Source organism: Cyanobium sp. LEGE 06113, from assembly GCF_015207615.1.
Genome location: NZ_JADEWM010000008.1, coordinates 112,762 through 156,731, shown reverse-complemented (window position 1 = coordinate 156,731; position 43,970 = coordinate 112,762). Strand labels below are relative to the sequence as shown.

The 43,970-nt window shown below is 66.4% G+C and carries 40 protein-coding genes and 5 pseudogenes (1 of these 45 running past the window's edge); 24 read left to right on the top strand and 21 right to left on the bottom strand.

All coding sequences use genetic code 11. The features are described from left to right. Positions 1-123 precede the first annotated feature (123 nt). On the bottom strand, positions 124-423 hold the full coding sequence (gene arfB / locus IQ220_RS13370; protein ID WP_193915618.1) for an alternative ribosome rescue aminoacyl-tRNA hydrolase ArfB: 300 nt from the start codon (positions 421-423) through the stop codon (positions 124-126). Positions 424-499: 76 nt separating this feature from the next. Here arfB and speE point away from each other — a divergent pair. Together speE and speB are read left to right on the top strand one after the other, a co-directional pair. Next, positions 500-1,350, top strand: a pseudogene (speE, locus tag IQ220_RS13365) (polyamine aminopropyltransferase). 11 nt (positions 1,351-1,361) lie between these two features. After that, positions 1,362-2,225, top strand: coding sequence for an agmatinase (gene speB, locus IQ220_RS13360; RefSeq protein ID WP_193915615.1), 864 nt, complete (start codon positions 1,362-1,364; stop codon positions 2,223-2,225). Here the strand turns inward: speB and IQ220_RS13355 are convergent. Further along, on the bottom strand, positions 2,219-2,578 hold the full coding sequence (locus tag IQ220_RS13355; RefSeq protein ID WP_193915612.1) for a cyclic nucleotide-binding domain-containing protein: 360 nt from the start codon (positions 2,576-2,578) through the stop codon (positions 2,219-2,221). The two genes, speB and IQ220_RS13355, sit on opposite strands and share 7 nt — an antisense overlap. A gap of 678 nt (positions 2,579-3,256) precedes the next feature. Here IQ220_RS13355 and gcvT point away from each other — a divergent pair. Continuing rightward, the gene (gene gcvT / locus IQ220_RS13350; protein ID WP_193915609.1) at positions 3,257-4,363 is read left to right on the top strand and encodes a glycine cleavage system aminomethyltransferase GcvT; all 1,107 of its coding nucleotides are present in this window, start codon (positions 3,257-3,259) and stop codon (positions 4,361-4,363) included. Here gcvT and IQ220_RS13345 read toward each other — a convergent pair. Continuing rightward, entirely contained in the window at positions 4,360-4,581 is a 222-nt protein-coding gene (locus IQ220_RS13345) for a hypothetical protein (RefSeq protein WP_186697711.1), read from the bottom strand. The genes gcvT and IQ220_RS13345 overlap by 4 nt on opposite strands. A gap of 117 nt (positions 4,582-4,698) precedes the next feature. Here IQ220_RS13345 and aspS point away from each other — a divergent pair, with 117 nt between their 5' ends. The 4 genes from aspS (at position 4,699) to IQ220_RS13325 (ending at position 9,926) form a co-directional block, all read left to right on the top strand. Next, a complete protein-coding gene (gene aspS, locus IQ220_RS13340) occupies positions 4,699-6,534 on the top strand; it encodes an aspartate--tRNA ligase (protein ID WP_193915606.1) in 1,836 nt (611 codons plus the stop codon). A gap of 96 nt (positions 6,535-6,630) precedes the next feature. Then, the gene (locus IQ220_RS13335) at positions 6,631-7,605 is read left to right on the top strand and encodes an RNA polymerase sigma factor, RpoD/SigA family (protein WP_193915668.1); all 975 of its coding nucleotides are present in this window, start codon (positions 6,631-6,633) and stop codon (positions 7,603-7,605) included. Positions 7,606-7,662: 57 nt separating this feature from the next. Beyond that, positions 7,663-8,148, top strand: a complete 486-nt coding sequence (locus tag IQ220_RS13330) for a Dps family protein (RefSeq protein WP_186697716.1) — start codon at positions 7,663-7,665, stop codon at positions 8,146-8,148. A gap of 95 nt (positions 8,149-8,243) precedes the next feature. Continuing rightward, positions 8,244-9,926, top strand: a complete 1,683-nt coding sequence (locus tag IQ220_RS13325) for a CTP synthase (protein WP_193915603.1) — start codon at positions 8,244-8,246, stop codon at positions 9,924-9,926. A 35-nt stretch (positions 9,927-9,961) separates the two neighbouring features. On the opposite strand, the gene IQ220_RS13320 is transcribed toward IQ220_RS13325, so the two are convergent. From IQ220_RS13320 to IQ220_RS13310, 3 genes and pseudogenes are all read right to left on the bottom strand, one after another. After that, complete coding sequence (locus IQ220_RS13320) at positions 9,962-11,095, bottom strand: HlyD family secretion protein (RefSeq protein ID WP_193915664.1); 1,134 nt, start codon at positions 11,093-11,095, stop codon at positions 9,962-9,964. 74 nt (positions 11,096-11,169) lie between these two features. Continuing rightward, positions 11,170-14,132, bottom strand: a pseudogene (locus tag IQ220_RS13315) (ABC transporter transmembrane domain-containing protein). Continuing rightward, complete coding sequence (locus IQ220_RS13310; protein ID WP_193915600.1) at positions 14,132-14,851, bottom strand: peptidylprolyl isomerase; 720 nt, start codon at positions 14,849-14,851, stop codon at positions 14,132-14,134. Before IQ220_RS13310 ends, IQ220_RS13315 begins: the two are co-directional and overlap by 1 nt. A gap of 160 nt (positions 14,852-15,011) precedes the next feature. Here IQ220_RS13310 and IQ220_RS13305 point away from each other — a divergent pair, with 160 nt between their 5' ends. From IQ220_RS13305 to IQ220_RS13275, 7 genes are all read left to right on the top strand, one after another. Continuing rightward, positions 15,012-15,656, top strand: coding sequence for a 7-carboxy-7-deazaguanine synthase QueE (locus IQ220_RS13305; RefSeq protein ID WP_370566478.1), 645 nt, complete (start codon positions 15,012-15,014; stop codon positions 15,654-15,656). Between the two features lie 53 nt (positions 15,657-15,709). Next, entirely contained in the window at positions 15,710-16,423 is a 714-nt protein-coding gene (gene queC, locus IQ220_RS13300; RefSeq protein ID WP_193915598.1) for a 7-cyano-7-deazaguanine synthase QueC, read from the top strand. After that, positions 16,420-17,781, top strand: a complete 1,362-nt coding sequence (locus IQ220_RS13295; protein ID WP_193915583.1) for an anthranilate synthase component I family protein — start codon at positions 16,420-16,422, stop codon at positions 17,779-17,781. Before queC ends, IQ220_RS13295 begins: the two co-directional genes overlap by 4 nt. After that, on the top strand, positions 17,778-18,620 hold the full coding sequence (locus tag IQ220_RS13290) for an aminotransferase class IV (RefSeq protein ID WP_193915579.1): 843 nt from the start codon (positions 17,778-17,780) through the stop codon (positions 18,618-18,620). The genes IQ220_RS13295 and IQ220_RS13290 overlap by 4 nt, the downstream gene beginning before the upstream one ends. Positions 18,621-18,682: 62 nt before the next feature. Next, the gene (locus IQ220_RS13285; RefSeq protein WP_370566477.1) at positions 18,683-19,225 is read left to right on the top strand and encodes a hypothetical protein; all 543 of its coding nucleotides are present in this window, start codon (positions 18,683-18,685) and stop codon (positions 19,223-19,225) included. Between the two features lie 118 nt (positions 19,226-19,343). Continuing rightward, positions 19,344-20,549: a formamidase gene (fmdA, locus tag IQ220_RS13280; RefSeq protein ID WP_193915576.1), complete on the top strand. Its 1,206-nt coding sequence runs from the start codon at positions 19,344-19,346 to the stop codon at positions 20,547-20,549. 73 nt (positions 20,550-20,622) lie between these two features. Further along, a complete protein-coding gene (locus tag IQ220_RS13275; RefSeq protein ID WP_186697732.1) occupies positions 20,623-20,904 on the top strand; it encodes an FmdB family zinc ribbon protein in 282 nt (93 codons plus the stop codon). Positions 20,905-20,914: 10 nt separating this feature from the next. On the opposite strand, the pseudogene urtE reads toward IQ220_RS13275, so the two are convergent. The 8 genes and pseudogenes from urtE to ureE all read right to left on the bottom strand — a co-directional run bounded on the left by urtE (position 20,915) and on the right by ureE (position 28,240). Continuing rightward, positions 20,915-21,630, bottom strand: a pseudogene (urtE, locus tag IQ220_RS13270) (urea ABC transporter ATP-binding subunit UrtE). A 41-nt stretch (positions 21,631-21,671) separates the two neighbouring features. Further along, a complete protein-coding gene (gene urtD, locus IQ220_RS13265) occupies positions 21,672-22,418 on the bottom strand; it encodes an urea ABC transporter ATP-binding protein UrtD (protein WP_193915573.1) in 747 nt (248 codons plus the stop codon). Positions 22,419-22,478: 60 nt separating this feature from the next. Continuing rightward, positions 22,479-23,594, bottom strand: coding sequence for an urea ABC transporter permease subunit UrtC (gene urtC / locus IQ220_RS13260; protein ID WP_193915570.1), 1,116 nt, complete (start codon positions 23,592-23,594; stop codon positions 22,479-22,481). 60 nt (positions 23,595-23,654) lie between these two features. Continuing rightward, on the bottom strand, positions 23,655-24,812 hold the full coding sequence (locus IQ220_RS13255) for a branched-chain amino acid ABC transporter permease (RefSeq protein ID WP_193915568.1): 1,158 nt from the start codon (positions 24,810-24,812) through the stop codon (positions 23,655-23,657). Positions 24,813-25,004: 192 nt separating this feature from the next. Next, a pseudogene (gene urtA, locus IQ220_RS13250) lies at positions 25,005-26,302 on the bottom strand (urea ABC transporter substrate-binding protein). Positions 26,303-26,410: 108 nt separating this feature from the next. Next, complete coding sequence (gene ureG / locus IQ220_RS13245) at positions 26,411-27,061, bottom strand: urease accessory protein UreG (protein ID WP_193915565.1); 651 nt, start codon at positions 27,059-27,061, stop codon at positions 26,411-26,413. Positions 27,062-27,069: 8 nt separating this feature from the next. Beyond that, the gene (locus IQ220_RS13240; protein WP_304524005.1) at positions 27,070-27,756 is read right to left on the bottom strand and encodes an urease accessory protein UreF; all 687 of its coding nucleotides are present in this window, start codon (positions 27,754-27,756) and stop codon (positions 27,070-27,072) included. Beyond that, the gene (gene ureE, locus IQ220_RS13235; protein ID WP_193915562.1) at positions 27,716-28,240 is read right to left on the bottom strand and encodes an urease accessory protein UreE; all 525 of its coding nucleotides are present in this window, start codon (positions 28,238-28,240) and stop codon (positions 27,716-27,718) included. Before ureE ends, IQ220_RS13240 begins: the two co-directional genes overlap by 41 nt. Before the next feature lie 17 nt (positions 28,241-28,257). On the opposite strand from ureE, the gene IQ220_RS13230 reads away from it, so the two are divergent. The 7 genes and pseudogenes from IQ220_RS13230 (at position 28,258) to IQ220_RS13200 (ending at position 35,056) form a co-directional block, all read left to right on the top strand. Beyond that, a complete protein-coding gene (locus IQ220_RS13230; RefSeq protein ID WP_370566480.1) occupies positions 28,258-29,187 on the top strand; it encodes an urease accessory protein UreD in 930 nt (309 codons plus the stop codon). A gap of 69 nt (positions 29,188-29,256) precedes the next feature. Beyond that, complete coding sequence (locus IQ220_RS13225) at positions 29,257-29,559, top strand: urease subunit gamma (RefSeq protein ID WP_186697747.1); 303 nt, start codon at positions 29,257-29,259, stop codon at positions 29,557-29,559. 19 nt (positions 29,560-29,578) lie between these two features. Then, complete coding sequence (locus tag IQ220_RS13220; protein WP_193915650.1) at positions 29,579-29,896, top strand: urease subunit beta; 318 nt, start codon at positions 29,579-29,581, stop codon at positions 29,894-29,896. Positions 29,897-29,902: 6 nt separating this feature from the next. Continuing rightward, positions 29,903-31,620, top strand: a pseudogene (gene ureC, locus IQ220_RS13215) (urease subunit alpha). A gap of 108 nt (positions 31,621-31,728) precedes the next feature. Then, positions 31,729-33,201 carry a circularly permuted type 2 ATP-grasp protein gene (locus IQ220_RS13210; protein ID WP_193915560.1) on the top strand — a complete coding sequence of 491 codons (1,473 nt, stop codon included), beginning with the start codon at positions 31,729-31,731 and terminating at the stop codon, positions 33,199-33,201. Next, the gene (locus tag IQ220_RS13205) at positions 33,195-34,178 is read left to right on the top strand and encodes an alpha-E domain-containing protein (protein ID WP_193915557.1); all 984 of its coding nucleotides are present in this window, start codon (positions 33,195-33,197) and stop codon (positions 34,176-34,178) included. The genes IQ220_RS13210 and IQ220_RS13205 overlap by 7 nt, the downstream gene beginning before the upstream one ends. Continuing rightward, complete coding sequence (locus IQ220_RS13200; RefSeq protein ID WP_193915554.1) at positions 34,163-35,056, top strand: transglutaminase family protein; 894 nt, start codon at positions 34,163-34,165, stop codon at positions 35,054-35,056. Before IQ220_RS13205 ends, IQ220_RS13200 begins: the two co-directional genes overlap by 16 nt. Before the next feature lie 40 nt (positions 35,057-35,096). Here the strand turns inward: IQ220_RS13200 and IQ220_RS13195 are convergent, their stop codons facing one another. Then, on the bottom strand, positions 35,097-35,573 hold the full coding sequence (locus IQ220_RS13195; protein ID WP_193915552.1) for a redox protein: 477 nt from the start codon (positions 35,571-35,573) through the stop codon (positions 35,097-35,099). Between the two features lie 337 nt (positions 35,574-35,910). Here IQ220_RS13195 and cynS point away from each other — a divergent pair, with 337 nt between their 5' ends. Continuing rightward, entirely contained in the window at positions 35,911-36,372 is a 462-nt protein-coding gene (cynS, locus tag IQ220_RS13190) for a cyanase (protein ID WP_186700865.1), read from the top strand. Positions 36,373-36,499: 127 nt separating this feature from the next. On the opposite strand, the gene IQ220_RS13185 is transcribed toward cynS, so the two are convergent. The 4 genes from IQ220_RS13185 to IQ220_RS13175 form a co-directional block, all read right to left on the bottom strand. Next, a complete protein-coding gene (locus IQ220_RS13185; protein WP_186697758.1) occupies positions 36,500-37,381 on the bottom strand; it encodes a formate/nitrite transporter family protein in 882 nt (293 codons plus the stop codon). Positions 37,382-38,071: 690 nt separating this feature from the next. Continuing rightward, a complete protein-coding gene (locus IQ220_RS16135; protein ID WP_255510574.1) occupies positions 38,072-38,206 on the bottom strand; it encodes a hypothetical protein in 135 nt (44 codons plus the stop codon). A 198-nt stretch (positions 38,207-38,404) separates the two neighbouring features. Next, positions 38,405-39,193 (bottom strand): uroporphyrinogen-III C-methyltransferase, encoded by a 789-nt coding sequence (cobA, locus tag IQ220_RS13180; protein ID WP_186697762.1) that lies wholly within the window; start codon positions 39,191-39,193, stop codon positions 38,405-38,407. Continuing rightward, positions 39,190-40,575 (bottom strand): hypothetical protein, encoded by a 1,386-nt coding sequence (locus tag IQ220_RS13175; protein WP_193915549.1) that lies wholly within the window; start codon positions 40,573-40,575, stop codon positions 39,190-39,192. The genes cobA and IQ220_RS13175 overlap by 4 nt, the downstream gene beginning before the upstream one ends. 176 nt (positions 40,576-40,751) lie before the next feature. Between IQ220_RS13175 and IQ220_RS13170 the strand changes: the two genes are divergently transcribed. Continuing rightward, positions 40,752-41,138 carry a hypothetical protein gene (locus IQ220_RS13170; protein WP_193915547.1) on the top strand — a complete coding sequence of 129 codons (387 nt, stop codon included), beginning with the start codon at positions 40,752-40,754 and terminating at the stop codon, positions 41,136-41,138. On the opposite strand, the gene IQ220_RS13165 is transcribed toward IQ220_RS13170, so the two are convergent. Then, positions 41,070-42,635 carry a ferredoxin--nitrite reductase gene (locus IQ220_RS13165; RefSeq protein WP_193915544.1) on the bottom strand — a complete coding sequence of 522 codons (1,566 nt, stop codon included), beginning with the start codon at positions 42,633-42,635 and terminating at the stop codon, positions 41,070-41,072. The two genes, IQ220_RS13170 and IQ220_RS13165, sit on opposite strands and share 69 nt — an antisense overlap. A gap of 282 nt (positions 42,636-42,917) precedes the next feature. Further along, on the bottom strand, positions 42,918-43,124 hold the full coding sequence (locus IQ220_RS13160) for a hypothetical protein (RefSeq protein WP_193915541.1): 207 nt from the start codon (positions 43,122-43,124) through the stop codon (positions 42,918-42,920). 447 nt (positions 43,125-43,571) lie between these two features. Between IQ220_RS13160 and IQ220_RS13155 the strand changes: the two genes are divergently transcribed. Further along, positions 43,572-43,970, top strand: the 5' end (the start) of a protein-coding gene (locus tag IQ220_RS13155) for an anthranilate phosphoribosyltransferase family protein (protein ID WP_193915539.1). The gene runs 720 nt beyond the window's last position; only the first 399 of its 1,119 coding nucleotides appear in the window; the start codon lies at positions 43,572-43,574; its stop codon lies beyond the right edge, outside the window.

Genomic DNA, 43,970 nt, shown 5'->3' with positions numbered 1-43,970 from the left:
CATGCCCCAGCAGCGCAAGCCCTAAAGCGTCGTCAGCCATGACGGCTGGGGGAGCATCAGCGTGGCTGAGTTCGAGAACCTGGAGGAGACTCAGGAGCTGTTTCGTCTTTGGAATGCGCGTTGTCACAGGCGCCGCTGGGCCGCCACCCGGTTCTGCCACTGGGAGCGGTGCTCACTGGCCGCCACCACCAGGGCACCCTCCACCAGCCGTCCCTCCAGCCGCCGCAGCGCCCGCGCCCGCAGCGCCGACGGCAGCGCCTGGGAGGCCGCCAGATCGAACACCAGCTCCACCCGCGAATCGGTGGTGTTCACGTTCTGTCCCCCCGGGCCCGAGGAGCGCGAGAAGCGCCAGCGCAGCTCCGCCGCCGGAATCAGCACCGCCGGCGTCACGCGCAGATCACCGCCGGGCAGGTCGCTGGCCATGGTCTGAGCCTGCCACGGGTCTGGAAGCGCGCTGTGCAAGCGTACGGATCAGCTTTCCGCAGCACGCCCTGCCCCCATGGCCCCCTCCCCCGGCTGGATCGATGAGGTCTACGACGGTGTGCGCTATGGCCTGGCCGGCCGGGTGATCGCCGAAACCGATTCGCCCTACCAGCGCATCACGATCATCGAGAGCGAGCGCTACGGCAAGGGCCTGCTGCTCGATGGCTGCTGGATGACGGCCGAGCGCCAGGAACGGCACTACCACGAAGCCTGGTGCATCCGGCCCTCTGCGGAGCCAGCAACCTCGAACGGGTGCTGGTGATCGGCGGCGGCGACGGCGGCACCGCCCGCGAGTGCCTGCGCCACCCCGGCGTGGGCCAGCTCGACATGGTGGAGATCGATGGCCAGGTGGTGGCCTGGAGCCGCGAGCACCTGCCCAGCCTCGGCGGCGGCTGCTGGGATGACCCCCGCTTCCAGCTCACCGTGGGCGATGGCATCGCCTGGGCCGCAGCCGCCCCGGACGCCAGCTACGACGTGGTGATCGTGGATGGCTCCGACCCCGCCGGCCCGGCCGAGGGGCTGTTCAACCGCGCCTTCTTCCAGCACTGCCGCCGCATCCTCAGGCCCGGGGGCGTGTTCGCCACCCAGAGCGAATCGCCGGAGGCCTTCCGCGCGGTGCACCTGGAGATGGTGCAGGTGCTGCGCCAGGTGTTCGGCCATGCCGATCCCCTCTATGGCTGGGTGCCGATGTACCCGAGCGGCTGGTGGAGCTGGACCTTTGCCGCCATCGACGGCCGTCGTTATCTGCAGCCGGATCCCGCCCGTGCCGCGGCCGTGGTCGATGGCTGTGAGATCTGGAGCCCCCGCTGGCAGCGCGGCGCCTTCGAGGCGGTGCCGGCGGCGATCGAGCGGGCCCTCAACGCCTGAATCCCACCGCCATGGCCTCCCTCCCCCTGTTTGACACCGACGGCGCCATCTACATGGCGAGCCGCCGCGATCCAGCCGGCTGCCGCGTCGGCCTGTTCGGGGTGCCCTACGACGGCACCACCTCGTTCCGCCCCGGCACCCGCTTCGGGCCGGCGGCGATCCGGGAGGTGAGCAGCGGCCTCGAAACCTATTGCCCCCAGCTTCAACTGGATCTGGAGGATCTCGCCTTCGCCGATCTGGGGGCTGTGGAGATTCCCTTCGGCAACCCCGAGCCGGTGGTGGCCGCCGTGCGCCGGGCCACGCAAGCCGTGCTCGAGCTGGGGCTCAAACCCCTGATGCTGGGCGGTGAGCACTCGATCAGCTCGGGCGCCGTGGCGGCCGTGGCCCAGCGGCATCCAGAGCTGGCCCTGGTGCAGCTCGATGCCCACGCCGACCTGCGCCAGGAGTGGCTGGGCGCCCGCCACAGCCATGCCTGCGCCATGCGCCGCTGCCTGGAGGTGCTGCCCAGCGGCCAGCTGCTGCAGATCGCCATCCGCAGCGGCACGCGGGAGGAGTTCAGGGAGCTCAGCAGCAGCGGCCGGCTGGTGGCGATCGAGCGGATGGCCGAGGCCCTGCGGCTTCTGCGCGGCCGGCCCCTCTACCTCACCGTGGACCTCGACTGGTTTGATCCGGCGGTGATGGCCGGCACCGGCACCCCCGAACCGGGCGGCTTCCACTGGCCCGATTTCGCTGCCCTGGTGGAGGAGCTGCGCCAGCACCAGCTGGTGGGCGCCGACGTGGTGGAACTGGCCCCCCAGCTCGACCCCAGCGGCGTCAGCAGCGTGCTGGCCGCCAAGGTGACCCGCAGCCTGCTGCTGCTGCTGGGTGCTCAGTAGCAGCAGGTGCCGCTGGTGCGCTGCTCGCGCAGGCGCTGGTGCTGCTGGCCGATCAGCTGCACCGCCAGGGTGGGGTGGTTGTGCAGCAGGTTGAGGAAGCCGAGGCGGTCCAGCCGCAGGATTTCCACCGGCGTGCGGGCCAGGGCGTCACTGCGGTGGATGCCGTCGCCCCACACGATGTCCTGATAGCTGAACATCTCCCCCGGCCTGTAGCTGAGCCGCTCTCCGGATGGGCCCTGCACCTCCACGATGCCGCGGCGCACGCCATAGATGGAATCGGCCGGCGCCCCGACGCCATACACCTTGGCTCCCGTGGGCAGGGTCACCACTTCACAGTCGGCATGGGCCGCCATCAGGGCAATCGGGGCGGTTTGAGGAGCGGTAGCGATCAACGGCGTGGCCAGCGGGTAGCAGAGTGAATCAACCTATTTTGATCGTCTCCCTGACATCAAGGGGTGTCGAAGACAGCCAGATGTGCTCTGCTGAACGATCTTTCGATTTCGTTCAGTATTGTGGCAGCAACGCCTCCAGGCTCAGCTGCTGGCTGCCGCCGAACATGGAGGGCCCGCCGAACACGGAGTGATCAGCAACTGACTCATCCGTCCTGGCCAGGACGCCTTCGCTGCGGCCAGGCTGAGTCTGGCCTGTCACAGAGGCCAGGGTCTGGCCGGGCGAGGCAACCCCGGCGTCCGAATCGGCTCGTGGATCCTGAGGATCGCCGAGGGGCAGCCGCGGTGGCCGGGCCGTCCAGTGGTGGCACCACAGCTCGGAGGAGTGAGCGGAATGGATCGCCAGACGCCTCAGATGGCACCAGCCCGCAGCGGCTCCCGGAGAGGAGGCGCAATGGCGGCAACTGCGGCAGCTGGGGCGATGACCCATCAAGCAAGATTTCTTGAGGGACCCAAAGTAGGGAGATTGGGCCTGGAAGGCCGGGTTGAAACCCGAATCTCCGGATTGTCTTCGCAGCTGGGCTGCGCCACAGCCAGGCTGCTGGAGTGCGGCCATAACCTCAAGGCCCCGCTGTGCTCCTGGTGGACCTGCTGCGCACCCCTCTTCACGCCGTGATTCAGGCTGCGGGGGGGCGGCTGGTGCCCTTCGCCGGCTGGGAGATGCCCGTGCAGTTCTCGGGCCTGGTGGCCGAACACCAGGCGGTGCGGCAGCACTGCGGAGTGTTCGACATTTCCCACATGGGGGTGCTCACCCTGCGCGGTGACGGCGCCAAGGATGCCCTGCAGGGCCTCGTGCCCACCGACCTGTTCCGCATCGGTCCCGGCGAGGCCTGCTACACGGTGCTGCTCAACCAGACCGGCGGCATCCGCGACGACCTGATCGTCTACGACCGGGGCCGCCAGGCTGACGCCGCCGCTGAGACCTGCGATGAGTTGGTGCTGGTGATCAACGCCGCCTGCGCCGCTGAGGACACCGCCTGGATCCGCAGCCAGCTCGAACCCCAGGGGATCAGCATCACCGACCGCAAGGGCGACGGCGTGCTGCTGGCCCTGCAGGGCCCGGAGGCCCAGGCGCGCCTGGAGGCCCTGAGCGGCACCAGCCTGGACAGCCTGCCCCGCTTCGGCCACCGGGAACTGACCCTGGCGGGCTGCACCGCCTTCGTGGGCCGCACCGGCTACACCGGCGAAGACGGCTTCGAGCTGCTGGTGCCCGGCGAGGTCGGCCCGGCCCTCTGGCAGCAGCTGGTCGAGAGCGGCGTCACCCCCTGTGGCCTCGGCGCCCGCGACACCCTGCGGCTGGAGGCCGCCATGCACCTCTACGGCCAGGAGATGGACAGCGCCACCAGCCCCCTGGAGGCCGGCCTGGGCTGGCTCGTGCACCTGGAGATGCCGAAACCCTTCGTGGGCCGCGAGGCGCTGGAGCGCCAGAGCGCCGCCGGGGTGAGCCGCCGCCTGGTGGGCCTGAAGCTGCAGGGCCGCGCCATCGCCCGCCACGGCTACCCGGTGCTGCGGGATGGCGAGCCGGTGGGGGAGGTCACCAGCGGCACCTGGTCGCCCAGCCTGGGCGAAGCGATCGCCCTGGCCTACGTGCCCACGGATGCCGCCCGCCCCGGCACCGAGCTGGCCGTGGAGATCCGCGGCAAGGCCGAACCGGCCCTGGTGGTGAAGCGGCCCTTCTACCGGCGCTAGGCGCCGCTGCCGAACTGGCTGGTGAGCTGGGCCAGCAGAGCGGCGGAGCGCTCGGGGTGGCCCTTCACCTGCAGTTCGCCGGAGCCAGGCCAGAAGTTGATCATCTCGCCGGCCTCGAGCCGAAACACCTCAAACACCCCCTCGTGGCTCCAGTGGCCAGGGAGTTCCAGGGCAGCCACGTGGGCCTTGAGCGCATCCAGCGAACCGGAAAAGTGCATGGAGCAGCAACGCAGCGAGCCGCCTGCATGCTGCCCCATCCGGGCGGCCCCGGCTGCTGCAGACCAGGGGCCGCCCGACCGGATGGGAAAATCGCCGATTGCTCAGGGATCTTCGGCATGCGCAGCCACGGGTGCGGCGACCTGCTCCAGAACGTCAGCGGCCAGGAGGTGCAGCTCTGCGGCTGGGTGGACCGGCGCCGCGACCACGGCGGTGTGATCTTCATCGACCTGCGCGACCGCAGCGGCACGGTGCAGATCACGGTGGACCCCGACCAGGGGGCTGAGGCCTTCGCCGCGGCCGAGCACCTGCGCAACGAGACCGTGATCCAGGTGAGCGGCCGGGTGCGGCAGCGGCCGCCTGAATCGGTCAACACCAAGCTGGCCACCGGCGCGGTGGAGGTGCTGGCAGGCGCCATCACCGTGCTGAACAGCGTCAAGGCCAACCTGCCCTTCCCCGTGTCGGTGCACGACGAGGAGAACACCCGCGAGGAGCTGCGCCTGCGCCACCGCTACCTCGACCTGCGCCGCGAGCGCATGAACGGCAACCTGCGCCTGCGCGCCCGCACGATCCAGGCCGCCCGCCGCTTCCTGGAGGAGCAGGACTTCATCGAGGTGGAAACGCCGGTGCTCACCCGCTCCACCCCGGAAGGGGCCCGCGACTACCTGGTGCCGTCGCGGGTGTGCGGCGGCGAGTGGTTCGCCCTGCCCCAGTCGCCCCAGCTGTTCAAACAGCTGCTGATGGTGGGCGGTATCGAGCGCTACTACCAGGTGGCCCGCTGCTTCCGCGACGAAGACCTGCGCGCCGACCGCCAGCCGGAATTCACCCAGCTGGACATCGAGATGAGCTTCATGGGCCAGGAGCAGATCCTGGAGCTCAACGAGGCCCTGATCAGCGCCATCTGGCAGGCCGTCAAGGGCGTCGAGCTGCCCCGGCCCTTCCCGCGCCTCAGCTGGCACGAGGCCATGGAGCGCTACGGCACCGACCGGCCCGACACCCGCTACGGCATGGAGCTCACCAACGTGAGCGATCTGGTGGCCGACATGGGCTTCAAGGTGTTCTCCGGCGCCGTGGCCGCCGGCGGCGCCGTGAAGTGCATCGCCGTGCCCGGCGGCAATGACGCCATCAGCAACGTGCGCATCAAGCCGGGCGGCGATGTGTTCAGCGAAGCCCAGAAGGCCGGCGCCGGCGGCCTGGCCTTCATCCGCGTGCGCGACGGCGGCGAGATCGACTCCATCGGCGCCATCAAGGACAACCTCAGCGCGGACAAGAAGGCCGAGCTGCTGCGGCGCACCGGTGCGGAACCCGGCAGCCTCATCCTGTTCGGCGCCGGTGACACGGCCACGGTGAACAAGGCCCTCGATCGCGTGCGCCAGTTCCTGGCCCGCGAGCTGGAGCTGGTGCCGGCCGAGCGGGACAACAGCAGCTGGAACTTCCTCTGGGTGGTGGATTTCCCGATGTTCGCGTTCAACGCCGCTGAGAACCGCCTCGAAGCCCTGCACCATCCCTTCTGTGCCCCCAACAGCGCCGACCTCGGCGACGACCCCGCCGCCTGGGCCACCACCCTGCCGGGCGCCCGCGCCCAGGCCTACGACCTGGTGCTCAATGGCCTGGAGCTGGGCGGCGGCTCCCTGCGCATCCACGATTCGGCCCTGCAGCGCCAGGTGCTGCAGACGATCGGCCTGCCTCTGGAGGAGGCCGAGCGCCAGTTCGGCTTCCTGATGGAGGCCCTCGACCTGGGCGCCCCGCCCCACGGAGGCCTGGCCTACGGCATCGACCGCATCGTGATGCTGCTGGCGGGGGAGGAGTCGATCCGCGACACCATCGCCTTCCCGAAAACCCAGCAGGCCCGCTGCCTGATGACCCAGGCGCCCGCCGGGGTGGCCGACCAGCAGCTGCAGGAGCTGCACGTGGCCAGCACCTGGGTGGAGGAGGAGGCCGAGACGGCGGGCTGATCCGGGCTGCGGGGCAGCGGATCCGCCGCAAATCGGCCGCAAATCGGAAGCAAAGCAGCCGAATCCTGCAGCCAGGCCGCCCCCGTGACAACGGTGATGGGGATCCGAGCGCCGTCCTTGACCCAAGCCAAGGCCACCACCGACCCGATCCGGCTCTACCTGCAGGAGATCGGCCGGGTCAGCCTGCTGTGCCAGGAGGAGGAAATCCTGCTGGCCCGCCAGGTGCAGCAGCGCGAGCAGCTCCTGGGCCACAAGGGCGACGGTGCCCTGGAGGACTGGGCCGAGCGCTGCGGGCTCAGCCCCGCCGCTCTGCGCCAGGCCCTGCGCCGCGGCAGCCGCGCCAAGCAGCGCATGCTCCAGGCCAACCTGCGGCTGGTGGTGGCCGTGGCCAAGAAGTACCAGCGCCGGGGCCTGGAGCTGCTGGATCTGATCCAGGAGGGCACCCTCGGGCTGGAGCGGGCCGTGGAACGGTTTGATCCCCGCCGGGGCTTCCGCTTCAGCACCTACGCCTACTGGTGGATCCGCCAGGGCATCACCCGGGCCCTGGCCAGCCAGAGCCGCACGATCCGGCTGCCGGTGCACATCACCGAGAGCCTCAACAGGATCCGCACCAGCCAGCACCAGCTGACCCTGGAGCTGGGCCGCCCCCCCAGCCTTCAGGAGCTGGCGGACGCCGTGGGCCTCGATGTGGCGCGGCTGCGCAGCACCCTCACCCACATCCCGCGGCCCGTGTCTCTCGAGGGTCGGGTGGGCGGCCAGGCCGACACGCCCCTGGTGGATCTGCTGGAAGACGGCCACGCCACCCCGGAGCAGGCCCTCACCCGCCAGCAGCTGCACGCCGATCTGGAAGCGTTGCTGGAGCAGCTGAGCGGCCGCGAGGCCACGGTGATCCGCCAGCGCTTCGGGCTCGAGGACGACACCCCCCGCACCCTGGCCGAGATCGGCGAGCAACTGCAGCTCTCGCGCGAACGGGTGCGGCAGATCGAGTCGCGGGCCCTGCTGAAGCTGCGCCAGCCCCAGAACCGCTGCCGCGTGCGCGACTACCTCGGCAGCCTCGACGGCGGCCCCTGAACTGGGAGCACTCCGCTCACCGATGGGCTAAAACGGAGTTACTTCGCTTAAGCAGCCATGGTTGCCACCTCCCCCCGCATCGACATCGGCATTCCCGAGGCCCAGCGCCTGGAGATCGCCGAGGGCCTCGGTCGCGTGCTTGCCGACACCACCGTGCTCTACGCCAAGACCCATGGCTTCCACTGGAACGTCACCGGGCCGATGTTCAACACCCTGCACCTGATGTTCATGGAGCAGTACACCGAGCTCTGGAACGCCCTCGACGTGATCGCCGAGCGCATCCGCGCTCTCGGCCTGCCTGCCCCCTTCGGCGCCTCCACCTACGGCGGCCTCTCCTCCATCCCCGAGAGCAACGGCATACCCGCTGCCCTCTCCATGGTGAGCGAGCTGGTGCAAGGCCATGAAGCCGTGGCCCGCACCATCCGTGACGTGTTCGTGATCGCCGATGGGGCCAACGACCAGCCCACCGCCGACCTGCTCACCCAGCGGCTGCAGATCCACGAGAAGACCGCCTGGATGCTGCGCAGCCTCCTGGAGGACTGATCCTGCCGGTGCGGCATCGGACCGGCGGAACCCGGCCGGTCGGTGCTGGGTGAACGGAACGGCCTCGGTAGATTGGGTGGTCAGTCAGGTGCCCCATGCCTCCGTCCCCCAACCCAGCCCGACACGCACCCAAGTTCGTGTTCGTGACGGGCGGTGTGGTGTCGAGCATCGGCAAGGGCATCGTGGCGGCCAGCCTGGGGCGGCTGCTCAAGAGCCGCGGCTACAGCGTGTCGATCCTGAAGCTCGACCCCTACCTCAACGTGGATCCGGGCACGATGAGCCCCTACCAGCACGGTGAGGTGTTCGTCACCGAGGACGGCGCCGAGACCGACCTCGACCTCGGCCACTACGAACGCTTCACCGACACGGCCATGTCACGCCTCAACAGCGTGACCACCGGCTCCATCTACCAGGCGGTGATCAACAAGGAACGCCGCGGCGACTACAACGGCGGCACGGTGCAGGTGATCCCCCACATCACCCGCGAGATCCGCGAGCGCATCCACCGGGTGGCGGCCAACAGCGGCGCCGACGTGGTGATCGGTGAGATCGGCGGCACCGTGGGCGACATCGAATCCCTGCCCTTCCTGGAGGCCATCCGCGAGTTCCGGGGCGACGTGGGGCGCCAGGACATGGCCTACGTGCATGTCACGCTGCTGCCCTACATCGGCACCTCGGGCGAACTCAAGACCAAGCCCACCCAGCACTCGGTGAAGGAGCTGCGCTCGATCGGCATCCAGCCCGACCTGCTGGTGTGCCGCAGCGACCGCGCTATCAGCCCCGACCTCAAGGCCAAGATCGGCGGTTTCTGCGGCGTGCCGGAGCGGGCGGTGATCCAGGCCCTCGATGCCGACAGCATCTACGCGGTGCCGCTGGCGATGGAGCAGGAGGGTCTCTGCCGTGAGGTGCTCGACGTGCTCGGCCTGTCAGACCACGACAGCGACATGGCCCGCTGGCAGGAGCTGGTGACCAAGCTGCGCCATCCGGGCCCCGCCGTGAAGGTGGCCCTGGTGGGCAAGTATGTGCAGCTCAACGACGCCTACCTCTCTGTGGTGGAGGCCCTGCGCCACGCCTGCCTGGAGTGCGATGCCTCCCTGGATCTGCACTGGATCTGCGCTGAGCAGATCGAGGAGCGCGGCGCGGCCACCCTGCTCGCCGGCATGGATGCGGTGGTGGTGCCGGGGGGTTTCGGGCACCGGGGGGTGGACGGCAAGGTGGCGGCGATCCGCTGGGCCCGGGAGCAGCGGGTGCCGTTCCTGGGGCTCTGCCTCGGCATGCAGTGCGCCGTGATCGAGTGGGCCCGCAACGTCGCCGGCCTGACCGGCGCCACGAGCGCCGAGCTCGACAGCGCCAGCCCCCATCCAGTGATCAACCTGCTGCCGGAGCAGCAGGACGTGGTGGACCTGGGCGGCACCATGCGCCTGGGCGTCTACCCCTGCCGCCTCACCCCAGGCACCATGGGCCAGCGTCTCTACGGCCAGGAGGTGGTGTACGAGCGACACCGCCACCGCTATGAGTTCAACAACGCCTACCGCAACCTGTTCCTCGATTCGGGCTACAGGATCAGTGGCAGTTCACCGGACGGCCGCCTAGTGGAGCTGGTCGAACTGGAGGACCACCCCTTCTTCACCGCCTGCCAGTACCACCCGGAATTTCTCTCCCGGCCCGGCAAGCCCCATCCCCTCTTCCGCGGCCTGGTGGAGGCCGCCCAGCTGCAGCACACCCGTCAGGAGTCCGAGCCAGCTGCCGCCCGCCTGGAAACCCCCGTGGCCTCCTGAGCGAGCGAACAAGAGGCTTCATCCGGGCCGAAGGATCAGAGGCGCTTGAGCGAGTCGGTCTTGTCCTTGAACTCGCCCAGCAGCAGCTGCAGGTAGGTGACCTTGCGCAGCTTGATGTTGGCCGTCAGTGACATCCCCACCTGCAGCGGCAGTTCACTGCCGGACTTCAGCTGCAGCTGCTGGTCCTGGAGCTTGATCACCGCCGGGAAGCGGTAGTTGGGCTTTTGCTCTTCCGGTGGCAGGGCATCGGAGCCGATCGAGGCCAGGGTGCCGTTCAGCACACCGAAATCCGAGGAGGGGAAGGAATCAATGCTGATGTCCACCGGCTTGCCCACCCGCACGAAGCCGATGTCAGCACTGTCGATCTCCACCTTGGCCTCGAGTTCATCGAGGGGCACGATCTTCATCACCGGCTCGCTGCCCTGGGCCACGAAGCCCGGGCCCGTGGGCTTGAGATCAAACACCACCCCATCCACCGGCGAGCGCACGTCCTGATAGCGGATGTTCACCTTCGATTCCGTCAGCCGGCTGCGCAGCTCAGAGAGTTCCACCTCCAGCTCTGACACGGCCTGCTGGAGGATGGCCACCTGGCGCAGACGATCCACCTTGGTCTTCTCCAGGTCGCCCTCCACTTCGCGGGTCTGGTTGCGCTGCTGCAGGTATTCCAGTTCGGGCACCGCGCCCACGGCCTGGAGCGACTCCAGCCGGGCCAGCACCTGCTGTTGGAGCTCAAGGTTCCGCCCCAGCACCTGCTGCTCGGTGTCGTTGAGGGTGAGATAGCGCTGCAGCTCAAGCTGCTTGAGGGCGAACTGCTGTTCCTTCGAGCGAATCGAGTCGAGCAGGCCGTCGCGGCGGTCCAAGGTGGTTTCGTTATCGAGGCGCAGCAGCACCTGGCCCTTGGTCACCCGCTCCCCCTCCTTCACAAGCATGGTGTCGAGCACGCCACCCACCGGCATCTGCACCGTCTGCACGTCGCCGATCGGCTGGAGCTTGCCGGCGGCGATCACCACCTCCTCCGTCTGGGCCAGGGCCAGCCAGGCCAGGGCAAAACCCGTGGTGCCGATCAGGGCCCAGGTGATCGCGCGCGCCATGAAGCGCGACTGCTGCAGCACCATGCCCTCATGGCCACTCTTGACCCGCTGTTCCAGGGCGTTCTGACCGGCCCGCATCAGCGACGACGCCCGTGGCGCCAGGGCCGAATCGGCGGGCTTGGCTGGGGTTGGGGTAGGGGAGTGCTCTGGGGTCACGAGGCCTCCTGCTGGCGGTAGAGCGCGTAGTAGCGCTCACGCTGCTCGATCAGCTGGTCGTGGGTGCCTGTCTCAACCACAGCGCCATCCTGGAGCATCACGATCAGATCTGCCCGGCGGATGGTGGAGAGGCGGTGGGTGATGAAGAACACCGTGCACTGGCGCAGGTTCTCCAGCAGGTTGTCGCAGACGCGCCGCTCGGTGTCGTAGTCGAGGGCGCTGGTGGCCTCATCGAGCACCAGCAGCTTCGGGCGCGACAGCAGGGTGCGGGCCAGGGCGAGACGCTGCCGCTGCCCTCCAGAGAGGCCGGCGCCGCGCTCGCCCACGTTGGCGCTGTAGCCGCCCGGCAGCTCCATGATGAAGTCATGGGCGCAGGCCAGCCGGGCCGCCTCCACGATGGCATCACTGCTGGCATCCGGATCGGTGAGGGCGATGTTCTCAGCCACGGAGCCGCTGAACAGCAGGGGCTCCTGGGGCACGATGCCGATCTGGCGGCGCAGCGAGTAGAGCTCCACCTTGTCGATGTCGTAGCCGTCGATCAGGATCTTGCCCTCGTTGGGGGCGTAGAGCCGGGTCAGCAGCTTCATCAGGGTGCTCTTGCCGCTGCCGCTCTGGCCCACCACCCCCACGAAGGTGCCGGCGGCAATCTGCAGATCCACGTGGCGCAGCACCGGCGGCGAGCCGGGTTCGAAGCTGAACGTCACATCGCGAAAGGCCACATCCCCGTCAATCGGCGGCAGGGGGATCTTCTGCTTGTCGGCCTCGTTGGATTCCTCCGGAGTGTCCACCACATCGGCCAGACGCTCAAAGGACACCTTCAGCTCCTGGATGTTCTGCCAGATCGAGGAAAGGCGCAGCAATGGCTGGGTGACATAGCCGGAAATGATGCGGAAGGCGATCAACTGGCCCAGGCTCATCTCACCCTTGAGCACCAGGCTGGCCCCCACCCAGAGCACCAACAGCTGGGAGAGCTTCTGCAGCACCTGGGAGGTTTCCACCAGGGCGGTGCCGGTGATCGTCTTCTCGAAGCTGCGGGCGATGTAACGGGAGTAGAGGTCCTGCCACTTCCAGCGGCTGATCATCTCCACGTTCTGAGCCTTCACCGTCTGAATGCCGGTGAGCACCTCCACCAGGTGACTCTGGGTACGGGCATTCTCCTCGGCCGCCTGGCGGTACTGGCGCCGGAACAGGGGCGCCCCCAGCACCGTGAGACCGATCTGAATCGGCAGCACACAGAGGGCGATCAGCGTCAGCAGCCAGCTGTAGAACACCATCACCACGATGTAGATCACCGAAAAGGCGGTGTCCAGCAGGGTGGTGAGGGCCTGGCCGGTGAGGAATTCGCGGATGTTCTCGAGCTCGGCCACCCGGGTGCCCAGCTCGCCCACCGGGCGCCGGTCGAAATAGCCCAGCGGCAGGCGCAGCAGGTGATCAATCACCTCGGCGCCGAGCCGCAGGTCGATGCGGTTGGTGGTTTCGGTGAACAGGAACGTGCGCAGGGCGCCGATCAGCCCCTCCATCAGCGTCACCACCACCAGCGCTATGCCCAGCACCTGCAGCGTGTCGAGGCTGCGCTGGGCAATCACCTTGTCGATGATCACCTGGATCAGCAGCGGATTGGCGAGGCTGAACAGCTGCACCACGAAGGAGGCCACCAGCACCTGCAGCAGCAGGCCGCGGTAGCGCTTCAGGGAGGGCCAGAACCAGTTGAAGTTGAAGCGCTGATCGGGGGTGCTGTTGCTGCGCTCCATCAGCAGCAGCTCAATGCCCTCCGGGAAGGCCGCTTCCATCTCCGCAGGCATCACTTCCACCCAGCCATCCCGGGGTGAGGCGAGCACCAGACCCCGGGCGTCGGAAGCCCGCACCAGGGCAAAGCCCCCCTTCCAGGGCACCAGGGCCGGCACCTGCAGCCGTGTGCCCTGGGAGGCCGGCACCCGCACGCCACTCACGTGCAGCCCCATCAGGCGCCGATGTTGCCGCACAGCTGCAGATCCGGGGTCTGGCCGCGGCGCAGCACATCCCGCAGGATCTTCTCGATCGAGTCGCGCCGGAAGGGCAGCCGCAGCTCCATCGCCAGCATCTGGAAGCAGGCGAGGGTTTCCTCCAGGGGGCCGCTGCCCCGCAGCAGGCGCAGCTCCGGCCTGGGCTGCTGCCCCAGGTCGAGGCGGCTGGCCTGGGGGCCCTCGCCCGCGCCCAAGGGCACCAGGGCGGAGGAGCCCTGCGGCCCAGGCTCAGCCTCGGCGTCCTCCAGTTCCGCAACGACAGGGAGCGGATCCGCCAGGCTCGCCACCAGCGCCTCCGGCAGGGCGATCAACCGGGGCGGCAGGGGTGGCCGCGGCTCGGGCACACCCAGCTGGGGGTCCAGGCGCGTGCCCAGGGCCTGGCCGGGCAGGTTGGAGCTGGCGGCGAACAGCACCATCCCCGGGGGCAGTGCGGCCAGGGCGTCCGCCTCGGGAGCCACCAGCATGGCCTCCGGCGCCACCTGGCCATGGAGCTCCAGCAGCGAGGCCTCCCCACGGGACTGACGCTCCAGCAACCCGGCCAGCAGATCGAGCAATTCCGCTGTGAACAGCTCCGAGGCACACCAGGCCGCAAAGCTCGGCTGCTCAGCCAGGAGCTGCAGCACCAGCTGATCGGGAAGCACCAGGGCCTCCACCGCAGAGGCGGCACTCACCTCCTCGCAGGGAGCGGCCCGCAGCAGCGAGGCCAGCCCCACCAGGCTGCCGGGCCCGAGCCGGGCGGCACTGCGCAGGACTCCCTGATCGCGCACCAGCAGCCGCGCCGTGCCCTCCAGCACCAGCAGCACCTCGGCGGGGATCAGGCTGTCGTGGCTGAGGGGCTCCCCCAGGGAAAAGCGGCGCCGCTGGCAGCCGTCCTGGAGGTGGGCGATCGCGGCCTCGGAGAGGCCCGCGAAGGCCGAGTGCCGCTCGAGCCGTAATCCCTGGGAGCTGGTGGTCATCAGCCCACCACTGCAGCCTGTCGGGGCGTCTCGCACAACCGGGCCAACCGCACGTCAACCTCCTCCTCCAGCCACTCGTCCAGCAGCTCCTGAATCATGGCGTCAGCCACTTCGTCGTCAAAACTGGCTGGCTCCAGAGACTCCAGCCTCACCAGCAGCCACCACTCGCCGATCGGGAACGGTTCGAGCACCACTCCCGGCCTGGCCGTGCCCAGACGCTGCATCAGTTCGGGATGGGCCTGGGCCAGTGGCACCGGACCCACGATGCCGCGGGTGGCGCGCTCCGGGCCTTCAGCATGGCTGGCGGCGAGCTGATCAAAGCTCGATTCGCCTTCACTGATCTGCAGAAACAGCTCACGGGCCAGGTTGGGGTTCGCCGTGCGCAACAGGCTGTACACCACCTGGTCGAGGTTGGCCTTGTTGGCCAGAAAGCGCGATTCCGCCTTGGAGGAGAAATGCTCCACGGAGTATTTCCACACCTTCACCGGGAAATGGGCCTGGTAGTCCAGGTCGGAATCAGTGAGCAGCAGGGCCTGTTTCAGCTCCAGCAGCTGGCTGTCATCATCAATGCCATTGTCCTGGCGGAACTGGGCCAGAGCGGCTTCCTGTTCCTCTTCATTGAGCTGGATCGGAGCCAGGAGCTCCTCCAGCAGCTGCTGGCGCAGGAAGGGTCGCAGCAGGCCGTAGCGCGCCAGCGTGGGCAGATCCGGTGAGCTCATCGACCCAGGCCTTGCAAACCTCGCCGCATGCTGAACGACCGCCGGCCACCGTGTGCCGATTGTCTCACCAAGGGGATCGGCAGCAAGCACAACCGTAGTGGCGAAGACCTGGGTCCAGGCTGCCTAAAGTTGACCTCCTTATGAACGAGCAGGTTTGGCGGTGTCCGTGGCCCCTGGCCCCCAGCCAGACCCTGCCGCACTGCCAGTGGTGGAAACCTTCCACTCACTGCAGGGGGAGGGCCTTCACGCAGGCCGCAGCGCCTTTTTCATCCGCCTGGCGGGCTGCTCGGTGGGCTGCAGTTGGTGCGACACCAAGCACTCCTGGGCGGCGGCGGCCCATCCCCGTCAGGAGGTGACGGCCCTGGCGTCAGAGGCAGAGCAGGCCGCGAGCGCAGGGGCCGCCTTCGTGGTGGTCACCGGCGGTGAACCGCTGCACCACAACCTCACCCCCCTGTGCGTTGCACTCGCCCCCCTGGGGCTGCCCCTGCACCTGGAAACCAGCGGGGTGGATGCCCTCAGCGGCCAGTTCGACTGGATCACCCTCTCGCCCAAGGCCCACAGGCCACCGGCCGATGCCCTGCTGGGCGGCTGCCAGGAACTCAAGGTGGTGATCCACGACGAGCCGGACCTCAGCTTCGCGGCGGCCATGGCCCGGCGCGCCGAGCTCCTGGGCAACCGTCCGGCGCTGCTGCTGCAACCGGGCTGGCAGTCGGCCCGGGGTGAGGCCCTGGCCGTGGCCTTCGTGCGCCGCCAGCCCCGGTGGCGACTCAGCCTGCAGAGCCACAAGTGGCTCTCGATCCGCTGAACAGCCCAACAGCTGAACCGCTGATCCCTCGCTCTCCCTCCCCACCACGCTCCATGGCCAGCGCACCGCCCCCCGCCAGCGACCCGGGCACCTCCCACCAGCCGGCCACGGCGATCGCCCTGCTCTCCGGCGGTCTTGATTCGGCCACCGCCGCCGCCCTGGCGATCGAGGCCGGTGAGCGGGTGATCGGCCTCTCCTTTGACTACGGCCAGCGCCACCGCCGCGAGCTGCAGGCCGCCAGCCGCATCGCCGCCGCCCTCGGCCTGAGCGAGCACCACACCCTGGAGGTGAACCTGGCCGCCTGGGGCGGCTCGGCCCTCACCGATCCAGATCAGGCCATCCCCGGCGAAGGCGTGCTGGAGGGGCTGATCCCCAGCACCTACGTGCCGGGCCGCAACACCGTGTTCATCGCCCTGGGGCTGAGCCTGGCCGAGGCCCGCGGCGCCCGGCGCCTGGTGCTGGGGGTCAATGCCGTGGACTTCTCCGGCTACCCCGACTGCCGACCGGACTACCTGGACGCCTTTCAGAGCCTGGCGGATCTGGCCAGTCGGGCCGGGCGCCAGGGCCGCGGCGTGAAGCTGTGGGCGCCGCTGGTGCAGTGGAGCAAGACCCGCATCGTGCAGGAGGCCCTGCGGCTGGGGATACCGATCGCCAGCACCTGGAGCTGTTACCAGGGCGAGGCGGAGCCCTGCGGGGTGTGTGACAGCTGCAGGATCCGCGATGCCGCCCTGATCGAAGCCGGCCGCCCCGATCTGGCCGGGCGATGACGACGCCCCCGCCGCCCGCTGGCTGGCAGCGGCGTGCCTTGCCCTGGCGGCCCCCCTGGGGCCTGGTGAACCAGCTGGCCTCCAGCCTGGGCGAGGCCGGGCTGGTGTGGCTCGATGGCGATGGCAGCCCCCTGGGCCGCTGGGCCACCCTGGCCCTGGAGCCCCTGGAGCAGCGCGAGTGCCGCGGCCTGCCCACAGAGCCCGGCAGCTCCGATCCCTTCGCAGCCCTCGCCGAGCTGCGGCGCCAGGGCGGCTGCTGGCTGGGCTGGCTGGGCTACGAGGCGGGGGCCTGGGTGGAGCCGGCGGACCACTGGCGATCCCCGGACATGGCGGTGCTCTGGGCCGGCCGCTACGACCCGCTGCTGCGCTGGGATCTGCAGCAGCACAGGCTGTGGTTGGAGGGGAGCGATCGCCGCCGGCTGGCCGCCCTGGAAGCACTGATCCTGGCTCTCCCGCCGCCGCGGGCCGGAGCTGACGAGAACGCCGAAAACGGCGATCGCCAGGCCCCCCGGCTCGACCCCCACCGCTGGCACTGGCACACCGCGCCCGAACGCTTTGCGAGCCAGGTGGCGGAGCTGCGGGAGCGGATCGCCCAGGGGGATCTGTTCCAGGCCAACCTCACCGCCTGCCGCGAGGCGCAGCTGCCCGCCGGCACTTCCCCCCTGGCCCTCTACGGCCGGCTGCGGCGCCACTGTCCGGCGCCGTTCGCCGGCCTGGCGGTGCGCTGCCTTGGGCCCGGGGCCGAAGCGGTGCTGTCGGCCTCGCCGGAGCGCTTCCTGCAGCTCCAGGACGATGGGCGTGTGCAAACCCGGCCGATCAAGGGCACCCGCCCGCGCCATGCCGAGGCGGAGGCCGATGCCGACGCCGCGGCCGAGCTGATCACCAGCGCCAAGGACCGCGCCGAGAACGTGATGATCGTGGACCTGCTGCGCAATGACCTCGGCCGCGTCTGCCGGCCCGGCTCGATCCACGTGCCCCAGCTGGTGGGGCTGGAGAGCTACCGGCAGGTCCACCACCTCACCTCCGTGGTGGAGGGAGAGCTGCGCCCTGGCACCAGCCTGGAGGAGCTGCTGCGGGCCTGCTGGCCAGGGGGCTCGATCACGGGCGCCCCCAAGCTGCGGGCCTGCCGCCGCCTGAACGGCCTCGAACCGGTGCCGCGGGGGCCCTACTGCGGCTCCCTGTTCCGGCTCGATGCCGCCGGCCGCTTCGACAGCAACATCCTGATCCGCAGCCTGATGCTGCGGGGCCAGCGGCTGCGGGCCCACGCCGGCTGCGGCATCGTGGCCGATTCCAGCCCCGCGGACGAGGCCAGGGAGCTGGCCTGGAAGCTCGACCCCCTGCTGGAGGCCCTGGCATGAGCAGCGGCGCGGCGGCAGCGGCGGCGATCGCCTGGATCGATGGACCTGGCGGGGGCCGCTGGGGCGCTCCGGGGCAGCTGAGCGTGCCGCTGTCGGAGCGGGGGCTGAGCCTGGCTGATGGGCTGTTTGAAACGGTGCTGGTAGAGGGAGGCCGCCCGCACCTGCTGGAGGCCCATCTGCAGCGCTGGTGCCGGGGAGCGACGGTGCTGGGCCTGCCACCTCCGCCGGGGCTGGAGCGGCTGCTGGCCCTGGCGGCTGAGGCGATCAGCCGCAGCGGCATCCACACCGGAGCCCTGCGGCTCAACTGGAGCCGAGGCGATGGAGGCCGAGGCCTGGACCTGCCCGCGGCTGGGGCAGCCCGCTTCTGGCTGCAGCTGAGTCCATGCCGGCCCAGCTTTCACCCCGTTCGGGTGATCATCAGCCGCCTGGAGCGCCGCAATGCCAGCAGCGCGATCAGCGGCTGCAAGACCTTCGCCTATGGCGCCTCGGTGCTGGCCCGCCGCGAGGCCTGCGAGGCAGGCCAGGACGACGCCCTGCTGCTGAGCACAGCCGGAGGGCTCTGCTGCGGCACCACGGCCAACCTGCTCGTGCGCCACGGGGAGCGCTGGCTGACCCCGCCGCTGGCGAGCGGCTGCCTGGCGGGAGTGATGCGCGCTCAGGCCCTGGCCCTCGGCCTGGCCCAGGAGGCCAGCGAGGCGATCGAGCCAGCCCAACTCCAGGCGGGGGCGCTGCTGCTCAACAGCCTCGGCTGCCGGCCGATCCAGAGCCTGGCGGCACAGGAGCTGGGAGCGGTGCCGGAGGCTGAGCCGTTCTGGCGGCAGCTGCTGGGCGCAGGCTGAGCAGGCTGGAGACACCTGTCATAGGGTCTGCCCAACCATGGAGAGGCCAGGTGAGGGTTGGAGTGGCGCGTCGGGGCACGGACCCCAGCCCCCGCCCCCGGCAGAGGGATCGCACCAGGCTGGCTCTGCCGGGCCTCACCCTGCTGCTGGGGCTGGGGCTGGCCGCCTGCGGTGGCGGCAAGGAAGTCGCCATTCAGAACGCCAAGGCGGGAGACGCCCTGGTGCAAGTGGAGGGAACACGGGTGGACCTGGCTCTGGACTTCCAACCCGGCGTGTCCAACGGCCTCTACAAGGGCGCCGTGCGCCTGTTCGGGCCAGACCAGCCCGAGGCGGGAAGCCTGCTGGCCGTCAACGCCGTCTGCAGCCTGGAGGACACGCCTGGCTGGCCCCCGTACGACAACCTCTACGGCAGGACCATCAAGGAACCGGCTGAGGCGCGCGACCTCAGCGGCCAATCGAACTGGCAGATTCTGTATTACTTCGACGGAAAAGTGGAAGCGAGCGGCACGATCGAACCCCAACCCTGGGCACAACGCCTGAAAGACAATCTCTGCCGCCGTGGCGACTTTGACGACAGCACTGCACGCGAAGACCCGACCAACTGAACTGCCACCTCTGTCCATGAGCAACGTGGCCTCTGGAGAGATTTCGTAGCCATTCACACTGTTCCTACGGCCGGCCTCGCCTTTGATGCCAGCGAAACAGGAAAAAGGCTGCGTCTCCATGCCCAAAACGCTCTTCAATATTGACCTCACCAAGTCCATGGACCAGCAGGAGATGCCGGGCCATAACCGCTGGCATCCTGACATTCCCGCGGTCGCCTCCGTGAATCCTGGTGAGGTCTTCCGGATTGAATGCAAGGACTGGACCGATGGCCAGATCAGGAATAACGACGATCCCCAGGACGTCGCCGATGTCAACCTGGAAGTGGTGCATGTTCTGAGCGGTCCGATCTGGGTCAATGGCGCTCAGCCCGGCGATATTCTAGTGGTTGACATTCTCGATGTCGGCGCTCTTCAAGGCGATGAATGGGGATTCAACGGGATTTTTGCCAAGGAGAATGGGGGTGGTTTTCTCACAGACCACTTCCCGAAAGCCTGCAAGTCAATCTGGGATCTGGAGGGGATCTACACCAGCTCGCGCCACATTCCCGGCGTGCGCTTTGCCGGCATCACCCACCCTGGCCTGATCGGCTGCGCCCCATCCCATGAGCTGCTGAAGGAATGGAACCGGCGTGAAACGGAGCTGGTGAACACAGCCCCCGATCGCCGCACCTACGGCGCAGGGCTTTCCGGCAGCGAACCCGTGCTTGCGGCCCTGCCCAATCCCAACAGCGCCATCCTGGGCACCCTGCCTGCTGGCGACTTTGAGCGCGTGGCCCATGAGGCTGCCCGCACAGTGCCACCTCGGGAGCATGGCGGCAACTGCGACATCAAGAACCTCACCAAGGGCACCCGGATTTACTTCCCCGTCTATGTGGAAGGCGCCAAGCTGTCGATGGGAGACATCCACTTCTCCCAGGGAGATGGTGAGATCTCCTTCTGTGGCGCCATCGAGATGTCCGGCTATCTCGATCTGCATGTGGAAATCATCAAGGGTGGCGTGGAGAAGTATGGAATGGTGAACCCCATGTTCAAAACCAGTCCAGTGGAGCCCCACTTCACCGACTATCTGGTGTTTGAAGGGATTTCAGTGGATGAGTTTGATGGTAAACAGCACTACATGGATGTGCACATCGCCTACCGGAGAGCCTGCCTCAATGCCATTGAATACCTGAAGAAGTTTGGTTTCAGCGGCGAGCAGGCCTACATGCTGCTCAGCTGTGCTCCGGTGGAGGGTCGTGTCAGCGGCATTGTCGACATTCCCAATGCCTGCTGCACGCTCGCGATTCCCACCTCCATCTTCGAGCAGGACATCCTGCCCTGTTGATCCGTAGCCAGTTCAGGGGACTTGTGCCTCAACGGGTCCCCCCCGGCACCCAGACCACACGAAAAGACTGTCCATGCCCGTCTATGAGTTCAGCTGCAGCGAAGGCTGCCAAGACTATGAGGTCTGGCGCAGCATTGAGTCGCGTCAGGTGAATACCGATTGCCCCGATTGCGGTGCCAAGGGTAGCCGCATCTTCAGTCCACCGATGACGCTCACGGGTTCCTTCCGGCTCAAGCAGGAAAGCAAGGAACCGCGCCTGGTGAGCGGCCAACAACAGGCCGAAAGGGCCGCTGAACGCAAACCTCGGCTGAGGCAAAGCAGCACCCGGCCCTGGATGGTCAACCGCGGCTGTTGAGTTAGGTCGCTCAGACAGTCAGGAATTCCTGGACCACAGCGTCGGACAGTTGGTCTGTAGGTCCGCTGGACACAATGCCGCCGCGCTGCATGGCGTAGTAGTAATTGGATTGACGCACAAAGTGGAGATGCTGCTCCACCAGCAGCACACTGATTCCCGTTTCCTTCATGATGCGCTGCACGGCCCGCTCAATGTCCATGATGATGGAGGCTGAATCCCCTCGGTGGGTTCATCAAGGAGCAGCAGCTTGGGCTTCCCCAGCAGAGCACGGGCGATGGCGAGTTGCTGTTGCTGACCCCCACTGAGATCACCACCCTTGCGACTCAGGAATTGCTCAAGGATGGGGAAGAGATCAAAGACCAGGGGATCAATGTGCCGATTCTTGCCCAGACCGCCCGGCAGGGCCTCCATGCCGAGCAGCAGATTCTCCTTGACCGTGACCTGGGGGATGATGTCGCGTCCCTGGGACACATAACCAATGCCAGCACGGGCCCGCCGGTACGGAGCCTCTGAGAGCAGCTGCCGATCGCCATACTGGATCGAGCCTGATCGTTGCTGCAGCAGACCGATAATGGTTTTAAGAAAGGTGGTTTTACCAACACCATTCCTGCCGATCAAGCACACCATTTCTCCTTCGGGAACAGACAGATCAACATCTCTGAGGATATGGCTCTGGCCATAGTAGACATTCAGATCTGAGACATGAAGAATGGGTTGAGCGGTCATGGGTTTACGCAAAGCCTGGGGTTGGGTTGGATTGAATAGAATTAGTCGTCAGACTGACCGAGATACACTTCAATCACACGCGGGTCTTGCTTGACCTTATCCAATGGGCCCTCCGTCAGGAGCTGCCCTTGGTGAAGAACAGTCACAGGGGCATTGAGATCACGAATGAACTCCATATCGTGCTCAATCACAACCACGGTGTGATCACCAGCCAACGACTTGATCAACTCGGCAGTGCGCACCGTTTCTTCGTCAGTGAGGCCCGCTACCGGTTCATCCAGCAGCAACACCTCGGGAGACTGGGCCACCAACATGCCAATGGCCAACCACTGCTTCTGGCCGTGGGAAAGGGAGCCCGCCTGATGGGTGGCAAAGGGTGCCAGGCCCACATAGTTCATGATGCGCTGCACTTCATCCTTCACGGATACAGGCAGGCGATCAACCAGCAAGTTCAACGCATTCTTGTGGGGTGAAGCAGAGAGCTCAAAGTTACGTTGAACCGTCAGGTTCTCAAACACGCGCGGAGTCTGAAATTTACGGCCGATTCCGCCTCGCGAGATCTTCTGCTCAGAAAGGCCAATCAGGGATTGGCCCCGAAAGCTCACTGTTCCCTTGGTGGGGCGAACCTTACCGGTGATGACATCGAGAAAAGTGGTTTTACCTGCACCATTGGGACCAATGATGGATTTAAGCTCTCCCTTCATCAAGGTGAGGCTTAGGTCTGTAAGCGCATAAAAGCCATCAAAGCTAACGCTCACATCCTTGAGTTCAAGGAGAGGCTTGGTCATTGGCGGAAACGACAATGGGATGGGTGGATTGCTGACGGGGTCTCATGGGAGTGCAAAGACTCAAGAGATATCTTCTAGAGCGGCCACCTCCTCATCAAGCTGAGGATAGGTGCGCGCCATCGGTGCAATACCAAAGGCTGCCAGGAGGCGGCTGAAACCTCCCCCTGTGAACCAACCGTAGATGCCATCGGGCATCAGCACCACCACAAAGATGAACAAGCCCCCCTGCACAAACAGCCAGAACTCAGGCAAAGCCTCACTGACCAGGCTTCTCAGGTAGTTGACCAGGATTGCACCAATGATCGGACCAACAAGAGTTCCCCGACCACCAACGGCAACCCAGATGACCATTTCAATTGACATTGAAATGGTCATGAACTGTGGAGAAACAATCCCCGTTTGCACGGTATAAAGAGCGCCCGAAAGACCGCAGAGTGCACCGGCAACAATGAACACAATGGTCTTGAAGGGAACGGGGTTAAAGCCTCCGAACCTGAGCCGCTGCTCATCATCGCGGATCGCGATCAAGGCGTCGCCGAAACGACCATTGGTGAAGTATCGACAAACAAGAAAAGCGACCGGTATGAGCAGTACAGTAATCCTGTAGAACAGGAGTTGCATGTCACTGGAGCCAACCAGCTGCCCAAACAACTCTGTTGTGCTGGTTTTCAAGCCATTGGTTCCATTGATCAACTTCTGTTGACCATTAAAGAAGTGGAAGAACACCATCAACGCAGCCTGCGTGATGATCGAGAAATAAACTCCTTTGATTCGGTTTCTAAAGATCAGATAGCCTACAAACCCAGCGATGATGGCCGGTATCAGCCAAAGAGCGATCAGGGTAAAGACTGGAGACCAGAACGGCTGCCAGAAGAAAGGAAGCTTGTCAACACCGTAGTTCTCAAAGAACTTTGGAATGCCATTGCCACCAGCCAGGCTTTCCGTATTCAGGGTTAGGTACATCGCCGCCCCATAGCCACCCAAAGCGAAGAAGATCCCTTGGCCCAGGCTGAGCAAGCCTGTGTAGCCCCAAATCAGATCAATGGCCAGGGCAGTGATCGCCAGCGAGAAGTAGCGTCCAAACAGGTTTAGCCTGAAATCACTCAGAATTGCCGGAAGCACAAACAGCGCAATGGCAAGCAGAATCCATGGAACGAGCTTTCGGAGGATCTTCATGGGTTGGACCTCCACAAAAGGAAGCGAAAGTGTTGTGCCGGGAAGCGTTGCATGGAAGGATTAAGCATCAACGGATCGCCCCTTCTGCGGGAACATTCCATTGGGACGGAACTGCAGGAAGACAATGATGAAGATGAACACAAGCACCAACGACATACTCGTGGTGGCAAAGAACTCCACAACACCCTTGGCTGCCGCAGGCATGTCCGGAAAGACAATCAAAAGCGAACCCGAACCAACAACAGACTGAATCAGGCCCAGCATCAGGGAGGCCAAAACGGTGCCAAGCAGATTGCCCACTCCGCCCAGCACAATCACCATGAAGCAGGACACGATGTAGGCAGCTCCAAGGTTGGGACCCACAGACCCGAGCAGCGTGATGGCGCAGCCGGCGACACCAGCCAGACCTGATCCAAGGCCGAAGGTGATGCTGTCGACGCGGTCGGTGGGGATACCGAGGCAGTTGCTCATCTGGCGGTTCTGCGTGACGGCTCGAATCCGAAGACCCCAGGCGCTCTTGGTGAGGAACCACACCGTGGCCAACAACAGCACAACCGAAAGCAGAATGATGAAGATCCTCAGACCAGGCAACTCAATGCCGCCAATTTCACCCCAGCTGCCCTGAAGCCATTTAGGGGCAGTCACATCGATGTTTCTGGGTCCAAACCAAGGACTGGCGAGCGGACGCACGACCGAGAATGCATTCACCGCTACCAGGCCGATCCCAAGAGAAGCGGCCCAGAGCAGTCCGGTGACGTAAGGCAAAAAGGGACGATCGCCAACCTTGGCCTTCAACAGTCGACTGGAGAAGTAGCCCAGAACAACTGTGAGCAGAATGCCCAGCAACATGGCGGTGGAAATGCTCCGGATCAGCTGGATCAGGATCAGGCTCACACCCCAAGTGGCCAGCAGTGTTTCGAGGGGCCGACCGTAGAGCTTGCGAATCAGTGTTCGCTCCAGCAGTACACCCACCAAGGCTGTGACAATAAAGGCACAGACAAGAGCTACCGGATAGTAGAGTTCAAAAACAATACCTCCAATCGGTCTGAAAACAGATTGGACGACAAAAGTGACATAGGCACCTAGCATCATCAACTCGCCATGGGCGAGATTAATCACACCCATCAAGCCAAAGACAATGGCCAGTCCGGTGGCTGCAAGCAACAGCACGGAGCCGATGCTGAGCCCATCAAGGATCTGAGAAAAGAATAGTTCCAACGGAAGTAGTAGCTGAACATTCTCAGGCCAGAACGTGTCCAGACCTGATGGGTTGAAGGATGAAGACTGCTGGCCTTAAACGGAAGCGGCTTTGATGCTCAGCCAAGGGGAACCAAAAGGAGGTTCCGTCTGTTCAGCTTGAGAGCAGCACCTGGGTGGTGGAGGGGGGCAGATAGCCCCCCAACCGATGCATCACATCTGGAACTTTCCAGCGTCGGGACGATCCTGGGTCCAGTCGCAGGTGTAGCCCTTGGTTTCAGGCACGAACTGGTTCCAGGGCAGCGGGGCGATAGCCTCGCCACTATCCTGAAGGATCTTGAACTGGCCATCAGGCATGGCCTCGCCAATCAGCACACGCTCGGAGGTGTGGTGGTTGGGGAACATCTTGATCTCGCCCTGGGGAGCATCGAACGTGATGCCGATCATGGTCTCGCGGACCTTGTCGAGATCCTCGAAGGTGCCCGCCTTCTCAACGGCATTCTTCCAGAGGTAGACCATGTTGTAGGCCGACTCCGCAGGGTCGCCAACAACCCGGTCTTCGCCATACATGGCCCGGAAATCGTCAGTGAACTTCTTGGAGGCTGGAGTATCCAGGCTCATGAAGTAGTTCCAGGTTGCGTAGGTGCCGGTGGTGTACTCGGGACCAATCTGACGAATCTCTTCCTCCGCAATGGAGAAGGACATGATTGGATACTTAGCCGGGTCAATACCAGCGGCCTTGAACTGCTTGAAGAGGGCAACGTTGGAGTCACCATTCAAGGTGTTGATGATGATGCCTCCATCAGGGAATGCCTCCTTGATCTTGGCGATGATGGGTGCAACCTCCGTATTGCCTAGGGGGATGTAATCCTCACCAACAACTTCACCGCCAAGGGCCTTCATCTGCTCCTTGATGATGGTGTTGGCCGTACGTGGATACACGTAGTCAGAACCAACAAGGTAGACCTTCTTGCCCAGCTCGTCGCCGTAGGTCTTCATCAGCCAGTCCACTGCAGGCTCAGCCTGCTGGTTCGGGACGGCACCGGTGTAGAAGATATTTCTAGAGCATTCCTGACCCTCATATTGAATGGGGTAGAACAGCATGTGGTTCTTGGCCTCATACACCGGCAGCATCGCCTTGCGGGCGGCCGAGGTCCAGCCTCCGAAGACCACCGCAACGTTGTCGGAGTCGATCAGCTTCTGCGATTTCTCGGCAAACGTGGGCCAGTCTGAGGCGCCATCTTCGGTAATCGCAACGATCTTGTATGACTTATCCCCTACTTTGACGCCACCTGCGTCGTTGATTTCCTTGATTGCCATCTCTTCGACCTCTTTCAAGGTCGTTTCCGAGATGGCCATGGTCCCACTCAGAGAGTGAAGGATGCCGACTTTGACTTCTCCGTCAAAGTCCCCCGCCGAATCGCCGCCGCCACCGCCGCAGGCACAAGCGTGACGCTGACCACTGAAGCGCCGATTCCGGCAAGCAACCGCCTTGAGATGTGCTGGACCATGGGTGATTGATCAAGGTGTGGTGGATGCCGCGATATCGGCGGCATTTCGCAACCTACAGATCTGTTCCTGGGCGCTATGTATCCGATCGCACCGAAGGTGCTGGGCGCTCAGCCGGTGTGTGGATTTGCTCGTGCAAGCGATGGCGTGGATACCCGAAGTCCTTCCGGAAGCTGTTGCAGCAGAAACGACTCCACCTTGTCGAGTCCCTCGCCACTGCGCAGGTTGGCAAAGCACCAGGGGCGGCCCGGACGCATGCGCTCGGTATCCCGCTGCATCACCCCCAGGTCGGCACCCACCAGCGGCGCCAGATCAATCTTGTTGATCACCAGCAGATCGGATCGGGTGATGCCCGGCCCCCCCTTGCGTGGAATCTTGTCTCCAGCGGCCACATCAATCACGTAGATGCACAGGTCCACCAGTTCCGGACTGAAGCTGGCCGCCAGGTTGTCGCCGCCACTTTCCACCAGCACCAGGTCGAGATCGGGGTAGAGCCTCTCCAGCTCCTCCACGGCGGCGCGGTTGATCGAGCAGTCCTCCCGGATGGCGGTGTGGGGACAGCCACCGGTCTCGACGCCGCGGATGCGCTCAGGCTCCAGCACGCCCGCCCGGGTCAGGAACTGGGCGTCCTCCTGGGTGTAGATGTCATTGGTGACCACGGCGAGTTGCAGCTGCTGCCGCAGACGCCGGCAGAGAGCTTCCACCAGGGCCGTCTTGCCCGACCCGACGGGCCCTGCCACCCCCACCCGCAGCCTGCTCATCGGCTCCCTCAGCTCCGAAACAACCTGGAGTAGAGCTCAGCATGGCGCAATTGAGCCAGGGAGGCCCCAACTGCCCCTGTCCAGAGCTGATCTGGATCCGCCCCAACCAGGCTCTCAGCCCGCGCCGCAATCACCGGGGCCAGTCCCCACTGCACCGCCTGGGCCCGGGTCGGCCCCAGGGGCACCAGCCGCACCGCCGCGCTCAGCTGGTTGGCCACCCAGCCGTAGAGATAGGCCTCCACCAGCTCCTGGGCTGGAATGGCCAGGGCGCGGCCCGCCAGGGCAAAGGCCCCTGGCCAGGCCAGGTCGAGCGCCGGCGGCTCCAGGCCCAGGTCCGCCAGCAGCCGCAGCAGAGACCCCCCCATCTGGCGCTGCTGGGCGCGCAGCTCCGGTGCCTCTCTCTGGGCCAGCAACCAGGCGTCCCGATCGCGCAGCTCCGGATCCGGGGCCAGCATCAGCCTGGGCAGCCAGGCGGCTTCGACGGTCACGGCTCCCCGCTGCAATTCGGCCCGCAGCCAGGCCTCCACCCCCGCAGCGTCCTGGAGCAGGCCGTGCTGCACAAGCACCTCAAGCCCCTCGGCGTAGCTGAACGCCCCCACCGGCAGAGCCGGGCTCACCAGCTGCAGCAGGGCCAGGCGGCCGGTAGCGGCCGACCTAGGCGCCATGCCCATGGCCCCCGGGCTCTGAGCCGCCATGGGAGTGGCCCTGGCTGCTGGCGTAGGCACCGTGCTCAGGCAGAAAAGGGGCGCTGATCCGCGCCACTCCCAGGCGGCGGTGCTCCATCAGATGGGCCAGCACGGGATCCTCCGCCAGCCTCAGCTCTCCTGGCCGGATTTCCATGGCGACATGCCGGTTACCCAGGTGGTAAGCCGCCTGGAGCAACGCCAGGGGATCGGCTGCCGTGATCCGCAGCAGGGCCTCCGCCGCGGCCTCCACCCGCACCCAGGCCAGGCCCTCGCCATCGGCGAGCAGGTCACCGGGCTGCAGGGCTTCGCCGCGGGGCAGCTGCAGCAACAGCGGCTGGCCGCAGACGCTGTGGCGGCGTCCCCGCAGCCGGGTGCGCTCGTCAGCGCTGAGCTGGAGCACGAAGGGAGGGGGCGGACCAGAGAATCCGGAGAGCAGCTGGGTGAGCACCAGGGGCTGCGGCACTGGCCCTGGGGCCGCGGAAGCGGGGATCATGGCGGCATGACGCTGTGCTGAGTATCTCCAAATCACGCGCCGCCGGCAGCTGGCACGGCCAGACCAGGCTGATCTTCCGCCATAGAGCCAGCGCCGATGGCGGCGACACCGGCTTCCAGGGCACCGCCACAGCCCCGCTGAAACTGCAGCGCGCCTATCGGCACCAGGATGGCCGCTGCGAACTGCCGTTGCTGCACACCGCCGGGGGGCTGGTGGGGGGCGATCAGCTCACGATCGAGGCGAGCCTGGAGGAGCGCAGTGAAGCCCTGCTCACCAGCGTGGCGGCCCAGAAGGTCTACGGGTCGGTGGGCCGCCTGAGCCAGGCACCCGAGGGGCGCTGGGTGAACCAGCAGCTCCACTTCTGCCTCGCCGACGGCGCGGATCTGGAGTGGCTGCCCCAGGAGCTGGTGCTCTACGCCGACGGGCTGCTGGAGCAGCGCTGCCGGGTGGAGCTGGCCCCCCAGGCCTCCTACCTGGGCGTGGAGGTGGTGCGCCTGGGCCGCACCGCCGCCGGCGAAGACCTCGCTGCCGGCTGCTGGCGTTCGGCCCTCGACATCCATCGCAGCGGCAGCCGCGGCAACCCCTGGATGCTGGTGGATCGCCTGGAGCTGGGCGGCGAGGCCCTGGCCGGGGAGCATGGCCTGGCCCGGCAGCCGGTGTACGGCTCGCTGGTGTGGGCCGCTCCGGAGCACTTCCCCAGGGCTGAGCTGGCCGGGCTGCTGGAGCTGTGCCGCCAGGATCGTGACGGGCTGGATGGCGCCATGGCCTGCGGCGCCCTGGAGCCTGGACTGGTGGCCCGCTACCGGGGCCCCTCCAGCCAGGCGGCCCGGTTCTGGTTCAGCCGCATCTGGGCCCGGATCCGGGCGGCCAGGGGCTTGCCCGCTCCGCAACTGCCGCGGGTCTGGCCCTTTCAGGAACAACCCTGGCGCCCTGAAGGTTGCAGCTGAACCTGTCCACCCTCAGACCCCTGCCACAGTGCGGCGGGGTCTGGTCCATCCCTCCCCTCCCCAGCCACCATGCACCTCACCCCCCAGGAGAAGGACAAGCTCCTGATCGTGACCGCCGCCCTGCTGGCGGAGCGCCGCCTCAACCGCGGCCTGAGGCTCAACTATCCCGAGGCTGTGGCCTGGCTGAGCTTCCAGGTGCTGGAGGGCGCCCGCGACGGCAAGACCGTGGCCGCCCTGATGGGCGAAGGCACCACCTGGTTGAGCCGCGAGCAGGTGATGGAGGGGGTGCCGGAGCTGGTGCAGGAGGTGCAGATCGAGGCCGTCTTCCCCGATGGCACCAAGCTGGTGACCCTGCATGACCCCATCCGCTGACCCCACCCGCCCTGCTGCCATGGCCCCGCTGATCCCCGGCGAACTGATCCCCGAATCCGGAGAGATCGAACTCAACGCCGGCCGCCCCGTCACCACCCTGCTGGTGGCCAACAGCGGCGACCGGCCCGTGCAGGTGGGCTCCCACTTCCACTTCCAGGAGGCCAACGACGCCCTGCGCTTCGACAGGGACGCCGCCCGCGGCCTGCGGCTCGACATCCCCGCCGGCACGGCGATTCGCTTCGAGCCGGGCGACAGCCGCGAGGTGAACCTGGTGCCCTTCGCCGGCCAGCGCCGGGTGATGGGCTTCAACGGCCTCGTCAATGGACCCCTCGACTGACCCCCCATGCCCTACCGGATCTCCCGCCGCGCCTACGCCGAGACCTACGGCCCCACCAGCGGCGATCGCCTGCGGCTGGCTGATACCGAGCTGATCCTGGAGGTGGAGAAGGACTTCACCGTCTACGGCGATGAGGTGAAGTTCGGCGGCGGCAAGGTGATCCGCGACGGCATGGGCCAGGCCCAGACCACCCGCGGTGCCGGGGCGGTGGACACCGTGATCACCAACGCCTCATCCTCGACTGGTGGGGCATCGTCAAGGCGGACATCGGCCTGCGCGACGGGCGCATCGTGGCCATCGGCAAGGCCGGCAACCCCGACACCCAGGCGGGGGTGACGATCGAGGTGGGCCCCGGTACCGAGGCCATTGCCGGCGAGGGTCACATCCTCACCGCCGGCGCCATCGACACCCACATCCACTTCATCTGCCCCCAGCAGATCGAAACGGCCCTGGCCAGCGGGGTCACCACCCTGCTGGGGGGCGGCACCGGCCCGGCCACCGGCACCAACGCCACCACCTGCACCCCCGGCGCCTTCCACATCGGCCGCATGCTGCAGGCCGCCGAGGGGCTGCCGGTGAACCTGGGCTTCTACGGCAAGGGCAACGCCAGCACCCCCGAGGCGCTCGAGGAGCAGATCCGCGCCGGCGCCTGCGGCCTCAAGCTGCACGAAGACTGGGGCACCACCCCGGCGGCGATCGACTGCTGCCTCACCGTGGCCGACCGCTTCGACGTGCAGGTGTGCATCCACTCCGACACGCTCAACGAGGCGGGCTTCGTGGAGGACACGATCCGCGCCATCGGCGGCCGCACCATCCACACCTTCCACACCGAGGGGGCCGGCGGCGGCCATGCCCCCGACATCATCCGCATCTGCGGCGAGGCCCATGTGCTGCCGAGCAGCACCAATCCCACCCGTCCCTACACCTGCAACACGCTCGAGGAGCACCTCGACATGCTGATGGTGTGCCACCACCTCGATCCGCGCATCCCGGAAGACGTGGCCTTCGCCGAATCGCGCATCCGCCGCGAGACGATCGCCGCCGAGGACATCCTCCACGATCTGGGCGCCTTCTCGATCATCGCCAGCGATTCCCAGGCCATGGGCCGGGTGGGGGAGGTGATCACCCGCACCTTCCAGACCGCCCACAAGATGAAACTGCAGCGCGGCAGCCTGCCGGAGGACGCGGCCGCCGGCGGCCGCCACGACAACGCCCGGCTCAAGCGCTACATCGCCAAGGTGACGATCAACCCCGCCATCGCCCATGGCCTCGACAGCCAGGTGGGCTCGGTGGAAGTGGGCAAGCTGGCCGATCTGGTGCTGTGGAAACCGGGTTTCTTCGGCGTCAAGCCGGAGCTGGTGATCAAGGGGGGCTCGATCGTGTGGGCCCAGATGGGCGATGCCAACGCCTCGATCCCCACCCCCGGCCCCGTGCACGGGCGGCCGATGTTCGGTGCCTTCGGCAAGGCCCTCGCCCCCAGCTGCCTCACCTTCGTGAGCCAGGCCGCCCTGGAGGCCGACATCCCACGCAGCCTCGGCCTGGAGCGCCGCTGCGTGCCGGTGGTGAACACCCGCGGCATCGGCAAGAGCGCCATGCGCCTCAACGACGCCCTGCCGAAGATGGCGGTGGATCCCCAGACCTACGAGGTGTTCGCCGATGGCGAACTGCTCACCTGTGAGCCGGCCGAGGTGCTGCCGATGGCCCAGCGCTACTTCCTGCTCTAGGAACTTCCCAGCGCCACCAACGGCACACGGGAGGGAGCTTTCGTAGCAATCCACACCGGCCAGCCCCTGGCCGGCTGCCCATGATTAGGGGGAGCGAGCAGGGCAGGGATGTTCACGGACTACAAGCCCCACCGCGGCTACGACGAGTACTTCAGTGCCGCGGACGAACCCCGAAGAGCCCTCTCCCCCCTGCTCTCCTCCCTGGGCCAGCTGGGCCTCGAAGAGCTCAACCGCAACCACGTGGCCGCGGGCATGCTGCTCAAGCGGCTTGGTGCCACCTTCCGTCTCAACGGCTCCGGCAACCGGGGGGTGGAACGGATCCTGCCCTTCGACCCCCTGCCGCGGCTGATCGCCTCCAGCGAATGGCTGACCCTGGAGCGGGGCCTGGTGCAGCGGCTCGAAGCGATCGATCACTTCCTGGCGGACGTCTACGGCGACCAGCTGATCCTGCGGGACGGCATCGTGGCGCGGGAAGACCTGGAGACCTCCCAGGGCTGGCGGCCCCAGATGCAGGGATTCAAGCCGCCGCTCAACAAGTGGTGCCACATCTCCGGCCTGGATCTGATCCGCGATGGCCAGGGCACCTGGCGCGTGCTGGAAGACAACCTGCGCTGCCCTTCAGGCGTGGCGTATTTCCTGGAGAACCGCCGCGTCATGAAGCGGATGTTCCCCAGCCTCTTCTCCGGCCGCACCGTGCAGCCGATCGACGACTACCCCTCCCACCTGCTCCAGAGCCTGCGGGAGCTGGCCCCCTGGACGGAGCGCCCCACGGTGGTGCTGCTCACCCCCGGGGTGTTCAACAGTGCCTACTTCGAGCACAGCTACCTGGCCCAGCAGATGGGCATCCAGCTGGTGGAGGGCCGCGACCTGGTCTGCCAGGACGACCGGGTGTGGATGCGCAGCACCGGTGGTCTGGAGCCGGTGGATGTGATCTACCGCCGCATCGACGATGACTTCCTCGATCCGGCCGTGTTCCGTTCCGATTCCATGCTGGGCGTGCGGGGGCTGATGCAGGCCTACAGCGCCGGTCGGGTGGCGATCGCCAATGCCCCTGGCACGGGGGTGGCGGACGACAAGCTCATCTATGCCTATGTGCCCGAGATGATTCAGTACTACCTGGGGGAGGAGCCCATCATTGAGAACGTGCCCACCTACCTCTGCTCTCGCGACAAGGATCGGGCCTACGTGCTTGAGCACCTGAGCCAGTTGGTGGTGAAGGCGGTGGCTGAAGCGGGCGGTTACGGAATGATGATCGGCCCCCATGCCGGCCAGGAGGAGATCGACGACTTCGCCAAGCGCATCGAGGCCAACCCGCGCAACTACATCGCCCAACCCACCCTGGAACTCTCCACCGTGCCCTCCCTGAGTGAGGGCGAGCTGTTCCCCTGCCATGTGGACCTGCGGCCCTACGTGCTGCGGGGCAAGGGCGCCTGGGTGAGCCCCGGCGGTCTGACCAGGGTGGCCCTGCGGCGCGGCTCCCTGGTGGTGAACTCCTCCCAGGGCGGGGGCTGCAAGGACACATGGATCGTCAGTGAGCGTGGCGATGGCCAGCTCCAACTGCAGGGCTCCAGCTCATGCTGAGCCGCGTCGCCGATTCGCTCTACTGGATCAACCGCTATGTGGAGCGGGCTGAGAATATCTCCCGCTTCGTGGAGGTGAGCGAGGCCATGGCCCTCGACTGCCCCCCGGGCAGCGCCGAACCCTGGCTGCCCCTGATCGATGCCAGCGGCGAACGGGAACTCTTCGACAAGCTTTATACCAATGGCAGCCCCGACGATGTGATCGAGTTCCTGGTGCGGGCTGAGGAAAATCCCAACAGCGTGGCCAACTGCATCGCCATTGCCCGGGAGAACGCCCGGCAGATCCGCGAAGTGATCACCACCGAGATGTGGGAGCAGCTCAACGACATCTACTGGACGCTGCAGGAGAATGAAAGCTTCTGGAAACAACCCCCCCAGGAGCAACTGCGCGACATCCGCCGGGCTTGCCAGCTCTTCTACGGCATCACCGACTCCACCCTGAGCCGCGATCTCTCCTGGCAATTCAGCCGGCTGGGGCGGCTGCTGGAGCGGGCCGACAAGACCACCCGCATCCTCGATGTGAAGTACTTCCTGCTGCTGCCCTCCCCCGACGAGGTGGGCGGCGTGCTGGATGAACTGCAGTGGATCTCGCTGCTGCGCAGCGCCGGGGCCTACCAGATGTTCCGCCAGGCGCGTCAACAGGCGATCGAACCCCGCGCCGTGGCCGGCTTCCTGCTGCTCGACCCGATCTTTCCGCGCTCGGTGCGCTACTGCCTGGAGCGGATTCAGGACACCCTCAGGATCGTGCAGGGCCGCTCGGTGCCCGGTGCACCGGACGAGCTGGAGTGCCTCAGTGGCCTCACCCTGGCCCGCTGGAGCTACACCCGCATCGACGACCTGTTCGCGGTAGGCCTCCATGAGGCCATCGACGCCCTGCAGAGCGACCTCAACCGACTGCACAACCTGATCGAGGGGCGCTACTTCGTGGCGACCAGCCTTGAGTCCCAGAACGCGGATCCGGCATGCGTGCGCGCCTGAAGCACTCGTTCAGCTACCGGTACAGCGCGCCTGTTCTGCTCGGAGCCCATCGCTTCTGTCTCAAGCCCCGGGGCCATGGCTTTCAGACGTTGCTGGACTTCCAGCTCAGGATCGATCCTGAGCCCAGCTCCCTGTTCCCCCTGATCGCCGCCAGTGGTGATGAGATTCTGCGGGCCCGCTTCGGCGGCTCCTGTGACAGCTTCCGCATCGAGGCCAGCAGCACGGTGGTCTCCCACGCGCCGCCGGATCTGCAGGCCTGCCTGGAGGCCAACGAGCCGCTGCTGCCCTACCCCGTGGGCCACCTCAACGGCGACCTGCAGGGCGCCCTCGGCGGCTGGCTGCCCAATGGCCAGCACGACCCCGCCGCCGTGGACATGGCCCAGGAGGCCCTGATGGGCAGCGACCAGCGGGCCCTGATGTTTCTCGATCAGCTGGTGGAGATGATCCAGGACCGGGTGAAGTACACCCAGCGCCACGTGGGTCCCGCCTGGCCTGCCGGCCGCACCCTCAAGGAACGGGTGGGCTCCTGCCGTGACCTGGCCATGCTGATGGTGGAGGCCTGCCGCTGCGTGGGCCTGCCGGCCCGGTTCGTCAGCGGCTACCACCTGGTGGATCCCGCTCCCGAGCAGTACGACCTGCACGCCTGGACGGAGGTGTACCTGCCGGGAGCCGGCTGGCGCGGCTACGACCCCAGCGGCAAGGGTCCGGTCGACGATCGCTACATCACCCTGGCCACGTCCTCGAAGCCGGAACTCACCGCGGCCATCACCGGCTGCTTTTCAGGCCCAGCTGGGGTGAGCAGCAGCTTTGACTGGCTGATCGAAGCGGAGATTCTCGATCCCGTCGCCCCCCTGGAGGCCAGCCTGCCCCTGGGCTGATCGCGGCGGGGCTGGGTGGTCAGCATTCAGCCAACACGCCTTACCAGTGCAGACCGTGCAGTTTGGGCAGCGGCGCGGTTTTGAAGGTGGTGGCGAACAGCCTCGGAATCCTCCGGCTGTTGTAGACGCGGAATTCCTGCACCAGGCTGACACCCGGTTCGCGCACAGCCTGGTTGAGCACCACCGAGCCGTCAGGATCGGAAACGGAACGATGGAAGGTTCCCGGCGGAATCCTGAGGATGTCGCCGCCCGTATCGAGCCGCACGATGTGGAAGGGGTAGTTCCAGCCGAAGTTCACCAGATAGAAGGTGCGGCCGCCGTGCAGGGCGAGCAGATTGTCCTCCTGGTGGGGATGCAGGTAGAACTGCCAGGCTGCCGTGGCCGGATCGTCCGGAGGGGAGGTGGCGGGCCCCGAGTGGATCACCAGATCCCGGGCATTGGACGCGGCCACAGTGATGTCGAAGAAGCGCACCGCGGGGGTGTCGCGGAACTTCTCGTAGGGGATTAGCTCGAACATCGGCGCCGGTCTCGGCGTTGTGGCAGTCATGGCAGTCGGTGTTGGGCGCGCACCGGTTGGGCGTAATCCAGTGAACCGAACACCGTACCCCAGCCAGTGTGGCCGCCACTACCAAACGGCCGACCGCCTGGGCAGTTTCTGCACTGGGCCGCAGGGGAGTGGCACGGGCCAGAAGGTGGCCGGCACAGCAGGTTCAGTGCCTTGTCGTATCGATCAACACACGAGAATCACAGCCATGACGACATCATGAAGGGGCTCCATCTTGCAGCACATCAAGCAGCAGAGGGCCCACAGATCAGCTGCTTGGCTGCCACATCAGATCTCAACTTTTATGACCATGTCATCAACACCTGGCTCCAGCGGATCGCCCTTGACGGCCGCACTTCTGAAGGCCAAGAAAGCCAAAGGACTCAGCTTCTCCGAGCTGGGTGAGGCCCTTGGTCGCGATGAAGTGTGGGTCGCCTCATTGTTCTATGGCCAGGCCTGCGCCTCCAGCGACGAAGCCACAGCCCTGGCCGGTTTGCTCGCCCTGGATGGCGACACCGAAGCCGCCCTGCAGACCTACCCCACCAAGGGCAGCCTGGATCCGGTGATCCCCACCGATCCCCTGATCTACCGCTTCTACGAGATCATGCAGGTGTATGGCATGCCACTGAAGGATGTGATTCAAGAGAAGTTCGGCGATGGCATCATGAGCGCCATTGACTTCACCTTGCATGTCGACAAAGAAGCCAACCCCACGGGAGACAGGGTGAAGATTACCATGTGCGGCAAGTTCCTGCCCTACAAGAAGTGGTGAACCACTTCTTGAACCCATAAAAAAAGACCGGGCAGCGTTGCTGCCCGGCACTTGTGACTGATACGAAGAAGACTGCGCCGATTCTCAAGATAGACGTTCAGCTGCAGTGGAATCGCAGGGGCTGAACTTAGCGCGCTCCCAGCTCGGCGGCGAGTTCCCTTTCAAGCTTTTCATCATGCCTGGTGGGCAACACATTGCTGATCGGAGAGCGGTGGGTACTGTAGAAGAGCATGCCGATAAACACCATGCCACCCACAATGTTGCCGAGCGTCACCGGCAGATAGTTCCAGAAAGCGATCTGAAGGAAACTCACGCCTGAACCCAGCAAGGGGCCCGTGGTGTGCAGGAACATGTTCACCACGATATGCTCCATCCCCAGCGCCTGGAAGGCAGTGATGGGCAGCCAGCAGGCCAGGATCTTGCCAGGAACGCTCTTACTCACCAGGGCCAGGGTGACTCCCAGGCAGACCAGCCAGTTGGCAATCAGACCGCGCAGGAAGGCAAGAAAAAATCCAAGAGCTCCGAGGTTCTGATACTTGGCAATCACATTGGCTTTGTTGAGGCCGATGATCTTATTGGCCACGGCCACCCAGTCACCGGCCCCGGTGGCCAGATCTGCCGTTCCTCCACTGGTGAGGCTCATGGCAAAGAGGATGCCGACCAGGCCCGTGCCGAGGAAATTGCCGATCCACACCCACATCCAGTTGTGGAAGGTTTTCTTCCAGGTGGTCTTGCCGGCCCAGACCGCCATCGGCAGTAGGGCAAAATTACCGGTGACCAGTTCCATGCCAAACAGCACGATGCTGGCGAAGCCAAAGGGGAAGATGAATGATCCAATCCAGGGAATGCCCGTCTGCACCATGATGGTGAGGGCCAGACACAACGCCAGACCAAGCACGGATCCGGAGTAGAAGCCTCGCAGCAGAAGGTTCTTGACGCTGACGCTGGACTTCTTGCCTCCAGCGGCAATCATCCCATCGACGAGCTCATTAGGTAAGACGTAATCCATGAAAGAGGAAAGATCGAAGTAACAGAGATCAGCTGGCCCTGGAGAGCAGGCTGGTGATCAGCGACTGATGCGATTCATCAGTTGGCTGAAGGGATCCTCGGATGGGGTGGACCGCACAGGTTCGGAAGACTCAGCCCCAACGGAACTGAACCAGTTCACGAAGCGAGAGAAGGGATCTGTTCCGGAACCAGCGCCCTTGGGGGAAGGCGTTGTGGTTGGAGCTGAAGCAGACGTGGGGAAGGGAACCATGGGAGGGAGGAGAAGATCAAAAGCAATGCCGATGCCAACGCCGATCAAATCCGTCCACGAACTCGCCGCACCGGTCCACGGGGGATGGTGCTGCAGCAGGCCGGCCGGACTGCCACAGGAGCACGAGCCCGCGAGGCCGATGACCAGGCGGATTGAAGTTGACAAACCAACAGCGACTCGGGCAGCCGGTGTAGAGGCGCCCAAGGCAGGGAGGTTGAAAAGTTGTGGAGTCAGCGTCTGAAAATCTGAAGCCCGTGGGCTCCATAAAACGAAGCAATCAGAAGCTGCCTACACGTGCAATCCGAAAAACGGAGGCAAGAGATCGAACGAGCCGATCTCTGCACCCATCCATTAAGCCACTGGATGATGTTCGCTCCTGTAGCTCGTGTTACCAACCGAACCTTCGGCCAGGATTCGACAACATGGCTGGAGCCGCTTTGCTCAGGTCTTGCGGCCGATCTCTCCCCACACCCGCACAGCGCCGGATCTGAGCATCTGCCACACCTGGGTCATGGCCTCAAAATCCTGCCCCAGGGCGGAGCGGCGCTGGGGAGGGCGCTCACTCGCCCCACGCACCAAGGCAGCCCGCTGTGGAACCCGGACAGCCCCCCTGGCCTGGCCGCGATTGGAGCGTGGAATGGCACGGGGGACAGCACCGGGGGCCATGACATTCAGTGCACAGAATCCCACTGCACCAGAGGCGGGCGCGTCATCCTGTGTCAGCCACTACCGAAAGCCAGTCTCACGCCCCGTGGCGTGCTGCCGCTGGAGAGATCAGAACGGAATCGGCATCTCGGCGTCCGCCGGCAGCGGAGCGCAGGCCTCCACCCGCTCGGCCACCATCGCCCCCACCACCACGATGGAGGGGGAGCTGAACCCCTCAGCCGCCACCTGATCCGCCAGGCCACCCAGAGTCGCCACCAGGCTGCGCTGTCCCCGCACCGTGCCCTGCTGAATCACGGCGGCCGGGGTGGACGGATCCAGCCCGCCTGCCATCAGCTCCTGGCAGATCCTGGCCAGGTTGTGGAGGCCCATGTAGATCACCAGGCCGTCACTGCTGCGGGCCAGCCCCTGCCAGTCCACGCCCGGTCGGGCCTTGTCGATCTCCTCGTGCCCGGTCACGAAGGTGACGCTGGAGCCGGCGCTGCGGTGGGTCACGGGAATGCCGGCATAGGCCGGGGCCGCAATGCCGGAGGTCACGCCAGGCACCACCTGCACGGGAATGCCATGGCTCACCAGGTGGGCGGCCTCTTCCCCACCGCGGCCGAACAGGAAGGGATCGCCGCCCTTCAGCCGCACGATTGTCTGGTGGCGGGCGGCCAGCTCCACCAGCACGGCGTTGGTGCTGGGCTGGGGCACCGAGTGATGACCGCGCCGCTTGCCCACGAAGTGCCGCTCGCAACCCACGGGCACCAGGTCCAACAGGGCCTTCGGCACCAGAGAGTCGTACACCAGGGCACCGCAGTGGCGCAGCAACCGGTGGGCCTTGAGGGTGAGCAGCTCTGGATCCCCGGGGCCAGCTCCCACCAGATACACCGTGCCGAGCGGCGGAACAGCGCTCATGGCAGGGCCACGAGCAGATCCAGTAAGCCGTCGCGCAGGCGGGGGCGTTGCAGCAGCGGTGGTCCGCTCCAGGGCGAGAGGGCATCCGTCAACCGGTTCGCCGCCAGCACCAGCGGCAGCACCGGCGGCCTGAATTCCGATCCCGCACTCTGGGCCCAACCGTTCGGCCGCGCCCCCTCTGGAGGTGGGCAGCTCGGGGCAGCCAACACCTGCACCAGCTCATCAGCAACCGTCGCAGTGTATGGAGTGGCGTGGCAGCGGGCTTGGCAGAAGCGTTCCAGGTGGGTCAGGTAGCGGCTCGCCAGGCCCTCCTGCAGGGGATGGTGGAGCAGCAGAGGGGTCGTGGCCGTGCCCTCTGCCGCCGCCCACGCCCTGGCCAGGGCCAGGAGCTCCAGGCGCAGGGCCCGTTGCCAGAGGGGCCACGCGCCCAGAAAGGGCAGCCGCAGCACCGGGCCGCTGCCGCGCCAGGCGGCACTGAGGGCCGGCACATCCCCCCGCACATGGCCCCCCGGCAGGAGCAGCAGGGGCATCAGGGTGATCGCCCCCCCTGCCGCCGCCTGCCGCAGCGGTCCCACGGCCGGCCCCGCCGTGCCGGTGAGGCTCTGCAGCACCACCGGGGCTCGGCGCCGTCGCTCCACATCAGCCCGCAGCGCGTCCAGCTCCGCAGGGATCACGCCGCCGCCGCGGCCATGCACCACGAGCACGAGAGGGTTGGCCGGCAGGGCCGAGAGTCGCCGCTGCCGCCGCCGCTGCACGGCAGGATCCAGCCGCTCGGGCTCGACGCCGGCCAGGGCGAGACGGGGCTGGGGCAGCCGTGCCAGCAGATCCAGGGCGGTGGCCGCCAGGGAAGGATCGAGATCCGTGAGCAGTCGCCGCAACAGGCGGCGCAGGGGCGGCAGCGGCCAGATCGGCAGACCCACCGCCAGCCCCTCAAGGGCTGCGCGACGGCAGGGCCCCGGCTGGGGTGAGGCCAACCAGCCCGCCAGCAGGGCGAAGTCGGCGGGGTCCCGCTGGTGGCCCACCAGGGGCAACAGCCACTGGGCCCGCTCCGCGGCCCAGGGCTCAGCCAGAGCGGCGCGCAGGCGGGCCGCCAGAGACGGGTGCCGCTGCTGGCCGATCACCTGCAGCAGGGCAGGATCGGCCCCGGCGTTGTGCAGCCACCACACCAGCAGCCGCTGGGCCGCCGCAGCGTCAAAGCGGCTGGCCAGGGCGGCGATCAGATCGGCGTCTGGCCGGAGCTCACCGGCTTCGATCGCCAGCAACCAGGGCTCCAGCGGCAGCGCGGCACTGCGGCGCAGACGCTGCAGCCAGAGCCAGCGCCCGGCATCTGTGGTGGCAGGCAGGTTCCGGGGAAGCAGAGGGGAGTCAGGGGGCCCTGCCACAACGCCCTCCAGCCGACTGGGCCTCAAGAATGGCACCGGCGACGGGACAGGTGAGGGCTGTTCTGTAGCCACCGATACGTTTGATGTGGGACAAGAGCTGCCGTCAGGCACCGGCTATATCACTGAACAAGGCAGAAAGGCAAAAGACCATGGGCCGGAGTGCAATCGGCAGGTGCGTGACCCAGGAGCGAATTGACGGAGCCCGGCTGGCCGCCGTGAAGGAACAACAGTTGCTGGTGAGCCTGGCCCAGCAGTTGGCTCAGGCCCAGTTCCGCCAGGGGGATCAACTGCGCAGCCGTCGTCTCTGGAAAGAAGCGGCACTGCTGGAGCTCGACCCTGAGCGGCTCACCCACCTGCTCTACGCGGGTGTCGAGAGCGGCGATCGACAGGCCCTGGTGCAGCTCGACCAGAGCTGGTGCGGCAGCCAGGACAGCCGATCCCGGGGTGGATCGGTGCGCTCCTGGCTGCGGAAGAGGGTGTTCGGGCAGCGGCCCTCAGGCAGCCGCAGCCTTGCGCCGCGCACCGAAGCGGTCCACCAGCAGCTGCTCCATCACGTCCGGTAGGTCGCTGAGAGGCACACCCTTGTCATGCAGCTCAGCCAGCCTCGGGTCGGCGTCCATGGAGCCGCCGAGGAAAATCTTCACGGCTTCCACCATCTCGCCGTCCTTGCGGGTCTTGGCTCCCATCAGGCCGATCTGACCCATGTAGGGCTGGCCGCAGGCGTTGGGACAGCCGGTCCAGTGGGTGCGCACCCCATGGGGCAGCTCCACCCGCCGCTCCAGCTCCTCCACCAGCTCCTGGGCCGTGCTCTTGGTGGGGATCAGGGCAAAACTGCAGTAGGCGTTGCCGGTGCAGCTCACAGCCTCGGCCTGCAGGTGGCCGGGATCGGGGCGGAAGCGCTGCAGCAGCGGCTCGGCCAGCAGCGCCTCCTGGCTGGCTTCCGGCACGTTGACGATCAGGGCGTTCTGGGCCTCGGTGAGCCGCAGTTCACCGCTGCCGTACTGCCGGGCCAGACCGGCCAGGGCCAGCATCCCTTCGGCATCGAGACGGCCCATCGGCACGTGCAGGCCCATCCAGCCGAGCCCCTCCTGGGCCTGGGCATTCCAGCCGAGGCCATCCCGGGGGGCCCGTGTCACCAGGTGCGTGCCGTCGTGGGGCTGGAGCGAGGCCATCGCCTCGCCGCCGGCCAACGCCCCATAGGCCGCCTTGATCGTGTCCCTGTAGGTCTCAAGCCCCAGCTCATCGATCAGATACATCAGCCGGCTCTTGTTGCGCAGCTTGCGATTGCCGTTCTGCTCGAAGTGCAACAGCACCGTGAGGGCAAAATCAGGCAGCTGATCAGCCCGCAGCCACAGGCCGAGCGGGATGGCGAGTTCGTTACGCTGGGCTGAGAAGAAGCCGCCCACCATCACGGTGAAGCCGAGCTCGCCGGCGTGATGGGCGGGCAGGAAGGCGAGGTCGTTGTGGAGCAGGAAGCTGTCGGGGGCACCGCCGACGGCCACGTTGAACTTGCGCGGCAGGTTGCGGGGGCCATCCGGCTGGAACAGCCGCGCCTGAATCGCCTGCACGAGGGGGCGCGTGTCGACGATCTCCTCGGGATCGATGCCGGCCAGGGGGTTCCCGGTGATGTTGCGCGGGTTGTCGTGTCCCGACTGGCGACTGGTCAGGCCCACGCGCTCCATGGCCTCCAACAGCGGCGCCATGTCCTCGAACAGCAGGCCCCGCAGCTGCAGGTTCTGGCGGGTGGTGATGTCGGCGCTGCCGTGCTCGCCGCAGCGATCCACCGCCTCGGCGAGCAGCTCCAGCTGCTCAGCGCTGACCACGCCGTTCGGGAGTCGCAGCCGCAGCATGAAACGGCCGGGGGTGACGGGCCGGAAGAAGATGCCCATCCACTTCAGCCGGATGGTGAGGGTGGCCTCGTCGAGGCTGTCCCAGCCGGCAGCGGCCAGCTCGGCCAGCTGGGGTTGCAGATCGAGGCCGCAGAGATCGGCCTTGGCCTGCTCCACCTTGGTGAGGGCGGAGCTGGGAGTGGTCGCTTCAGGGGTCGTGGAAGTGCTCATGGAAGAGGGAAGCGGCGCACCGAAGGCACGCCCAGACAACGCGGCCGTGAACAGGACCCCACGGCACCACCACACCTCACCCCATCGGTCGGGAGGGGATGAGGCCGGTGAACGCCAATGAGGGATGCGTTGTCCGGAATGGGAGGACGGCGCCTGGGCGCGGCCGCTTCCCTTCAAGATGAGCTGGGATCTGCAATCACAGACCGGTCCTGATCCTGCAGGCAAGGGCAGTGATGGGGTGTCGTGGTCGTTACGGATCTGTCATCCCTGACCTGGCTGGCCTCAGCGCTCGCCCAGGGCACTCCAGAGGCTGGCGGGATGGGCCACCACCGCGGTGTCTCCCCCGGCGGAAGCTGCAGGGGCCGCGTCGCGAGGAAGGCCGGCCAGCAGTTGAACCCCCAGGGACCCCACCACAAACATGCCGACGAAGGCGAGGGCGACGCCGAGGGGAGAGCCGGCGCTACGGGTGGTCTGCAGCGGAGTGGCCATGGCGGAGCTGCCGAAGAACAACCTTCAGTATCGAAGCTGGATGAGGGACTTCAGAAGCGGGCGCCAGCTTGGGGGGCGGGGCTCCACGCCCCCACCAGAGCTGATCCGGGCGCCTCGAAGACGCTGTTGGGCCGCAGCTCAAGGCTCACCAGACCATGCAGGCATCCGAGCAGAAGCCCGCAGCAGGCAGCCCATCGCATCGGCGCACCCAGTTGTGAGCATGAACTCTCTCCAGCCAGGGGGCGATCGGGATGCAGCGGTTGGTACCGAACCGAAGCCGCCTGGCTCCGGCGCCAATCTTCAGGATGTCTTCCGTGTCGGTTGATACTTCTTTCCCGTTCTGGCCTTTGTTCGGTGGGGCACACGCTGGACGATCACTGGTGACAGCATGGAGTTCTCGACCATGCAGCCCGTGCGGCCCACGCTGCCCCCTCCCCTCAGCCCTTGATGGCGCTCCCTTCCGGCACCCTGCCCAACGCCTCGCCTGAGACCGGACTGAACGGCCATGCCCCTGCTGCCGAGCTTCTGTCTGGCCGTGAGCGTTTCAAGCACTATCTGCAGAAGGTGGGCAGTGGCGAGCACACCAGCCGGGGGCTGAGCCGGGAGGAGGCCGGCCACGCGCTGGAACTGATGCTGCTCGAAGAGGCCACGCCGGCCCAGATCGGCGCCTTTCTGATCGCCCATCGGATCCGTCGGCCCGAGCCCCAGGAACTGGCCGGAATGCTGGATGTCTACCGGCGCCTGGGGCCGAGCCTGCGCAGTGCCGAGCCTGCCCTCTGCTTCGGCATGCCCTTTGACGGCCGCACCCGCACGGCCCCCATTTATCCGCTCACCGCCCTGGCCCTG

Excerpts from the sequence above, each read along its gene's own strand:
- arfB (WP_193915618.1), bottom strand. The coding sequence starts at position 423 with ATGGCCAGCGACCTGCCCGGCGGTGATCTGCGCGTGACGCCGGCGGTG.
- IQ220_RS13325 (WP_193915603.1), top strand. The coding sequence starts at position 8,244 with ATGCCTCCGTCCCCCAACCCAGCCCGACACGCACCCAAGTTCGTGTTC.
- IQ220_RS13355 (WP_193915612.1), bottom strand. The coding sequence starts at position 2,578 with ATGGCGGCCCATGCCGACTGTGAAGTGGTGACCCTGCCCACGGGAGCC.
- IQ220_RS13240 (WP_304524005.1), bottom strand. The coding sequence starts at position 27,756 with ATGGCGGCTCAGAGCCCGGGGGCCATGGGCATGGCGCCTAGGTCGGCC.
- IQ220_RS13195 (WP_193915552.1), bottom strand. The coding sequence starts at position 35,573 with ATGTTCGAGCTAATCCCCTACGAGAAGTTCCGCGACACCCCCGCGGTG.
- cynS (WP_186700865.1), top strand. The coding sequence starts at position 35,911 with ATGTCATCAACACCTGGCTCCAGCGGATCGCCCTTGACGGCCGCACTT.
- IQ220_RS13335 (WP_193915668.1), top strand. The coding sequence starts at position 6,631 with ATGGGGATCCGAGCGCCGTCCTTGACCCAAGCCAAGGCCACCACCGAC.
- ureE (WP_193915562.1), bottom strand. The coding sequence starts at position 28,240 with ATGATCCCCGCTTCCGCGGCCCCAGGGCCAGTGCCGCAGCCCCTGGTG.
- IQ220_RS13165 (WP_193915544.1), bottom strand. The coding sequence starts at position 42,635 with ATGAGCACTTCCACGACCCCTGAAGCGACCACTCCCAGCTCCGCCCTC.
- IQ220_RS13295 (WP_193915583.1), top strand. The coding sequence starts at position 16,420 with ATGACGACGCCCCCGCCGCCCGCTGGCTGGCAGCGGCGTGCCTTGCCC.
- IQ220_RS13210 (WP_193915560.1), top strand. The coding sequence starts at position 31,729 with ATGTTCACGGACTACAAGCCCCACCGCGGCTACGACGAGTACTTCAGT.
- IQ220_RS13205 (WP_193915557.1), top strand. The coding sequence starts at position 33,195 with ATGCTGAGCCGCGTCGCCGATTCGCTCTACTGGATCAACCGCTATGTG.
- IQ220_RS13275 (WP_186697732.1), top strand. The coding sequence starts at position 20,623 with ATGCCCGTCTATGAGTTCAGCTGCAGCGAAGGCTGCCAAGACTATGAG.
- IQ220_RS13310 (WP_193915600.1), bottom strand. The coding sequence starts at position 14,851 with ATGAGCTCACCGGATCTGCCCACGCTGGCGCGCTACGGCCTGCTGCGA.
- IQ220_RS13160 (WP_193915541.1), bottom strand. The coding sequence starts at position 43,124 with ATGGCCACTCCGCTGCAGACCACCCGTAGCGCCGGCTCTCCCCTCGGC.
- ureG (WP_193915565.1), bottom strand. The coding sequence starts at position 27,061 with ATGAGCAGGCTGCGGGTGGGGGTGGCAGGGCCCGTCGGGTCGGGCAAG.
- IQ220_RS13220 (WP_193915650.1), top strand. The coding sequence starts at position 29,579 with ATGGCCCCGCTGATCCCCGGCGAACTGATCCCCGAATCCGGAGAGATC.
- IQ220_RS13330 (WP_186697716.1), top strand. The coding sequence starts at position 7,663 with ATGGTTGCCACCTCCCCCCGCATCGACATCGGCATTCCCGAGGCCCAG.
- IQ220_RS13345 (WP_186697711.1), bottom strand. The coding sequence starts at position 4,581 with ATGCACTTTTCCGGTTCGCTGGATGCGCTCAAGGCCCACGTGGCTGCC.
- aspS (WP_193915606.1), top strand. The coding sequence starts at position 4,699 with ATGCGCAGCCACGGGTGCGGCGACCTGCTCCAGAACGTCAGCGGCCAG.
- IQ220_RS13185 (WP_186697758.1), bottom strand. The coding sequence starts at position 37,381 with ATGGATTACGTCTTACCTAATGAGCTCGTCGATGGGATGATTGCCGCT.
- cobA (WP_186697762.1), bottom strand. The coding sequence starts at position 39,193 with ATGAGCGCTGTTCCGCCGCTCGGCACGGTGTATCTGGTGGGAGCTGGC.
- IQ220_RS13290 (WP_193915579.1), top strand. The coding sequence starts at position 17,778 with ATGAGCAGCGGCGCGGCGGCAGCGGCGGCGATCGCCTGGATCGATGGA.
- speB (WP_193915615.1), top strand. The coding sequence starts at position 1,362 with ATGGCCTCCCTCCCCCTGTTTGACACCGACGGCGCCATCTACATGGCG.
- IQ220_RS13225 (WP_186697747.1), top strand. The coding sequence starts at position 29,257 with ATGCACCTCACCCCCCAGGAGAAGGACAAGCTCCTGATCGTGACCGCC.
- urtC (WP_193915570.1), bottom strand. The coding sequence starts at position 23,594 with ATGAAGATCCTCCGAAAGCTCGTTCCATGGATTCTGCTTGCCATTGCG.
- IQ220_RS13200 (WP_193915554.1), top strand. The coding sequence starts at position 34,163 with ATGCGTGCGCGCCTGAAGCACTCGTTCAGCTACCGGTACAGCGCGCCT.
- urtD (WP_193915573.1), bottom strand. The coding sequence starts at position 22,418 with ATGACCAAGCCTCTCCTTGAACTCAAGGATGTGAGCGTTAGCTTTGAT.
- fmdA (WP_193915576.1), top strand. The coding sequence starts at position 19,344 with ATGCCCAAAACGCTCTTCAATATTGACCTCACCAAGTCCATGGACCAG.
- queC (WP_193915598.1), top strand. The coding sequence starts at position 15,710 with ATGGCCAGCGCACCGCCCCCCGCCAGCGACCCGGGCACCTCCCACCAG.
- IQ220_RS13320 (WP_193915664.1), bottom strand. The coding sequence starts at position 11,095 with ATGCGGGCCGGTCAGAACGCCCTGGAACAGCGGGTCAAGAGTGGCCAT.